Here is a 55,133-nt window from a genome sequence, read left to right as displayed (position 1 = left end):
AGCCTTGCAATGGCGAGCATTGTCCTTGCAGCGAAATTCGATTGGCGGACCTTCGACGGCGCGAGGTTCGGAGCGATCGGGCGGCCCCGCCATCATCGGGGACCGGCGCTGCTCCCCGGGGAGCAGCGATCGGGAAGTTGATGCAGCGCCGCAGGCAGACGGGTCCACGCGGGCGTGGCAGGCGCCGCCGTGTGAGGATGATGCCCATGGACGGATCCGGGCCGCTGGAGTTGAGCACCGCTGCGCTGAAGGCGTTGGCGCATCCGCTGCGGATCGAATTGTGGGAGCTGCTGCGTGAACACGGCCCTGCCACGGCGACGCAGCTTTCGGAGCGGACCGGCCACAACACCGGCGTCATCAGCTACCACTTGCGGCAACTCGCGGGCAGCGGCCTGATCGAGAATGCGGAGGGGCGCAGCCCGGGCCGGGGCAAGGGCCGTGAGCGCTGGTGGCGCACCGTTCCCGGCGGCTTCTCGTTCCGGCCGGACCTGGTCGATGCCGACGCCGAGCCTGCGGCCGCATTGCTGGTGGACGAGATGGCGCGTCGGCGGGCGGAGGAGTTGATCGCGTTCCAGCGGAGGGCGCCGACCTTGCCGGAGGAGTGGATCGACGCGTCGCTGAACTCCTCGTACACGCTCGGCATGACGGCCGAGCGACTCGCCGAGTTCACCGCTGAGGTCCGCGCGGTCATCGAGCGGTACGCGTCCGACGAGGAATCGCCCGGCGCGGCGAGGGTCGCGGTGCAGTTCCACGCCTTTCCGGTCGATGTCGACGACGATCACTCGACACGCGGCACGGCTTGACCGTTGACATGGAGCAGGTCGGCGCGGTCACCGTCCATGATGAACACGCATTGCCCGACCACCGCACCGCTGGAGTCGGTGATGTCGATGCCTCCCCTTGCGGCGGTGAGCGTTCCGCTCGGCGGTGCCATGTCGCAGATGACGTCGAACGCGCCCGGCTCGCTGCGCAGGACGAGGCGCTCATCGACCGTCTCCACGATGAACCTTCCCGCGGAGGACTCGTAGCGGCCCGCCATCCGCGAAGGCTCGAGCGCCTGGGGTGCCGGGAACGGCCCGGAGGTCTGCCGGTGGGCGGCGCCGAGGCGGCTGAGCACCTCTCCCAGGACAGGGCGGAGCAGCCCCTCGCCGGTACCGGCGTTGGCGAGCAGAGCGACGGCGACCCCGCGTTCCGGGATCAGCCGCAGGAAGGCACGCTGCCCGATCGTGCCGCCGTCGGCCGCGACGACTCCGTTGCCCCTGAGCAGGAACCAGCCCAGGCTGGGTGCCGCGAACGCCGTCACCGCCGGCGGCTCTTGGGTCTGCGCGGTCCGCATCTCGGCGCAGGCGTCCGCCGACAGGATCCGGGTGCCGCCCGCGGCCACCCCCTCGTCGAGGTGCATCCTGGCGAAGCGGAGGAGGTCGCCGACCGGCATGGCGAGACAGCCGGCCGGGTCGAAGTTCGCGGGCACCGACCATCTTCGACTCGGCGTGAGGTCAGTGCCGATGTGCCCCACGGCGACCGGCATGGCGATCGCCTCCTCGGCCGAGGCCGCGACGCTGCCGAGCCCGAGCGGTTCGGCCAGGTACTGCTGCACCACTTGGGCGTAGCGCCTCCCCCGCAGCCGTTCCAGGACGCGGCCGAGCACGCTGTATCCGCCGTTGCAGTAGGAGAACATGCGGCCCGGCGCGAACAGTCGCGGCGCTCCCGGCAGCACGTCGCGGAGATAGTGGTCGAGCACGTGGTCGCCCGCGGCCTCGTCGAAGTGGTCGCCGTCGAAACCGGCGGTGTGACTGAGCAGCTGACGCAGCGTTATCGCAGCGCTCGACGCCTCGTCGGCCACCCGGAACTCGGGCAGGTGGCGGCGCACCGGATCGTCCAGTTCGACGAGGCCCTCGTCCACCAGCTGCATCACCAAGGTCGCGGTCCACGCCTTGGTGATCGACCCGACTTGGAAAAGCGCATCGGCGGTCACCGCTTGTCGTGTGCGGCGGTTGAGCACTCCGGCCGTTGCGGTCACCAGGCGTTCGCCCTGGAGCACGCCGACCACGGCGCCCGGAACCCGTTGCGCCGCAACCAGTGACGGCAGGGCCTCGTCCAGCCAGGACGCGATCGCGTCGAGTTCGCCGTTCTGCATGGGCCGCTCCAAGCTTTGTGCATACTTTTCTGTGCACAAAACTCTATCGGTAGCCGCGGATGAGCGCAAGGGCGAGTTCGGCCGATGTCACCGGGTGATCGGTTCGAACTGTGCGGTGAAGTGGCGCAACGCCTTCGGCTCTTGGGTGATCCGATAGCCCGGGAGCAGGTGGGCGCGTTCGACCAGGCGCTCGCAGACCTCGATGACGTAGTCGAAGTGGCTCTGCGTGTAGGTGCGGCGCGGAATCGCCAGTCGGACCAGGTCCATGGCCGCGGGCACCTCTCCCCCGTCGGGCCGGCGCCCGAACATGACCGTCCCGATCTCGCAGCTGCGGACCCCGCCCAGCTCGTACAGGGCCACGGCGAGGGCCTGACCGGGGTAGTGGAGCGGGTCGATGTTCGGCAGCAGCGCGCGGGCGTCGACGTAGACCGCGTGGCCGCCGATCGGGCTGATGACGGGCATCCCGATCTTCTGGAGCGCCTCGCCCAGATAGGCGGTCGAGACGATCCGGTAGCGCAGGTAGTCGTGCTCGACGGCCTCGCTCAGCCCCTGGGCCACCGCTTCGAGGTCGCGGCCCGCCAGGCCCCCGTACGTCGGGAAGCCCTCGGTGAGGACCAGCATGTTCCGGCACTCCTGCGCGAGGTCCGGGTCGTCCAGGGCCAGCCAGCCGCCGATGTTGCCCATCGGGTCCTTCTTGGCGCTCATGGTCATGCCGTCGGCCAGGCCTGCGATGTCGCGCACGATGTCGACCACGTCGCGCTCGCCCTGGCCGCCCTCGCGTTCGCGGATGAACCACGCGTTCTCGGCGAACCGGCACGCGTCCAGGAACAGCAGCTTGCCGTGCCGGTCGCACAGTTCCCGCACGCCGCGCAGGTTCTCCAGCGAGACCGGTTGTCCCCCACCGCTGTTGTTGGTGATGGTGACGAACACGCAGGGCACGTCGGCGCCGCGTTCGGTCAGCAGCGCCTCCAGCGCGGCCAGGTCCATGTTGCCCTTGAACGGGTGCAGCGAGGCCGGGTCCCTGCCCTCGGCGATGACCAGGTCGACGGCTGCCGCGCCGGTGGCTTCCACGTTGGCGCGCGTGGTGTCGAAGTGGGTGTTGTTCGGGACGACCTTCCCCGGGCCGCCGAGGACCGAGAAGAGGATGCGCTCGGCGGCTCGTCCTTGATGGACCGGGATGACGTGCTCGAAGTCGAACAGGTCCCGCACCGCGTCGCGGAAGACGAAGTACGACGGGGACCCGGCGTAGGACTCGTCGCCGCGCTGGATCGCGGCCCACTGGTCGCGGCTCATCGCGCCGGTGCCGGAGTCGGTGAGGAGATCGATGAGCACGTCCTCGGAGCGCAGCTGGAAGAGGTTGTACGAGGCCGTCGCCAAGCGGGCCTTGCGGTCGGCGGGGGTGGTCATCTTGATCGGCTCGACCGAGTGGATGCGGAAGGGTTCGAAGACCGTGCGAAACGCGGGCAATTTCATGATCACACTATTGCGCTCCGACGCGTCGATGAGAAGGGCAGAGACAACTGTTCTCGGACCATTCAGCTTATGATCGAATTCCGATCATCGTCATCTCTTTGCGAATGGAAGATCCGATGGACCGCATGGACTGGCGGCTGCTCCAGGAGCTCCAGAACGACGCCCGGCTCTCGTACAACGAACTGGCCCGGCGCGTGCACCTCTCCGCGCCCACGGTCGCCGAGCGGGTGCGCCGGCTGGAGGCGAGCGGGGTGATCAGCGGTTACCACGCGCACGTCGCGCCCGAACGCGCCGGACATCCGGTCCAGGCGGTGGTCGTCATGGACTGCTACGGACCGCGCTGCCTGCTGCGCGACCCCGACGTGCTGACCTGGCCGCAGATCCGCCAACTGTTCCGCATCACCGGCGACGGCTGCTCGGCCCTGGTGGCGGCGGTGCCGTCGATGGAGGCGTTCGAGTCGTTCATCGACCGGCTCGCCCGATACGGCCGGCCCCGCAGCAGCATGGTGCTGTCGCAGCCGCTGGAGTGGTCCCCGGTCACCGAGGCCGAAGCACCCGACTAGGCGTCCGGGCGTCGTTTCGGGGCGGCGAGTGCCACGATCGCGGCGCCGATCAGGGCTGCGGCCACCGACCCGACGAGGACGCCGATCTTCGCCTCGTCGGTGAGCAGCTCGGTATCGGCGCCGCCGAAGGCGAGTTCGGTGATGAACAGCGCGACGGTGAACCCGATCCCGGCGACGGCGGCGATGCCGATCATCAGCGGCCACGAGGTGCCCGTCGGCATGCGGCCGGCGCCGGTCTTGACGACGAGCCAGGTCGCGGCGGTGATGCCGAGGGTCTTGCCCGCCACCAGACCCAGCACGATGCCGATCGTCACCGTCGAGGCGGCGGCGGCCCCCAGCAGATCCCCGCTGAGAGCGACGCCGGCGTTCGCCAGCGCGAACAGCGGCAGCACCACGAAGGAGGAGAAGGGGTGGTGCCGGTGCTGGAGGCGGTGGGTGGGCGGCTGGGCGTCGCGGGTGAGGCGGACCAGGTGCTCGGTCTCCTCCGGGGTCAGGCCCTCTTTGGCGAGTTCCTGCGCTTTGGCATGGGCCGCAGCGGGGTCCAGGAGCGGTTTGGCGGAGATGATCAGACCCATGGCGACGCCCGCGACGGTGGCGTGGATGCCCGATTCGAGGGTCGCCAGCCACAGCGCGATGCCCACGATCAGGTACACCGGTGCCGACCAGACGTTGAGCAGGCGCAGGACGACCGCCAGGGCGAGGATCGCGCCGGCGGCGCCGAGCCAGGGCATCGAGAGGTCGTCGGTGTAGAAGACGGCGATGACGGCGATCGCGCCGAGGTCGTCGACGATGGCGAGGGTCAGCAGGAACACCTTGGCGGCCGAGGGGATGCGGGAGCCGAAGAGCGCGAGGACCCCGACGGCGAAGGCGATGTCGGTGGCCATGGGGATGCCCCAGCCGGCGGCGCCCGGGCCGCCTGCGTTGAAGGCGGCGTAGACGAGCGCGGGGACGGCCATGCCGCCGAGCGCCCCGGCGAGGGGTGCGACGGCGTTGCGGACGCTGCGCAGTTCGCCGGAGACGATCTCCGACTTGATCTCCATGCCGACCACGAAGAAGAAGATCGCCATCAGGCCGTCGTTGATCCATTCGCGCAGCGTGTGGTGGAGTTCGAAACCGCCGACGCCGATCGTGACGTCCAGGTCCCACACCGCACCGTAGGAGGCGGCCCACGGCGAGTTCGCCCACAGCATCGCCGCGACGGCGCAGACGACGAGGACGACGCCCGCGGCGGGCTCGATCTTCAGGAACTCGGCGGCCGGGCGCCCGACGTAGCGGGCGAGGGGCTTGCGCGAGTAGAGGAACGTGGGCCGGGTCCGCCAGATGGCGGACTTCCAGGGCTCCTTGGAGTCGGTGGGCACGAGGGCGGGCTCCGTTCGGGTCGACGATCACCTTCGCCGACCAGACTTCCCGGCACACCGCGGCCCACCCTACCCGACGTGCACGCCCGTCACCGGCGGCAGTTCGCCCCGTTCGCCGACCGTTCGTCTCCCGCTCCCCGACCGGTCGCATACATATCGACGTCGATCGATTGGCATGAAGGTCGAAGTCCTTGTCTTCCAGCGGGTCGGACCGGATAATCGAGTTCGTTCCTGTTCATCCACGGGACATCGATCCACCGTCATCCCCTCATGACGACTAGGGCCTCACCCCTGGGAGCTCGTCGACGCAGACTGATGCGCCGTACCCCCGGACCGCCGCCGGCACCCTCGGCCCGGCGCCTCCGGTCGACACCCTAAGGAGGCTCGTCATGCGAAGTCGCATGAGGACGCTCATCGCCACCCTGTCCGCCCTCGTCGTCGCCCTCGGCACCGCCGCGGTCGTGCTCGGCGTCGCCGCCGCCCCCGCGCAGGCCCAGACCTGCAACGGCTACGTCGCGCTGACCTACGACGACGGACCCAACCCCGGCACCACCAGCAGCCTGCTCAACGCCTTGACCTCCAACGGGTTGCGGGCCACCATGTTCAACACCGGGCAGCGGGTGGCCGCCAATCCCGCGCTCGCCCGAGCGCAGGTCACCGCGGGCATGTGGGTCGCCAACCACTCCTACACGCACCCGCACATGACGCAGATGAGCTCGTCGCAGATGGCCCAGGAGATCTCCAGCACCCAGCAGGCGATCCAGAGCGCCACCGGCGTCACACCGAACCTCTTCCGGCCCCCGTACGGGGAGACGAACTCGACCCTCAAGTCCGTCGAGGCCCAGTACGGTCTCACCGAGGTCATCTGGAGCGTCGACTCGCAGGACTGGAACGGCGCAAGCACCGCGCAGATCGTCCAGGCCGCGAGCACCCTCCAGAACGGCGGCGTCATCCTCATGCACGACGCCTACCAGAACACCATCAACGCGATCCCGCAGATCAAGGCCAACCTCCAGTCCCGGGGCCTGTGCGCCGGCATGATCTCCCCGAGCACCGGCCGCGCCGTCGCCCCCGACGGCTCCGGCGGTGGCGGCGGAGGCGGTGGCGGCGAGACCGACCTGCTGCGCAGCACCTCGGCCGGCAAGTGCCTCGACGTGCCCGGCGGCAGCACCGCGAGCAACGTGAAGGTCCAGCTGTACACCTGCTACGAGGGCGCGAACCAGCAGTTCACCTACACCTCGGCGCAGGAGCTGCGGGTTCTCGGCAGGTGCCTCGAAGCGCCCTCGGGAAGCAACGGGACGCAGGTGCAGATCAACGCGTGCAACAACGCGAACGGACAGAAGTGGACGTTCGGATCGGACGGCACGATCCGCAGCGTCGGCTATTCGAGCGCGTGCCTGGACGTCTACAACACCGCCAACGGCTCGCCCGTGCAGCTCTACAGCTGCTGGAGCGGCGACAACCAGAAGTGGTCCCGCGTCTGACAGGCGCTGGGCTCCGGCCGGTCCGCCGATGGATCGGCCGGAGTCCCTACCGCGAACCGCGTCGGCGATACGATGCGAGTCGTGACGCGCGACCACTCCGAGGACGTCCCGGGCCTGGACCACCGGCCCTCGGACTCGCCCTACGTGGAGCGGGTCTACCAGGCGTCCGAGGAGGGCTCGTACGGCGCGGCCGCGCCCCGGCGGATGGTGTCCGTCGCCAACTCGAACTGGGAACTCGTCGCGTGGACGTCCGAGGGCGTCACGCACGTGTCGGTGCGCGGCCCCGAGACCCGCCCGACGGTGGTCCCGCTGGGCGGCAAGCCGAGCGGCGCGCTCGGCGTGATCTTCGGGCACGGCGCGTACCTGCGGGGCCTGCCCGTCCCCGACCTCGTGGACACGAGCGTCGCGAGCCCGCGCACGACGGCCCGCACCTTCGTCCTGCAAGGCGACGAATGGGAGATCCCCGGCTTCGAGAACGCCGAGACGTTCGTCGACCGCCTGGTCCGCGCCGGCCTGCTGGTCCGTGACCCGCTGGTGGCCGACGTACTCGCCGGGGACGCGCCGATGCTGGTCACGCCCCGGTCCGTCCAGCGCCGCGTCGCCGCCGCCACCGGACTGACGCAGGGCACGATCCGCCAGATCGAGCGCGCCCGCCAGGCCGCCATGCTGCTGCGGCGGGGCGAGGCCGCGGCCGACGTCGTGCACCTGGTCGGATACCACGACCAGCCGCACCTGGCGCGCTCGCTGGCCCGGTTCGTCGGCAGGCGGGCGACGCAGCTCCAGCGGCCCACGGACGAGGAGATGCTGTCGCTCCTGTACAAGACCGATGCCGAGGTGCGGCCGTAGATTCGAACCGGGCCGGAGGAACCGGCACTCGGATTCAGGAGAGCACCATGGCGTTCACGCAGATCTACGTCAACCTTCCCGTCGGCGACCTTGCGGCCGCCAAAGCGTTCTATCTGGCGCTCGGCGGCACCCTCAACGAGCAGTTCACCGACGAGACCTCCGCGCAGGTGGTCCTCGGCGAGGCGGTGGCCGTGCAGCTCATGACCCGCGAGCAGTTCGCCGGGTTCACGACCAAGGAGATCGCCTCCGGGACGGTCGAGGCGATCAACGCACTGGCCGCCGAGTCGAAGGAGGAGGTCGACCGGCTCGTCGAGGCGGCCGTGGCGGCGGGCGGCGCCGAGCCCCGTCCCGCGCAGGACATGGGCTGGCTGTACAACCGCGCCGTGGACGACCCGGACGGCCACAGCTGGGAGCTGCTGGCCTACGACCCGACGGCGATGCCCGACACGCCGGCATGACGGCCGCGGCGAAGGGGCCGGCGTCGGCGTTCGACCGCTCGCCGCCGGCGCCTTCCCTCTGCGATCGCGAGGACCGGCCGTCCGCGCTCACCGGCGGCGAGGCGCCGCGCCCTTGAGCCGGAGGACCTTCTTCCACCAGGGACGGTTGAGGGACAGGAAGGTCTCGTAGCGAACCCGGTCTTCGGGGCGGGCCGTCTTCTCGTAGATCATGGTGGCCTCTTCGCGGCGCCCCGCATCGGTCTGGGTCATCAGCTCGAAGAGCGTCCAGCCGTGGTGCAGCGCGCCGAGCGCGCGCTCCCTGACCTCCGACTCGGCGTGGAGGCTCAGCCGATAGAGCGGCCTGACCAGGTCCATCGGGTCGTCCAGCAGGTCGTTCCTGGCCGCGAGGAACTTCGCGAGCTCCAGTGTGAAGACGAGTTCCGCGGCCGATGCGCCGGAGGCCTGCTCCTCCAACGCCGCGAGGACGCCCGGGGCGGCCGACTCGCCGTTGTGGTTCTTGACCACCTGCCGGACCCGGTGCCGCAGTTCGTACCCGAATCCTTCGGGCTCGTCCCGCCCGGCCAGCGCGATCGCGGCGCTCACGATCCCCGGCGACGGCGGCGCCTCGTACTCGCGTGCCCAGGGCTCTTGATCCCCGGCGTCGCCGAGGAGTCCGGACTCGCTCAACCGGCGCATCGCGTCCCACCGCCCGGGCGGTGAGTCCATCGCCATGTACACCAGCGGATCCCGGATCTTCGCGACCGCGAGGCGGTCGGCTCCGTCGGTCGCGAGCTCGTTCACCAAGCGCCACAGGCGTACCCGGCCCTCCGGGGTCCGCTCCGCGGCGAAGCGCGTCCTGGCGTGGGAAGCGGTGACGCCGTAGTCGCGAGCGGTCTCGACGAGTTCGCGGAACTGCCTGTCGTCCATTTCGACCTGTGCCGCCGCGTCGAGCAGGTGCCGCTCCGCGCCTTCGACCCGGATCTCGCGCAGCGCCAGGGTCGCCGAATGGATGCCGACGCGGTCGGTCAGCGCCTTGCAGAGGACGGCTCCGGCGCGCGCGTCCCCGATGCCGCGCAGGGCCCCGATCAGTCCGTCCATCAGCAGGCTGTCGTCTGCGGGGCGCGGCGGCCGGTCGGGAAGGGAGGCCGTCGGGATGGAGCGGTACCGCTCGAGGTCGGCGCCGAGGCCGTGCACGGCCGAGAGCCGGTCGCTCTCGTCGTACCACAGCCGCCACACCTTGAGCGCCGCGTCGACTCGCGCGAAGTACTCGGCCCACGCGGTCAGCAGTCCGTCCAGCCGCGAGATCAGCACGGGGACCGCTTCCGGGCCGCGCTTCCGCAGCGCGGCGATCGCCAGCTCCCGCGGGTTCGCATCGCTGTAACCGGACCCCGTGATCCCGAGGTTCCTGATGAGCCTTTCCAAGTCTGCCGCCATCGGACCTCTCTTCTGCCGCTCGGCTTCCCGATCCGACGTGATGCTCACACGGCGACGCCGGGAGGGGTCCCGAACCGACGCGGAGGGGTTCCGGCCAGGGACCGCGGTCCGATGTCGACGGCCGGGGCACGGAACACCGCCGGGGCGGCGGCGGTGTTCCGTGCGGTCGGGCGGTGCGGCTCAGCAGCCCCACTTCTCCTGGGCCTTGATCAGGATCCCCATCGTCTGCGTCGACGTCCCGTCGGTGACGGTGAGGACGGCCGGGTACTCCCCGTAGTCCAGAGGGGGCAGTTGGACGAGGATCCAGATGACCCCGATGTACTGGTCTCCGTTGTCATCGGGCGGGACCGACTGGGTCATGCTGACGACGGTGCCCTCGGGAAGTCCGTGCACCTCGGGCAGGAGAGGCGTGTCCCAGGCTCCGGCGACGAAGCCGACGAAGTAGCTGGTGTAGGGCGAACCGGCGGGGATGCAGAGCCGCTGCACCCCGCCGGACAGATCCCAGGTCGCCGCGGGGGGCGCCGGGTCCTGGTCGGCCGGTGAAGGCGGGGCCGAGGCGGCCGTTGCGCTGAACACCGCGCTCATCATCAGCCCGACCAATACGGCGAGCATCGACTGCACGGGACGCGAGACTGATCTCATCACGAAGATCCTCCGTGTCTCGGCACCGAGCCGGCCTCCCCGTCAGGGCGGGTACCGGTCGCCGACTGAGGCCTCGTGAAAATCACGCTACAAGACCGTCGACGCGGACGCAATTACTTGAAGATTCAAATATTTGGAAAATCACTGCTCCGGCCGGAGCCCCGATCCCGCGACGAGTCCCGAAGCGGCTCTGCCGGTTTACCCGAAGGGTCGGAACTTGAGCCGATCGGCTCATCCGATCGTCCCGAAACCCGCATCGCAGGCGGTTGACCTGGCCCTCGTGCCTCCGCGACGCGAACCGCCCGCGGCCGCGGCCGATCGCGCGTCCCCTGCTGACGGCGGGCTGAAGGTACGGTGAGTGGCGACCCACCGACCATCACAGATCCGGACACGCCGCCATGCTCGACCCCTTCACCGACGCACCCATTCCGCCCCAGGGCGATCGACCCCCCGAGAACGGCATCGGCATCACCGCCTTCGTCCTCGGGCTGATCGCGTTCGCCCTCCTGTGGGTGCCGATGCTCTACCTCTTGACCTGGCCCGTCAGCGTGCTGGCCGTCGTCTTCGGCGCCGTCGGCCTCAACCGGGCCCGCACCGGCATCGCCACCAACCGCAGCACCGCGGCAGGCGGGTTCTTCAGCGGGCTCGGATCGCTGATCGTCATGGTGCTGTCCTTCTTCATCTTCTTCTCGCCCGGCCCGTTCCCGCTCACCTGACGCACGGACCTCAGGCCAGCCGCGGGCCTTCCGCGCCGCTTCCTTCCACGAGGCGCGCCGCCGCAGGTCGGTCCGGGTCGTTCGGAACGGCGAGCACGCCCGATCGCCACAGCGCCGTCGTGGCGACGGCCGCGGGTGCGGCCAGGCCGAACACGGGCGCCAGGCCCGGCACCAGGTAGTAGGCGCCCAGCATGACGCCGACGCCCGCGCCCGCGAGCGCCGCCGTGGCGGGGCGACCCGCCGTCAGGATCAAGGCTCGGCGCAGGAGCGCCCGGGCGCTCTCGTCGAAGTGCGACTGCAGCGGCCAGACCAGGGCGGTGATGACGCCGAGCCAGACGCCGGCGACCGTCAGGCCGCCGGCGAGCAGCGGTCCGAGGCCGCCCAAGTCGAGGTGCTCGACGATCCGGCGGTCCAGGACGAGGAACGCCCAGCAGAGCACCAGCAGCGCGCCGAGCCGATTGGCGGCGGCGAACTCCCGGCGCCACAACGCGCCGAACTCGGCCCGCAGCCCGGCCGGCGCCGGCGCCTCGTCCCGGTTCGCGGCGGCGAGCCGGGCGTCCTTGCGCAGCACGCCGTGCAGGGCGGCCGTCGCCGGGAAGACGCCGAGCACGACCCCGCCGCGCAGGGTCCACGCCAGCCAGAGCAGGTGCAGGCACAGCAGCCGCAGGCCGAGCCCGCCGAGCCGCTGGTACCAGTCCAGGAAGGTGGTCCTCATCCCTTCACCGCCCCGATCATGACGCCCTTCTCGAAGTAGCGCTGGAGGAACGGGTAGAGCACGATCACCGGCAGTGTGGACACGACGATGACGCCGTACTTGATCTGGTCGGCGTACTGCTGGGCGTAGGACCCGGCCCCGGCGCCGCCCGCCCCGCCCGCGCCTCCGGAGAAGGCCTGGTTGGAGATGAGGATGTCGCGCAGCACGATCTGCAGCGGCTGGAGGTCGTAGTCGCGCACGAACACCAAACCGGTGAAGAAGTCGTTCCAGTGCTGCACCAGGTAGTACAGCCCGATCACCGAGAGGATCGGCATGGACAGCGGCAGCGCGATCTTCAGGAAGAACTGGAAGTAGTTCGCGCCGTCGATGGAGGCGGCCTCGTGCAGCTCGTCGGGCAGCGAGTGCTCGAAGAACGACCGGGCGATGATCAGGTTGAAGACGTTGACCGCGGAGGGCAGGACGAACACGAGCCAGTTGTCCAGCAGGTTCAGGTCCCGCAGCAGCAGGTACATCGGGATGAGCCCGCCGCTGAAGAACATGGTGAACGCGAAGAAGAACATGAGCGGCCGACGCGGCCGGAACTCCCTGCGCGAGAGGGCGAACGCGGCGGGCATCGTCACCACGAGGTTCAGCGCGGTCCCGACCAGGGCGTAGACGAGCGTGTTCCGGTAGCCGTTCCAGATGCGCTCGTCGGCGAGGATCTGCTCGTACCCGAACCAGGAGAGGTCGCGCGGCACGAGCCAGACCCGCCCGGTGGCGACCATCGTCGGATCGCTGACGGAGGCGATCACCACGAAGTAGATCGGGTACAGGGCCAAGAGCAGCACCAGGACGCAGCACAGCGCCAGGAGGGCCTTGAACACGAGGTCGCCGGGGGTGTCGCGGCGGAGGGCGGCGAAGGGTCTCTGCATCTGGCTCACCACAGACTCGTGTTGGAGACGCGCTTGGCGATCTGGTTGGCGACCATCAGGAACGCGAAGTTGATGAGGGTGTTGAACAGCCCGATCGCGGTGGCGTAGCTGAACTGGTTGGAGAGGATGCCGATCTTGTAGACGTAGGTCGCTATCACTTCGGAGACCCCGAGGTTGAGGGGGTTCTGCATGAGGAAGATCTTCTCGAAGCCGGTGTTGAGCACGTTCCCCATGTTCAAGATGAGCAGCACGATCATCGTGGGCACCAGCGCCGGAACGTCGATGTGCCGGATGATGCTGAACCGTCCGGCGCCGTCGATCTTCGCCGCCTCGTAGAGCTGCGTGTCCACGCTCGCGAGCGCCGCCAGGTAGATGATGCTGTTCCAGCCGGCGTGCTGCCACACGTCGGAGATCACGTAGACGGGTACGAACGCGCTCGCGCTGCCGAGGAAGTTGGCGCCGTCCACGCCGAACAGGCCCACGAGGCGCGTGATCAGGCCCGAGCTCGGGGAGAGGAACACGTGGAGCATGCCGACGATGACCACGATCGAGATGAAGTGCGGCAGGTAGGTGGCGGTCTGGAGGAACTTCTTGCGGCGCCGGCCGAGCACCTGGTTGACCATGAGCGCCAGCGTGATCGGGGCGATGAAGCCCGCGACGAGCGTGCTCATGCTGATGACCACGGTGTTGCGCAGCAGGGTCCAGAACTGGGGGCTGTCGAAGAACTGCTGGAAGTACTTGAGCCCGACCCAGTCGCCGCCGGTGATGCCGGCGGCGAAGTCGAACTCGCGGAACGCCAGCTGCAGGCCGTACATGGGCACGTAGGCGAACACCGCGACGAACGCGATCGCCGGGGCGAGCATCACCCACAGCTGCCAGTACCTGCGCAGGTGCCGGGCCGGCCGGGACCCGGCCCGCCGGGGAGCGCGCGCGGCGCCTCCCCCGGCGGGCCGGACAGTGGTCGCGGAGGTCATCCCTGGCTCGCCAGGTACTCGTCGTAGTAGCGCTGGTGGATCTCGACGGCCTCGGTCAGCCCGAGCCCTTCGAGTTGCGACACGTAGTCGTCCCATTCGGACTCGACGCCGCCTTCGGTGATCCAGGTGGCCCACCGCTGCATGGCCTGTCCGAGGATGTCGGTGTGGAGCAGGGCGAGACTGCTGGAGTCCTCGGCGCTCATCTTGACGAGTTCCCCGGGCCAGATGTCGGAGGCCGGGTCGATGTTCGCGAGGGCGTCCGTCAGCGGCGCCTCGTCCTCCACCGCCTCCTGGATGTCGGTCGGCAGCGTGACCTCGATGTCGTCGCGGATCCAGCCGGGGCTGTTGTCGGCGAGCGTGGTCGTCCACTTCCAGGAGGACGAGTCGAGGGTCTCGTCGGCCGGGGGCAGCACGGTGTACGCGTTGTTCCCGAGCTCCTCGATGTTCTCCCCGAAGTCGCCCCAGAGCGCCTGGAGGGAGAGGTCCTGGTCGTAGAAGGCGTCGATCACCTTCAGTGCGGCGTCCTTCTTCTCGCTCTGGGCGGACATGGTGATCGTGTTGAGGCCGTAGTTGAGGGAGTAGGAGTCGTACGTCCAGGCGAGGTCGTCGGCGCTCATGGAGGCGTCGGCGGCGAGCGGGGCGATGGGGGCGTACTGGTCCGCGAGCTGGGGGCCGAAGCGGTCCGAGGCGGTCCAGCCCCAGGAGAACCCGACCTTGGCGACGTCGCCGTCGCCGCGGCCCACGGACTGGTAGGCCGAGTAGTCCTGGGTCATCACGTCCTGGCTGACGAGGCCGTCGGCGTAGAGCTCGTGCAGGAACGACACGAGTTCCATGTAGCGGGGGTCGGTGAGGAAGTTGCCGACCTCGCCGTTCTCCACGAAGTAGCCGGAGCCGCCGCCGTTGGTCGTGGGCAGTCCGAGGCTGCCGAGGAACACGGTGGGCTGGAAGTACCCGAAGCCGCCCTCGCCTGCCGGGGACCAGTCGACGGGAATCTCGTCGTCGGGGTCGCCGTTGCCGTTGGCGTCCTCGTTCTTGAAGGCGAGGAGGACTTCGTGCAGTTCGTCCCAGGTGGTCGGCTGCTCGAGGCCGAGGTTGTCGAGCCACTGCTGGTTGACGTACTGGCGGGTGGCGGTCTGGGGCCAGAAGCGGCGGTAGGAGGGGACGGAGAAGACCTCGCCGTCCGGGCGGGTGGCCATGAGCTCGGTCTCGGGCAGCGCGTCGAACATGGCCTGCACGTTGGGGAGCGAGTCCATGTCGTCGCCGAGGTCTTCGAAAAGGCCGGTGAAGGTGACCATGTCGGCGTCGGTGATGGCGTTGGTGCCGATGATGAGGTCGGGGATGTCGCCGGCGGCGAGCATCGTGGACTTCTTCTGGTCCCAGTCGGCCGAGACCTCTTCCCATTCGATCGGGATGCCGGCGGCGTCCTCGAGCTCGTCGACCCAGGCCATGTCGGCCATGGGCCCGGTGAGCGCGTGCTTGACGACGAGGATGTGCAGGGCGTTGTCGTCCTCACCGCCGCCGCCGCAGGCGCTCAGCAGCAGCGCCGCTGAGGCGATTCCGGCGAGGGCGGCGGTCCCTCTGCGTTCGGTCGTGTGGGTCAAGACTCCTCCTTGAGTCGGGGGATCGGGCGGGGATCGGTGTCAGACGGCGGGCAGCCATACGCGCATGGCGTCGCCGCCTCGGTTGCCCCACTGGGCGAACGGGACGGCGGTGACCGTCACCGGGCGGGGGGCGTCCGGGTTCCGCGGGGGCCCGTAGAGGCCGGGCGCGGAGGGCCGGACGGCGGCGGGGAACGTGAGGTGGGGCGACCCGTCGTGTTCGTCGAGCGGCGCGCCGGCGTCGACCAGCACGTCGTCCAGCGCCACGTCGGCGGGCAGGTCGACCTGCTCGACGCAGTAGACGACCGGGCCGCGTTCGATCGCGGCGCTGCCGCGGAGCGCGTCAGCGCGGTGGTGGGCGCGGGTCCAGCGCGGGGCGAGGTCGAAGGACAGGGTGGTCTCGGCGGTGAGGCGCAGGCGCAGGTACCCGTCGTCGTCGGGCGCGGTCGCGGTGCCGTCGAGGAGCGCGGTGGGCGACCAGCTCGGGACGCGGAGGGCGAGGTCGAGCCCTTCGGAACCGGTGAGCCGCAGGCGGACCCGGCCGTCGGCGGGGTAGGCGGTGTCGACGCGGAGGGTGCCGCCGCCGAGGGAGTCGGGCACGTCGATCTCGGCGTCGGCGTACAGGTGCAGGGCGAGTTCGCCGTCCGCGACGGTGGCCACATAGGACCCGAGCTGAGCGGTGAGCCGGGCCAGGTTCGGCGGGCAGCACGCGCAGGAGTACCAGGACTGGCGCTCGCGCGGGGCGTGCCCTTCGGAGAGGCGGTCGGGCCGCAGGTGCAGCGGGCTGGCGTAGAAGAACCTGGTGCCGGTCGCGTCGACCGCCGCGGCGAGGGCGTTGTGCAGTTCGCGTTCGATGGCCTCGGCGTAGCCGGCCGCCGAGCGGTCCCCCGCGAGGAGCATCCGCCAGTTGAAGTGGACGTCGGCGATGGTCGCGCAGGTCTCGGCGTAGGCGCGGTCCGAAGGCAGTTCGTAGTCGTCGCCGAAGGCCTCGCCCTGGTGGCGGGCCCCGAAGGCGCCGGTGAGGTACATCTTGCGCTCGTGCACGCTGTCCCACTGGGCGTGCATCGCCTCCAGCAGCGCCCGTTCGCCGGTCTCGAGGTAGACGTCGGCCGCGCCGGCGTTGAGGTACAGCTGGCGCACCGCGTGCCCGACGGCGCTGCGCGCCTCGCGGACCGGGGCGTGGTCCTGGAAGTACTCGGCGCCGAGGTGGCCGGTCTTGAGCAGTCCGCGGCCGCGCAGGTCGATCATCCGCGCCGCCAGGTCGAGATAGCGCCGCTCGCCGGTGTGCCGGTAGAGCTCCACGAGGGCCGTCTCGATCTCGGGGTGGCCGCAGATGCCGTCCTTGCGTCCGGGGCCGAACTCGCGGTCCACGAGGTCGGCGAAGGCGCGGGCGATCGCGAGCAGGTCGCCCCGGCCGGCGGCGCGGTCGAGGGCGACAGCAGCCTGGATCAGGTGCCCGAGCGCGTACATCTCATGCGCCCCTTCGAGGTCGGCGAACCGCTCCTTGGCGGGGTCGGCCTGGACCCAGGTCACCAGGTAGCCCGAGGGCTCCTGCACGCGTGCGATGAGGCCGATCGTCTCGTCGAGCCAGGCGTCCCACGCGGTCGTGCCGGTGCGGGCGATCTCCCAGGCGGCGGCTTCGATCGTCTTGTACACGTCCGTGTCGGCGACGAAGCCGGGGTTCTCGGCGTCGGACTCGCCGAGCACGCGCCGGAAGTGGTCCAGGGCCGGTCCGAGGTGCTCGATGCAGTGGGCGATGGTGGCGGCGGCGTTGCGCTCCTGCATCGCGCCGAGAGGTCCGGCCGGGTGCAGACGCACCGAGCGGAGGTCCAGCGGCCGGTGCCGGGCCGCGGCCCCGACCGGGGCGGCGGGGGTGCGGATCTGGTCGGTCGCAGTGGCCGCTACCAGGGGATCGGTCACTTCATCTCCTTGAGGGTGTCATGAGGTCCAACCGAATATAGGCACGCACTTCAGCGTTGTCAATAGAAAGACATCTACGGATGTGAACGTGAACCACGGCAGCCCGGAGGGCGCCTTGGCATCGAAGTGCTTGGATTCGGGCGGACCGCCGCCGTCAGCGGGGCACGCCGGAGGACGCCCGCGGGATCAGGTGCGCGCCGGTCTGACGCACCCGGGGCGGCCCCGCCTCGCCGCCGAGGCGGTCGACCATCATCCGCACGGCCGCGTCGACCATGGCCTCGTGCTCTGGGCTCACCGTCGTCAAGGGAGGGACCGTGAACTCGGCCTCGTCCGTGTCGTCGAAGCCGGTCAGCGCGACGTCGTCGGGGACGCGCACACCGCCCACGCGCAGGGCCCGCAGCGCGCCGACCGCCACCGAGTCGTTGATGCACAGCACCGCGTCGAAGCGGGCCCCGGAGGCCAGCAGACCGGTCATCGCCTCGAAGCCCGGGGCGCGCCAGTCCCAGTCCGAGCCGGCGGCCATGAGCGCCGGGTCCGGTTCCAGGCCGTACTCGGCGAGCGCCTCCTCGAAGCCCTCGAAGCGGCGGCCTTCCGGTCGGCCGCTCTGGGTCGCGTTCCACACCAGGGCGAGCCGCCGCCGGCCGGTGTCCAGGAGGTGGCGGGTGACGGCGCTGAAGCCCTCCCGCTCCCCCATGACCACGGTGTCGAGCAGGCCGGTGGGCCGGCTCCCGAACTGCACCACGGGCCGGTCGGGGGCCATGCCGCCCAACACCTCCGTGTTGATGAAGTGCGGGAGGACGATCACCCCGTCCGCGTCGGCCGTCGTCCCGCCGAACACCGCCTCCCGCTCGGACGCCGCGTCCGGGGCGATGCGCAGCGTGCTGGTGAGACCCCGGTCCGCGAGCGCCAGGATCAGCCGCTCGGCGTTCTCGGCGTAGTAGGGCTGGTGGAGGTTCGGCACGACCACCGCGATGCGCCCGGTCCCGCCGCCGGCCAGCGCCCGGCCCGCGCGGTTCACGCGGTAGCCGACGGACGCGACCGCCTGCCACACCCGCTCCTGGGTCGCCTTCGACGCGAGCGGGCGGCCGCGGAGCACGTTGGAGACGGTCTTGGGCGACACCTGCGCCACGGCGGCGACGTCCGCCAAGGTGGGCCGCTTCATCGCGCACCCGCCGCCGAGGTCGACTCCCGCTGGACCAGCGTGACCGGGACGGCCACGGACGAGGGCGCCCGGTCGGTGCCGGCGAGGCGGGCCGCCACGAGGTCGACGGCGTTGCGCGCCAAGGAGACCGTGTCAGGGTCGATGGTGCTCAGCGACGGCGTGCTGAACCGGCCCTCGTCCAGGTCGCCGTAGCCGATGACCGCGACCCGGCTGGGCACCTCGACGCCGGCGGCGTGCAGGCCTGCCAGCGCTCCCAAGGCGATCTCGTCGGTGCCGCAGATGAGCGCGTCGACGCCGGGGTGCTCGACCAGGGCGCGCTGGGCCGCGCGGTAGCCGGCGACGCGGCCGACCTCGCCCCGGCCCGGATCGACGCGGGCGATCCCGTGCTCCTCCTCCCGCTCGGCCAGCGGTCCCGGCCCGATGCGCACGGCGCGGTGGCGTCCCATCACGCGCATGTGGCGCAGCGCGAGCTGCGCGCCCTGGTCGAGGTCCGCGTACACCGTGTCGGTGCCGTCCACAAGGGTGCCGGAGGTCCACCGCGTGACGTTCAGGCGGACCACCGGACCGTCGGCGGCGGCGATCACCTCGGCGGGGAGTTCGTGGGCGTCCACGGCCAGCAGTGCGTCGAAGGTGTGCCCGCGCTGGGCGGCGACCGAGGCGAGGCGCGCGGGGTCGTCGAGCGTGGGTTCCACCGCGGCGTGCAGGCCGTGTCGGTCCAGTTCCATCACCAGCCGCTCGACGACGGCGGCGAGGAGGGGGCGGCGCAGCTCGGCGACGGCGATGCCGATGACGCCGGTGCGCCCGGTGCGCAGGGTCCGGGCCGACGCGTTCGGGGTCCAGCCGAGTTCGGTGATCGCGGCACGCACCTGGGCCCGGGTTTCGGGGCGGATGTGCGGCTCGTCGTTGACCACGCGGGACACCGTCTTCACCGAGACGCCCGCACGCTCGGCGACCTCCCGCATCGTCACTCGCATGCGGATCAGCGTAGCCGGGCCCGCCGCGGGGCTCCTGCCGCTGACGCCGGGAGGCGTACGGCGAGGACGAGATGCGGCGCCTGCGGGCCCGGCCGCGCGGGCCGTCAGAGCCGCGCCCGCGAGCCGACGGATTTGATGCGGTTGAGGTGCCCTTCCAGTGCGAGGGCCGCCGCGCCGAGGATGACCATGTTGCGGCTCTGCTCGTCGAGTTTGATGCGGAGCGCGCCGAGCGCCGATTCGAGCACGTGGTCGGGGAGGCGGCGCCGGAGTTCGGGGAGCAGCGCCTCGCCGAGGGCGTCGGAGACCCAGCCGGTGAAGACCACGAGGTCGGGGTTGACGAGGTTGACGAAGTTCGCGACGCCGAGCGCCAGGTCGCGGGCGACGGCCTCGATGGTGCGCACCGCGGGCTCCTCGCCCGTCTTCCAGTCGGCCGCAAGGGCTTCGATCGCGCTCTCCTGCGTCTCCCATTCGCGGTCGCAGCCCATGGCGGCCCATTGGCGGAGGATGCCGGGGGCGCCGATGCGCGCTTCGATGCATCCGCGGCGGCCGCATCGGCAGACGGGCCCGTTCGGGTCGATGGTGGTGTGGCCCCACTCCCCCGCCGAGTTGGTGGCCCCGCGGTAGAGCTTCCCGTCGAAGGCGAGGCCCACGCCGACGCCGGTGCCCAGGACGACGACCGCGAGGCGCTCGACGCCGAGGCCGTCGCCGAACCACAGTTCGCCGGCCGTCACGGTCTTCAGCGAGTTGTCGAGGTAGATGGGCGCGTCGAGTCCGAGCCGCTCGGCGAGCAGTTCCTTGAAGGCGACGTCGCGCCAGTTCCAGTTCGGGTTGGACACGGAGATGCCCCCGGCGACGTCGACCTGGCCGGGCAGGCTCACGCCGAGTCCGAGGATCTCGCGGTCGGCGAGCACTTCGCGGACGGCCGCCATGCCGGAGGCGATGTGGTCCAGGAGTTTCTCGGGCGTGTCCTCGGCCAGGTCCACCTGCTCCTCGATCCGGAACAGCACCTGCAGGGCAAGGTCGTAGGCCTCGAACTTGACGTAGGTCGTGGCGACGTCGACGCCGATCAGGACCCCGCCGTCGGTGTTGGGGCCCAGGAGCATCCGGGGCCGGCCGCCGCCGGAGTCCTCCAGGCCGGCCTCGACGACCACGCCGAGGTCGATCAGCTCGGTCACGAGGTTGGAGACGGTGGCGACGCTGAGGCCGGTCTTCTTGGCCAGGTCCGGCCGCGAGGAGGGGTGGTCGGCCAGGAGGTGCCTGAGCATCGAGAAACAGTTTCGAAGGCGGATGTCGCGCGAGGGGGACTGCATGCAAGGAAGCCTACGCGGATCCGGACCCTTTGCACATGGGTTGTACGAAGCGTTGCGGGCACGGCCATCGCTGAACGGTTTCGACGCCGCGGGCGGCGCGTTCGGAGGGGTCGGCGACGTGGCGGGCCGCGTCGCCGGAGGCCGGTGAGGCCCGCAATCGCGCGGGCGTCACCGGACTCCGGCGACCTGCGGCCGGTAGGGGTTCCTACACGGTCCACTGCTGGTTGGTGCCGCCGTAGCAGTCGTACTGCTGGAGGCGGGCGCTGTTCGCGGTCGAGGACGAGACGACGTCGAGGCACTTCCCCGAGTGCCGCGCGACGATCTCGACGTAGCCGCCGATCGTGCGCAGCTGCCATTGCTGGTTCGTGCCGCTCCCGCAGGTCCACTGGATGACTCGGGCGTTGTTGGCGGTCGAGGCGCCGTCGACGTCGAGGCACTTGCCGGACGACTGGGAGGCGATCCTGTAGTAGCCGCCTCCCGTGGCGGTCAACTGCCACTGCTGGTTCGTGCCACCGTGGCAGTCGTACTGGATGATCTCCGCTCCGTTCGCCGTGGAGCCGTTCACGACGTCGAGGCACTTGCCGGAGTTGCGGTTGACGACGTCCGCGACCTGGCCGCCGCCACCGCTGCCGGTGACCTGGCCGGTCGCGGTGTCGATGGTGATCTGGGCGTGCCAGTCCAGGGCCAGCGTCGAGTTCGACGGGAAGCGCAGCGGGAGCCACACGTAGCCCGACTCGTTCGGCGTCCCGCCCCAGGCGCCCGCCCACCGGTCGCCCATGTACAGATAGGACGTCGTCTGGGAGCCGGCGATCTCGAGCACGTAGGTCGACTGGGATTCGTAGGTGGTGGCGTTGCCGAGGTTCTGCCAGCCGCTCCACGAACCCGACGCGAAGTTCGCGGTGGTGGCGTACTTCGTCTGGTTCGGGTTCCAGCCGGTGGCCCCGGAGGTGATCAGGAAGTACGTGCCGCCGCGTTTGAAGACCGCGGGGGCCTCGCGGTGGTCGCCGACGAACTGGTGCACGAGCGCCTCGACGCTGAGGTAGTCGTCCGAGAGGCGGTAGATGTGCAGGTCGTAGTTCTCCCGCGCCGCCGAGATGAGGTAGGCGGTGCCGTCGGTGTCGACGAAGACGGTGGAGTCGCGCGACATGTGGCCGAGGGGCCGGAACGAACCCCGGTAGGTGTAGTCGCCGTCGATGGTGTCGGAGACGGCCACGGCCACTTCGGCGTCGCCGTAGTCGGACCCGTTCTCCTTGTGCGCCCACATGACGTAGTGGTCGAACTCGGCGTTGTAGACGACCTTCGGCCGTTCAATGTTGGCCGGGTCGAGCTCGGGGTGGGAGTCGCGGGTGAGGATGTCGTTGGCGTGGGTCCAGTTGACCATGTCGGTCGAGCGGTACATGGAGACCGCCTGGAACAGCGAGCTTCCGCTCCTGCGCTGCTCGCCGACCATGTAGTAGTAGTCGCCCTCCTTGATGACGCCGCCGCCGTGGGCGTGCATCGGGGAGCCGTTCGTCGTCGTGATCGGACCGCCGTTGTCGAAGGTCTGCGGGGCCGCCTGCGCGGGCGCGACGCCCAGCGCGAGCAGCAGTGACGCCGCTGCGCAGACGAATGCGGCCTTCCATGCCGTTCTCATGAGGTCGTTCCTTTCTCGTGGCTCGGTCTCTCAGCGATCAGGGGCACCCGGGGCCGTCGAGCGGTGCTCGGCGCGCGACGGCCCCGGGGTCGCCGTCCGCCGCGTGTCGTCAGCGGACGGCGTGCGTGGCTACAGGCCCCAGCCGTGCCGGAGGCGGTCGGCGCCGGACTGGTTGCGAATGGAGAGGTTCAGGTTGGTGCCGCTGCCGCTCAAGGCGAACATGGAGTACCAGTCGTAGCCGATGTTGCCGGTCTTGCCGCCGAGCGCGGGCCAGTAGGTGCTGCCCATGCCCTGCTCGCGCATCTCGTCGGTGACGGCGCGGATGTGGTTGACGAAGTTGTCGGTGCCGGCGGTGCTGTGGTAGTTCAGCCCGTTGTTCATCGGCGCGCCGAACTCGGTCATGACCGCGCGGGAGGCGCAGTTGCCCAGGCGGGCCTCGAAACCGTTGCGGTGAGCCCAGTAGTCGCGCTCGGCGTAGAAGAAGGCGTAGTCGTGGATCGACAGCATGGTCCCGTTGAAGCGGCTGTCGCCGCAGATCGGGCGCAGGTCCTGGCTGTAGCCGGTGCCGCCGATGAGGGCTCGCGCGTCCGGAGCCGAGTAGTGGTAGTCGAGCCAGTCGGCGGCCACGTCGCGCCACTCGGCGGAGCTGTAGCCGTGCGGCTCGTTCATCGGCTCGAAGTAGACCCGGCTGTTGGAGCCGTACTGGTTCGTCACCTTGGACCACATGGTGTTGAACGCGGCCATGTTGGTGATGCGCCCGCCCGAGGCCGCGCCGTCCTCCCAGTAGGCGAGGATGACCTTGAAGCCGCGGTCGGTCGCGGCGTCGATCGCACCCCGGTAGGCGTTCCACCAGTTCGAGGAGACGGTGTGGGTGTTGATCGGCAGGCGCACGGTGTTGGCGCCGACCGTCGAGGCCATGTCGTCGTAGACCGCGTTGGCCTTGGCGCGCACGGTGTCGTAGCTGTCAGAGCTGCTCAGGCCCTGGACGACGAGCGGGCTCGTGCTGAAGTTGTCCCCCAGCTCCGCCCAGTTGAAGCCCTTGAAGGAGTTGGTGGCCGCGCCGGCGGGCGAGGCGCTCGTCAGAGCGACCATCGGCATCAGCACCAGGGAGGCGATGATCGTGAGCAGCAGGTGGCGAAGCCGCCGGCCCGGTCGAGCGTGCTGTTCGGAACTCATGGTGTCGTCCTGTCTCGTGCGGCAGTGCACGTGCAAGCGTGTGGATCGCGGTGACGGTGATGCGGGACGTCGCGCCACCCCTCCCTTCGTCGGCGGCGACTCATCGAGTTAACGATCACATCGGGGCGCTGCTACGAGTGGCGCGCAACGAGATCGACCGTCGAACGGCGAGCCGCGGATGCCGGGTCCGCGCCTGTCGGGGTCGGCAAGCGGCGAGATGTTTCCATCACGGTAACGACAACCCATAGATAAAGTCAAGACTTTCGATGTCTTGTTCCTCGTTCGGCCTTCATGGCGGGGAATGCCCGCAGCAAGGGCTTCGGCGTTCAGGCGGCGTCGGCGACTATGGCGTCCGCTTGTTCGGCCAGGTCTTCGAGGAAGGCGTCCGCGTCTCCGGTCGACTGGGCCGCGGGGTCGATCCAGCAGAACACCGAGACGGTGAACCTGCCGAGCACGAACATGATCTGGCGCTTCTGCGGCTCGTCCTCGCCGCCCTGCACGTAGTGGAAGCCGGACTCGCCGGCGTCCGGGAAGTCGGTGACGCTGCCCGCGTGCGAGGTCCACCAGGACTTCTCGTCCAGCCAGAACTGGTCGGCGGATTCGGCACTGGCCCAGGCGTCCACGGCGATGCCGGCGCCGTCCGCTCCACTGTGTCTCCAGGTGCAGGTCAAGTTGCCGGTGCCGGTGCCGCTGTAGCCGTCGGCGGCGGTCTCGTCGGGATCGGGGGCGGTGCCGAAGAGGTCCTCGTACGAGGCGAGGTCGAACCGCTCGCAGGTCTCGTCGGCGAGCACGGCGCCGCCCGGGCCGTCGGCGACCTGCCCGAGGACGAGCAGTGTCGCGGCCATGGCGACCGCGAGCGACACGACCACGGTGCCGCCGACCATCCAGAGATTCCGCTGCCGTTGCGGCGGAGGGGGAAGGACACTGTGGTACAAGGACGCTCCTCCGGGTGCTCCCCGTACGCACGCGGGGACGGCACCCATCAGACCGCGGAATCGCCCCGACGGCCAGGGGCGGTTGGAATCCGTTGGAATCTCCGGATGCGCCTCGGGGGGAAGCTCGCCTGTGGACCGAAGCGGCGGACGCGGGCTTCGGCCCGCGTCCGCCTTGGGAGGGTGTCGCTCACGCGGCGTTCAGGGCGTCGAGCACGGCCTGGTACGCCTCCTTCTTCTGGTAGTTCCCGTCGAAGAGCAGCGGGGTCTCCTCGCCTCGCCACGAGTACTTGTCGGTGATGCCCCAGACGGTGATGCCGGTGCACCGGTCGACGTTCATGCACGCTTCGGTGACGGCCCGGTACACGTCGGCCTGGGCCGAGCCCGAGCCGCCGACGTCGAGCTCGGTGATCTCGACGTCCACGCCGAGGTCGGCGAAGCGCTGCAGGTTCTCCTGGTAGGAGCTGAGATCCGCACCGGTGCTCAAGTGCGTCTGGAAGCCGACGCAGTCGATCGGGACGCCGCGGGCCTGGAAGTCGACGACCATGTCGTAGATCGCGGTGCTCTTGGCGTTGATCCCGTCGGTGCTGTAGTCGTTGTAGCAGAGCTTCGCGTCGGGGTCGGCCGCGTCGGCGGCGCGGAACGCGTCCTCGATCCAGCCGTCCCCCAACTGGGTCTGCAGGTTCGACTGGCGACGCGAACCGTCCCCTTCGAAGGCCTCGTTGACCACGTCCCAGGAGCTGATCTGCCCCTGGTAGTGGCCCGCGACGCCGGCGATGTGACCGGTCATGGCGTCGTGCAGGGCCTGGCCGGCGAGGCCCTGGACCCAGCCCGGCTGCTGGGCGTGCCAGACGAGCGTGTGGCCGCGGACCTCCATGCCGTGCTCCTGCGCCAGCGCGACGAGCTGGTCGCCGCCGGAGAAGCTGAACTGGCCCCGGCTGGGTTCGGTGGCGTCCCACTTCATCGCGTTCTCGGCCACGATGCTGTTGAACTCCGAGGTCAGCGTGTTGGAGTAGCCCTCCTCGCCGAGGAAGTTCGGCGCGATGGCGGCGCCGAAGTACCGGCCGCTCTCGGCCGCCGAGGCGCCGAGGGTGTCCGCCGCGGAGGCGCTGCCGGCGAACGTCAGCGCCCCGACCGCGGCGAGTCCCGCTGCGGCCGTGACGGCCGCGGCCGCGGTGATCCTGCGGCGCAGGCGCCGTACTGGGTTGTCTGTCATGGCTCTTCCTTCTCCGTAGGTCATCCGCTGATGGCGAGTTCGGCGTCCCAGACGAGGCCCGGGGCGGCGGCGTCCTGTGCGAGGCGGTCGCGGGCGGCGGTGTCGCCGTAAAGGCTCCATCGCATCCAGTCCACATAGGTGGCGACGGTCGCGTCGTGGTTGGCGTCACCCCAGATGTACTCGTCGTGGCCGATGCCCTGATGGGTCAGGAACGCCTTCGGCGCCGGCAGCTCGCCGTACGCCTGGCGCGCCAGACCGTACTGGCAGATCGGGTCCTGGTCGCCGTGGACGAACATGACGTTGGCCGACACGGAGCCGGCGGGGTTCCCCATGTCCACGCAGGCGAACGGGACCGCGGCGGCGATCCGGTCGTCGGGCCACGCGGTCAGCAGCCCGTGGGTCGTCATGCCGCCCAGGGAGTGTCCGGCCACGCCGACGCCCGCGTCGACGTCGATGCGCCCGGCGAACGGGTCGCCCGAGGCGTCGTTCAGCGCGAGCGTCCGCGTGATGACCTCGGAGACGTCCATCGACTGGTTGCCGTTGTAGACGTCGCCGATGTTGCCCTCGGTGCCGCTCGAGGTGGTGGGGAAGACCGGTGCGGGGACGATGAAGCCGGCCGCGGCGAGCGGGCGCACCAGCGGCGCGTAGCTCTCGGGATTGCCGCCGAGGCCGTGGCTGAACTCGCAGACCGGGAAAGCGCCGTCGGCGATCGGGGCGTCCCGCACCGGCTCGCCGCCGGGGCTGCCCGTGGCGGGGTAGAAGATGCGGGTGGTGAGGCGGCGGTCGCCGCGGCTCCAGCCGAACTCGCGCACGCCGATCGCGAACGGCTCGGTCGGCGCGTCCTGGAAGGGCGCGGGGCGGGGTCCGCTCAGCGGATCGCTGAGGGCGTGCCGGGCGCCGAGCAGGGACGCGCTCGCGGTGGCGGCTCCGGCGAGACCGAGGCCGAGGACGGTTCGTCGTCGCAGTGTCATGACACGGCTCCTCGGCGGCCCTGGGTCGCGGGGCCGGGCGAGACGTGCGGAGCAGCGGCGTACCGGGAGCCGATGTTCGGGCCTGCGTCCACGAGGGACCGTGGCGCGGTGGAATCCGGTTTGCGGAGCATCGTTCGACTCTCTCCTTCGTTCGAAACTTTCGGAGAATATTCCGAAACTTACGGTTCCAAACTATAGATATCAGTCGATATAGTGTCAAGATGTTCGGGGTGAAAACCGCAAACCAGATCAAATCGAACGGAGCGTAGTCGAGCGCGAACGTGCCTGCGAGCCAACGGCCTCGACGGGCCCGTTCTAGCGTTCGGAGCGCGGGGTCGCGACGAGGTCCGCGGCGGCGGTGTTCGCCCGTTCGACGGCGCGGGCGAACGGCTCGCCCGCGGCGAGGGACGCCATCAGCGTGCCGGCGAACTCGTCTCCGGCGCCGGTCGTGTCGACGGCCCGGACCGTCCTGGCCGGAACGTGCCCGTGCTCCTCGGCGGTCGCGAACGCCACGCCGCGCGGTCCGGCGGTGACCACCACCGACCCGGCGAGCTTGCCCAGCAGCAGGGCGGCCGCCTCCGGGTCGCCCGGTTCGAAGCGATCGGCGGGCCGCAACTGCGCGATCAGGCTCTCGGCCTCCCGCTCGTTCACGATGAGCGGATCGGCCAGGCGGACGATCCCCGTCACCAGCGGGGCAACGGGACTCGGGTTGAGCATGAACCTGGAGCCGTGCGCCTCGCACCAGCGCGCCGCGGTCGAGACGGCGTCGAACGGTATCTCCAGTTGCGCGAGGACGGCCGCAGGGCGCACGCGCCCGAGCGCGGCACTGACGTGCGCGGCGGTCAGCGCGTGGTTGGCGAGCGGGGCGACGACGATGCTGTTCTCCCCGTTGCGGTCCACTTCGATGAACGCTCGGCCGGTCGGCACGTCGGCGCGCGCCGCTTCGTCCACGTCGACGCCGCGGCGGTGCGCGCCGTCCACGGCCAGTTCGCCGTACGCGTCGGCGCCGACGCAGCCGATCAGGTGGGTGTGCAGGTGCTTGGCGGCGGCCACGGCCTGGTTGTAGCCCTTGCCGCCCACGGACTCGGCGTAGCCGGAGGCGAGGACCGTCTCACCGGGCGCGGCTCGCCGGTCGACGGTGACGACCAGGTCGATGTTGACCGAGCCGACGACCGCGACCCGCGGTGGTTTCGGGGTGGTGGCGAACATGTGGTGCCTCCTCTTCGTCCGCGCTGCGGTGCGATGCGGTCGACGCGGGACGGACGCGGACGTCGCGCCCGTCCCGCGCGCCTCCTCTCAATCGCCGGCGACCCAGGTCGACAGCGCGCGCCACAAGGGCGCGTAACCCGTCCACTCCATAAACGGCGGAGGAGCCCAGTGGGGCGACATGTCCGAGGTGAACACCCCGGTCCGGCCTCGGCCGGCCTCGGCGACCGCCACCAGGGGGTGGCCGTTGACCTCGGCGAGCACGTCGGCGCCGCCCTTCGGTTTGGTGCGGTTGAACCCGAGCAGCGCGGGCCAGACCTCGCCGACCGAACCGAGGGCCGGATGGTCGGGCCGCAGGACCCTGACCCTCGCACCCTCGGGGTGCTCGGCGCGGTCGTCGACCTCGAGGACCTCCACGGGCAGCAGGTCGCCGATCGGGCTGTTGGCGTACCCGGCCTTGGCGTCGACGCCCGAGAACGAGAGGTAGCCGCCGACCATGAGCAGGCCGCCGCCGCCGAGCACGTACTCGCGGAGCAGGCCGAGCCGGTTCGGTTCGCTGGCGCTGGCGTTGAAGACCGCGCGGGTCAGCAGGAACGTGTTCGCGCCGACGTCGCTGATGACCACGAGGTCGTAGGACCGCAGCGCGTCGAGGTCGGCGGGGAACGCCGTCTCGATGGTGTGCGCGGGAAGGTGGTCGACGGTCCATCCGCCTTCGCGCAGGGCCGCGGCGAACTCGCGTCCGCCTTCGACGTACTCGGTGGTCGTGAAGCTGTCGAAGCCCTTCTGGTGGATCATGTGGGTGGTCCAGGACTCACCGAGGAGCAGTGCCTTCTTCATGTTCGGGCGCCTTTCATCCGATGGTTCCGGTGGGGAACAGTTCGCGGAACTTCCAGTCGTGCTCGGGGACGATGAGGTCGGCCTCCCGGTGCAGGCGCTCGTAGCCGGCCATGAGGTCGGGCAGGTCCCAGAACGACCCCATGGGCCAGTTCAGCTCGAGATTCTTGTAGTTGTACATGACGTCGCTGGTGAGGCAGACCGTTCCGAGTTCGGTCTCGACCATGACGACCATGCATCCGGGCGTGTGGCCGCCGATCTTCACCAGGCGCACGGCGGGGTCGATCCGCTCGTCGCCGTCGATGACCCGCAGGCGGTCGCGCACGGCCTCGACCTTGTAGGCGTACTCCGGGTAATAGAACATGCAGAAGCTCGGCGGCTCGGTGGCCTGCGGCAGCTCGTCGCGCTGCACGATGAACTCGGCGTTGGGGAAGAGCTCGTTGTTGCCCACGTGGTCGAAGTGCAGGTGCGTCAGCACGACCACGTCGACGTCGCCGGGCTCGACGCCGTGGGCGGCGAGGCCCGCCACGAGGTCCTGGTCGGCCGAGCGGGAGGCGACGAAGTCGACGCCGTAGCGGCTCTGCATCCGCGACACCTCGTCGATGTCGCCCAGGCCGGTGTCGATCAGGATCGTGCGGTCGGTGCCTTCGAGGAGCCAGACGGGCACGGGGACCATCACTCCCTCGTGGACCGACCCGTCGCGCCGGACGATGTCGTGCCGGTACCCGAAGGGCCGCCGGTCCTCCTCCGGCAGGTCCGGGTGCGCGCCGGAGTTCAGGAGCGACACCGCCAGTGAGCTCTCCAGCTCCCCGGTCACGATGTGGTGGATCTTGACGCTCATGGTCGTCCCTTCTAATAGCCGGTCTCGTCGGCGCCGTACTCGGCGACGTAGGCGTCCCAGACGTCGTTCATGAGGAAGTGGTCGGCGGCGTCCACGGGCGCCGGGATCGCCCCGGTGTCGACGAGGTAGGAGTTGTCGCTGTCCCAGGTGTCCTGCCAGTAGGCGACGCCCTCCTCGTCGAGGATCATCGACTCGGCGTCCGCGGCGTTGCCCGCGTACAGCTCGATGTTCTGCCAGTACTCCTTGAACCCGTCGAGCGTCAGTCCGGCGGCCGTCTCCTCGTTCAATCGGTCGGTGACGGTGGTGCCGCACGCGTCGGTCTCGGCGTCGCAGTAGCGGACGATGCGGTGCATGACGTTGACGAAGGCGAGCAGCGCCTCCTCGTTGTTCTCGACGTAGGCGCGCTTGGTGATGACGCCGTTGATGGGCGGCGGCGCGAGGTCGGGGCCGGCCAGGGCGACGACCATGCCCTCCTCGAGGGCCTTGGCGCGCTGCGGGACGCCGCCGAGGTAGGCGTCGCCGGTGCCGCTGAGGAACGCGGCGAGGCCCGCGTCCGGGTCCATGTCGACGAACTGCACGTCGGTCTCGTCCATGCCGACCGACGCGAGCGCGTCGTTGATCTGCTTGCCCATGTCGGTCGAGAGGGTCGTGACGATCTCCTTGCCCGCGAGGCTCTCGATCATCGCCGTCCGGGCCGCTTCGCGGTCGCCGAGCTCGGCCTCGAGGTCGTCGATCGTGGTGAGCGAGCCGCCGTCGCGGACCATCAGGGCCGAGCCTTCGGTGAACGGGTTCCACCCGTAGGCGTAGACGATGTCCGGGTCCGAGTTCGCGATGGACACGACGCCGGTGGTGTTGTTGACGGCCATGTCGACGTCGCCGGAGATGAGGGCCGGCGTGATGGCGTTCCAGGCCAGGGACTTGAGCTCGACGTCCAGCCCGGCCTCCTCGAACCAGCCCTGCTCCTGGCCGATGATCGGCAGGTAGGTGTCCTGGAAGGGCGAGATGCCGATGGTGATCTTGGTGAGGCCGTCGGCCCCCTCCTCCAACGTGTCGCCGCCGCCGCTGCAGCCGGCGAGGGCCAGGGCGGCGACCACTGGAATGGCCGCGTATCGCTTCACGGTCTTCATCGTGTGTTCCTTTCTTCGGGTGCCGTCTCCTGGGTGAGGCTTTCGGTGTGCGGAGTCGCTGGAGTGCGTCGGTGTCAGGTCAGCGCTGTGCCGCCCAACGGGTCACGTGGGCGCTGATGCGGGAGATGAGCTGGTCGAGGACGACGGCCATGAGCGCGATGCAGATCGTGCCGAGCAGCACGACGGCCGTGTTCAGCGTCCGGCTGGCCTGCATGATGAGGCGGCCGATGCCCGCGTCGGCCCCGAGGAACTCGGCGGCGACGACGACCGCGAAGGCCAGCGCGCTGCCGATCCTGAAGCCCGACAGGATCTCCGGGACGATCGCCGGCAGGACGACGGTGCGGTAGACCTTGCCGTTGTCGGCGCCGAGCGAGCGCGCCGCCTGGAGGTAGACGGGCGGGACGTTGCCCACCGCGACCGCGGTGTTGACGACCATGACCATGAAGCAGGCGAGCGCGCCGAGGAAGAGCTTGCTGCTGTCGCCGATCCCGAACCACAGGATGACGAACGGGATGAGCGCGACCGGCGGGACGGGCCGCACCGCCTCGATGATCGGGTTGAGGGCGTACATGAGCCACCGGGTGCGGGCCATCGCCAGGCCGACCGCGACGCCGAGCGCCGAGCCGCCGATCCAGGAGGCGAGGACGCGGCCGAGTGTGGCGCCGGCGTCGGCGAGCAGCTGCGTGTTGAGGGCGGTGACCGCCGTCCACAGTGCCTCGGGCGAGGGCAGGTAGAGCGGTTTGACGGCCCCGGTCCCGGTGGTCGCGACCCACCAGAGGACGAGCAGTGCCGCGACGACGCCGACGCTGATCAGCGGCCCGTATTCGCGCCGGGCGCGGGGTGCGGTCTCCTCAGCTCGCGTCATCGTGGACCTCCCTGAGCGAGTGGGCGATGGTCATTCGCAGTGCCTGGAATCCGGGGTCGGCGCGCAGGTCGAGATCGCGGTCGGGTCCGAAGGGGACGTCGACGATGCCGTGGACCCTGGCGGGCCGGGGCGTCATCACGATGACCCGGTCGCCGAGGAAGAGCGCCTCTTCGATGTCGTGGGTGACGAACACGATCGTCTTCGGTTCGGCGTCGGCGACCCGTTTGAGCGCCGTCCACATCGACTCCTTCGTGAACAGGTCGAGCGCGCCGAACGGCTCGTCGAGCAGCAGCACGTCCGGTCCGCTGGCGTAGGCGCGGGCCAGGTCGACCCGCTTGCGCATGCCGCCGGAGAGTTCCTTCGGATAGGCCTTCGCGAAGTCCGACAGGCCGACCAGGTCGAGGAACCGGGCGATCCGCTCGGCACGGACGGCGCGCGCCATCCCCTGCATGCGGGGGCCGAAGCCGACGTTGTCGGCGACGGTGAGCCACGGGAACACGGCGTCGGACTGGAAGACCACGGCCCGGTCGGCGGCAGGGCCGCCGACGGTCCTGCCGTCGAGGGTGATGGTGCCGGCGGTCGGCCGGAGGAACCCGGCGATGAGGTTGAGCATGGTCGTCTTGCCGCAGCCGCTGGGTCCGACGACACAGACGGTCTCGTGGTGGTCGATGGTCAGCGAGGTCTGGTCGAGTGCGACGGTGCGCTTGCGCGCCGTCTCGAACACCTTCGCGACCGAGTCGATGGTTATCTGCGCCATCAGCGGGCCTCCCGTCGGGCGGATTCGGGTCTGGGGGCGGACGTGGAGTCGCGGACGACGAGCTCGACGGGGTAGACGTGGCGCTCCCCGTCGAGCCCGTCCCCCTGGTCCAGGGCGGCGACCAGGGCGGCGACCGCCGACCTGCCGAGTTCGGCCACGTTCTGGCGGACGGTCGTCAGGCGCGGGCGGACGTAGCGGGTCGAGGCGATGTCGTCGAATCCGACGACGGAGACGTCGCGGGGGGTCTCGACGCCGATGGCGTTGAGGTGGTCGATCGCGCCGAGGGCCATCAGGTCGTTGGCCGCGAAGAGGGCGGTGATCTCTCCGGCGGCGAACGCGCGGCCGTGCGGTTCGGCGGCGATCCGGCCGCCTTCGTGGGTGAAGCCGCCGCTGACGATGCGCGGCTCGGGGACTCCGGCGGCGGCCCAGACCTCGGAGAACCCGCTGACGCGCTCGCGGCTGCTGACGAGCTTCTCGTTCGCCTCCATGACGAGCACGCTGCGATGTCCGAGGTCGAGGAGGTGCTGGGCCGCGAGCCTGCCGCCTTCGCGGTTGTCCGACACGAACGCGGTCGCCCCGGTTCCGGGCACCTCCTCGTCGACCAGGACCAGCGGGAGGTCGCCGAGCAGGCGGGCCAGTTCGGAATTGCTCGGCGGGGCGCCGGCGGCGTACACGACGCCGTCGACGGCTCGGGAGCGGATCATCGCCAACGCATGCTTCTCGCGTTCGTAGTCGAAGCCCGTGGTGCAGAGCAGCACGTTGTAGCCTCCGAGCGTGGCCGACTGCTCCACGCCTTGGGCGAGTTCGGCGAAATAGCCGTTGCCGATGTCGGGGACGATCAGTCCGAGGATGAGCGTCCGGCCGCTGGCGAGGCTCTGCGCGGAGCGGCCCGGGGTGTAGCCCAGTTCGTTGACGGCGGCGAGGACGCGGGCTTGGACGTCGGCGCTGACCTTCCGCTTTCCGCTCAGCGCGTGCGAGACCGTGGTGGGACTCACTCCGGCGCGTGCGGCGACGTCTGCGATCGAGACCATGAAATCAGGGCCCTCTCATCTCCAAAGCGCTTTGGCAAAGCGCTTTGGCCACCGTAACCCCCTCTCGGGTCTGACGCAAGTCACATTCGTATATCCCTGATGAATCGATCGGTCACCGTGTGCCGATCGTGCGGATACCCGCGGAAACCGGGCGGGGCTGCCGCCGGTTCTCAGACTTCTTTCCTGCGCAGCACCGCCGCGCCGACGGCCGCCCCGAGAGCCGCGTAGCCCAAGAGCACGACCGTGCCCACCCAGGGATCCGGAAGCAGCGGCATCTGCCTGTCGACGGAGGTCATGAGCTGGGTCGCGGTACCGGGAGCGAGGACCTGCAACTGGTAGAGCCAGTCGGCGTGGTAGACGAACTGGTCGAAGAACTGGGCGAACACCTGAATGCCGGTCGAACTCGCCACGTAGCCGACCGCGATGACCACCGCGGCCACCGTGTGGTTCTGGAAGAAGGTCGCGATCGACAGTCCGAGCACCGACCACACCACGAACGCGCCGAGGTTGACGGCGACGGCGCCCAGCGGCAGCCGGAAGTCGGCGCCCGTGGTCATCGCGAAACCGGCGGCCACGGCGAGGTCCACGAGCGTCGCGACGGCCCAGAGGAACACGCCCGAGACCGCGGCGACGATGAACTTGGCGGCGATGACCTTCTCGCGCACCGGCACCGCGATGAAGCTCGCGCTGAGGGTCCGGTGGCGGACCTCCGCGGAGAAGACCGTGGCCGCCAGCAGGGCGGCGAAGATCAGGCCCGTGTACTGCCCTCCGGTGAGGATGAGGGTGAACATCGTGTCCACGTCGGAGAAGGAGTCGTAGTTCTGCCGCAGCTCCGCCACGGTCCGCTCCGAGAGCTCCTCGCGGGGGCGCAGGACCGATGCCGCCACGTAGTCGTCGAACGGCTGGAGGAACGCCGCCATCTGCACCGCGGACCACGCGGCCGACACCAGCGCGCAGACCGCCGTCGCCAGCGTGAACCAGCGCCAGGTGCGCAGCGACCGGATCTTCAGGAACTCGCTCGCGATGACCGCCTTCATGGCCGTGTCTCCCCAGATCCGGTCAAGGCCAGCAATGTCCGCTCCAAGGTGCTGCTCTCCTCTACGACGTCCGACAGTGCGCCCGCCGCGATCTTGCGCCCGCGGTCGACGATCAGGACCTCGTCCGCGAACTGCTCCACTTCAGAGAGCACGTGGCTGGAGACCAGCACCGCGCCGCCTCCCGAGGCGAAGTCGCGCAGGTACCCGCGCAACCAGTGCATGCCTTCGGGATCGAGGCCGTTCATGGGCTCGTCCAGGATCAGCATCCGGGGCTCGCCCAGCATGGCCGCCGCGAGGCCGAGGCGCTGGCGCATGCCCAGGGAGTAGGTGCGGACCCGGTCGCGGGCGCGCTCGGCGAGCGCGACCGATTCGAGGACGGCGTCGCACCGGCTCCGTTCGATCCGGTTGGCGGCGGCCATGATCCGCAGGTGGTCGTAGGCGCTCCGATCGGGATGGAACCCGTGGTCGTCGAGCAGGGCGCCCACCACGGAGGACGGGTTCGGCAGCTCTCGGTACGGCGAGCCTTCCAGCAGTACGTCCCCCGAGGTCGGCCGCGACAGCCCGAGGACCATGCGCAGCAGCGTGGTCTTGCCCGCGCCGTTCGGCCCCAGCAGGGCGGTGACCGCACCGGCGGCGACCTCGAACGAGAGGTCGTCGACCACGGCCCGGGCCCCGTAGCGCTTCGTCAGGCCCCTCGCGACGAGGATCGGATCGCTCATGAGACACGCCCTTTGACCGTCAGCGCCCGGTGGAGGGATGTGCGCGCGAGCCGGAACCCTCCCGAGTCGGCCGAAGCGACCCGGCGGTGGAAGTACCCGAAGTAGGTCAGTACGGCCGTGACGAGGATGACGGCGGTCGTCACCCGCGAGGTCGGGTCGATGCCGCCCCACTGCCAGAGGAGATCGGCCGTTGCCGCGACCAGCATTGCGACGCAGGCGATCTGACCGAACCTGAGTATCGGCCTGGCTCCCGTGCGGCGCCGGTCCCCCCTGGCGAGGCGCCGGGATTCGGCGCCGTAGAACAGCGCGGCGATCACCATGGGCGCCGCCAGCGCCGCGATCGCGGGCTCGTTCACGATCCGGTTCCCGCTCACCGCCGGCATCAGCAGGAGCAGCCAGATCACGACCGCAGAGCCCATGATCATGCCGCCCTCGCGCCGGAGTCTGACGATCACGCGATGTCTCATGTTGTCCCCTAAGCGTTCTGGAGCTGGCGGTCGATCAGGTCCGCGTAGACGCCGCCGCGTGCCACCAGCTCCTCGTGCGTGCCCGACTCGACGATGCGGCCCTGGTCGAGAACGAGGATCCTGTCGGCGTCGCGCACGGTGGAGAGCCTGTGGGCGATGACGACCTTGGTGCACTGCAGCAGTTGGAGATTGCGGTGGACGCGCTCCTCGGTGGCCGCGTCGAGGTGCGAGGTCGCCTCGTCGAGCAGCAGGAGCTGCGGGCGCCGCACCAGCGCGCGGGCCAGTGCGAGGCGCTGGCGCTGGCCGCCCGACATGCCGCTGCCCCCCTCGCCCAGGATCGTGTCGTAGGCCATGGGCGCGGCGATGATGTCCTCGTGGATGCAGGCGAGTCCGGCGGCCTCGACGACCGCTTCGAGGTCGATGTCGTCGCTGCCGATGGTGAGGTTGGACAGCACCGTTCCGCCGAACAGGTCGGTGTCCTGCGTGACGATGCCGGCTCGGCGGCGCAGCGCGTTGATGTCGACGTCGCCGACGGAGACGTCGCCGAACCGGATCGTTCCGGCGGTCGGCCGGTAGAGCCCGAGGAGGAGCCTGGCGAGCGTGGACTTCCCTGCGCCGCTGCCGCCGACGATCGCGGTGGTGGTGCCCGGCCGGAGGGTCAGGTCGATGTCCTCGAGGACGTGTGCGCCGGTGCCGGAGTAGCGGAAGGCCACGCCTTCGACGCTGATCGGCGCGTCGAGGTCCGGTGCGGGCCGATCCCCCGGCTCCTGCTCGGCGTTCTCATCGAGCACGTCCCTGAGCCGGTCGAGGTGCACGCGCACGATCTGGAAGTTCTTGATGTTGCGTCCCAGCTGCGCCACCGGGGAGAGTGCGGCGCCCGACAGCGCGATGAGCGTCATGAGCATGCCGAGCGACAGCTGGTTCTGGAGGACCATGGCGGCGCCCGCGGCGAGCAGCAGCATGGGGGCCAGGACGCCGACGAGGGTCATCGCGGCGTTGATCGCGTTGTCCAGTCGCTGGCGTCGGAGCGAGGCCTGGAGCTGGGACGCGAAGCGGTGCGACCAGCGGCGGACCATGACGTCCTCGGCCCCGGTGGCCTTCACGGTCTCGGCGCCGTTGACGGCTTCGATCATCGTCGACTGGGCCTCGCCGAGGAGGTGCAGTTCCCGTTCGGTGAGTTGCTGGGCGCGGTCGGCGGTGGCGGCCATGAGCACGAGCTGCGCGAGGGCGACGAGCATGATGATGCCGACGAAGAGCAGGGAGTGGAAGCCGATGACGGCGAGGTAGACGACCAGGAGGACCAGGTCGAGCGCGATCGCCAGGAGCTGGCTGCTGATGAGGTCGCGCACATAGGAGGTCGAGGAGACCCGGACGACGATGTCGCCGCTGCTGCGGATCTGGAAGAAGCGGTACGGGAGCGACATGAGGTGCCGCAGGAATCCGGTCATCATGGACCAGTCCATGCGCGTCTGCATCCACAGCAGGAGCTCGGACCGGGCCAGGGTGACCAGGCCGTTCGTCACGGCGAAGGCGGCGGCGCCGCCGGCGAGGATCCACAGGAGGTCCGCGCTGCGGGTCGGCAAGACGCTGTCGATGACGTACCCGGTCAAGAACGCCGGAAGCAGGCCGAGGGCGGTGAGCAGTGCCGAGGCGAGCAGGACCGTGCCGAGGATGCGCGGGTCGCGCGGGAAGTGCGGCGCCATGAAGGACGCCAGTCCGAAGCCCTGCTTGCGGCGCGGCTCGAAGTCCTCGCCGGGGACGAGTTCGAGGACGATGCCGGTGAACTGGTCGCTGAACTCCTTGTCGGTCAGGCGAAGGCGGCCCAGCGCCGGGTCGACGACGACGACCCCGTCCGCGGTGAACCGCTCCACGACCACGAAATGGCTCATGTTCCAGTGCACGATGAGCGGGAGCGCGAGTTCCCTGAGTGCGCGCGGCTCGGCGCGGTAGGAGCGCGTCTCCATGCCGTGGGCGCGGGCCTGCTGCAGGATCTCGGCGGCCGTGGCGCCGTCGCGGGCCAGGCCCATCGATTCGCGCAGCTCCGAGACGAGGGTGTGGCGGCCGTAGTAGCCGAGCACCATCGCGAGCGCGGCGGCGCCGCACTCCACTTGGGAGGCCTGTAGTTGCAAGGGCACTTTCGGTCGGCTCATGATCCGTCTCCTCCGCGATCGCCGAAGACGGCGATCAGGAGACCGGTCCGTCCCGTGTTGACCGTGACCGATTCGCCGTCGTATCCGGTCGCGGCGCCGGGTGACGCGAGTTCGACCAGCAGCATGGTCCCGGTGGCGCCGTTGCCGGTGACCTGCTGGCTGTCCGTGGCGGTCCCCTCGATCTCGGCGCCGTCGGGCAGGGTCAGGACGATGGATTCACCGACCAGGTCGGGGGGCGTGTCGGAGAGCCCGACGACGACGTTGTCGTCCTCGATGCCGACCAGTACCCCCTTGGGGCCCTGCTCGACCTGGTACAGCAGTCCTGCCAAGGCGAGCACGGCGAGGCAGGCCGCTCCGGCCAGGAACGACCACCAGCGCGGCCGCAGCCTGGCGACGTCGAAGGGCGGCGCGGAGTCCTCGCGGTCGAGGCGGGCGTAATTGTCAAGGGCCTCTTGGCGGAAGACGACCCCCGGCCGGTCAGTTGCCGCCATGGCGCACGCCTCCCCGGGGTGCGTCGAGCTGGAGCAGGTCCCCTACCGTGGTCGGGCTCGCCTTGCGCGCCAGTCCCCATGCGATGCCGGCCAGCCCCGTCATGAGTCCGGGGGTCTCGACCCCGTGCGGGACGCCGCACAGCCAGCCGTTCTCGGCGCCGTCCGTGAGGACCGCCTTCCACAGGTAGGGCAGCTGCTCCCGGACGTCGGGGTTGGTGGCGATCGTGTCGAGCATGAGCAGGTTCCCGACGTCGCCGTGGCAGATCGAGTGGTTGCCCGTACCCGTGATCGGGTCCGAGTCCCAGCCGGCCCGGTAGAGGATGCGGGACGCCCGCTCCCGGTCGGACCGCAGGACCGCCCGGTCGACGCCGTGTCCTTCGGTGCCGAGGATCATGTGGCGGGCCAGGCCGATCCCGGGTGCGCCGTGGCACCAGGCGTTCATGACCGTTCGGCCGCCGGGGTTGGCCGGTCGCAGGTCGGTCCAGAGTTCGCTTTCCGCGTCGATCGTGGAGTTCTCGAATGCCAGCGCGCGCGCGATCGCCTCGCGGTACCGCTCGTTCGGGCTCAGGGCGTTGAGCCGCGCGAACGCCGCCGCGACGCCCGCCGCGCCGTGGGAGTAGCCGTTGAGCGCGGCGCCGTCGTTCATGGGGCTGACCCAGCCCCAGCCCTCGGCGAACTCCTTGCGGGTCGCCAGGAGGCGCCGCGCCGCCCGGTGGGCGAGGTCGAGCGCGCCCTGTCCGGGGGCGACGGCCTCCAAGGACTCCATGACCAGCATGAGGCCGGCGCAGCCCGAGATGATGTCGAGGTTCGTGTCCTGGTCGACCAACCGGTCCAGGAGCGGCATGAGCCTGAGCGCCGGCTCCAGCCAGTCCTGGCGGCCGTGCCGGTGGGCCGCGTGCGAGAGCACGTAGATCGAGCCCGCGACCTCGTTGAACCCTCCGACGGGGATGAGGTCGATGGACGGCGGCGGCGCGCCCGGGTCCTCGTTCGTGTCGAGGAGGATCTGCATGCGCCGCACCACGTAGTCGTAGAGGCGCTCGACGTCCTCGGCGAGGGTCAGGTCCCCGGTGACGCTCGCGACGGCGTCCAGGGCGTGGGTGATGCCGCCGATGCCGTTGTAGAAGCCGATCGGCGCGGGGGTCAGGATCCAGTGCGTCTCGTCGACCAGGTCCAGCCCGAGCCAGCCCATCGTGTCCTCGCCGCGGATGAGGAGCGACTGGATGCGCTTGGCGATCGCGAGGGACTGCTCTTCGAGGTCGCCGCTGCCGACCGGGTCGGACGGCACGGGTTGCGACCAGTTGGGCCACCGGGCCTCCTTCCCGATCATCGTCGTGGCGGCGAGTGCGGCGTCGACGATCCACTGCTGCCGGAGTCGGTCGTCGTCCCCCATGTCCCTGATCCGGTTCGTGACGTCGGTGATCGGCCGCTCGCGCTGCCCGAGCGGGCGCGGCGGGGTGCTGCCGTACAGGACTCCGGTGGAGGTGTCGATGGTGAAGACCGGCACGTCGCCGACGGTGAGCTCGGCGATCTCGGATTCGATCATGACCACGCGTTCGGTGCGGGACTCGTGGCCGAGGTGCAGCCGCGACAGCGACCGGTCGCGGTCCAGGCCGTCGCGCAGGAAGTCCGGGTGCGTGCTCTCCAGGAGGACGGTGCCGTAGATGTGGGTGGCGCGCGCGATGTGGCGGGTGTGCAGCCGCTCGAACGCCGCCATCGGCCCGCCGGGGGCCACCAGCGCTTCGGCGTGGTCTTGGAACAGGGAGTAGATCTCGGCGAAGCCCGCGACGACGCTGGCCCGGTGGTGGGCGATGTCGACGTGGTTCCCGTCCTCGTCGACCGCCTGGTTGTGCTCGGCGTCGTCCATCGCCGCGTGCTGCTTCACCAGCCGCATGGAGTCGGTGTCGCCGTTCTCCCAGATGGGGACGGCCATGGGGGTCTGCTGGCCGCCCTTGCCGACCGCGCCGGACATGTCGAGGGCGTGGACGCCGTCGTCGTCGCGCATGATGATCGGGTTCGGGAGGATGCCGGTGGAGTGGACCGAGTCGGCGAGCGCGATGGCCGAGATGTCGGTCGTCCCTTCGACCTTCGCCACGGCGTCGGTCTTGTCGGAGTGCAGGAGGGTCTCCAGGTCGACCAGGACCGGGTACTCGCCGCTGGCCATGACGTTCTCGAAGTGGAAGTCCGTGGCGTGCAGGGCGTACAGCACGGCCGCGAGCGCCCCGGTGCGCCAGGCGAACCGCTCGGCGCCGGCCGCGCCGACCGCCTGGTCGGATTCGAGGAACTGGGCCCAGCCGTGCTCGCCGCGGTGCAGCGTGGCGACGCTGCGCAGGTCGTGGCTCGGGTCCTGGGCGTTGATCCAGTCGATCAGCCCGTTGTAGGCGACGTCCATCCCCAGGTTCCGGGGCTTGTAGACGACGGTGCCCTGGTCGAATCGGAGGATGCCGACGGACCGGCCGTTGCGGTGCCGGTCTCCTTCACCGATCGAGATGGACTCCAGCCGCCCCGCGTCCGCCATCCCCGGGATCTCGGACCGGATCAGTTCGATGTCGTCGGCGAGCGCGGTGAACAGTTCGAGCTGGGTGTCGATCCAGAACCGCAGTTGCGTCACCACCAGTCGGGCGAGCACGCAGTACTCGCGCCACAGCGGCAGTGCGACCTCGTCGGTCGACAGTTGCCGGCAGAAGTCCTGGAACCGCTGGCCGGGGTCCTCGCCGGTCAGGCGGCCTTCGACCCGGAACACGTTCAGCTCGAGGACCAGGGCCCGCTGCATGAGGGTGAGCAGGTGCTGCATCGGCACCGTGTCGAGCATGCGCTCGAGGATCTGCGGGTCCTTGAGGACCGGGTCGGTCTGGCCCTCCGAGCGGGCGTTGAGTTCCACCGCCAGCTCTTCGAGCGCTCCTTCGAGAAGGGGGCGCGCCCATTCGAGCAGTTGCAGGTCCCCGCGGAACCGGTGCAGGTGCTCCCGTCGGGTCGCCTCCCACCACTGGACGAAGGTCCGGTGCCACTCCGGCTCCTCACCGCGGCGCTCGCGCAGGGACGGCTCGGTCTCACCGAGGAGGGCGGTGAAGCCCTCGGCGGTCAGGTCTCGCACCGCGAGCCAGTCGGACAGGTCGCGGTCCGTTTCGTTGAAGCATTTGAGTTCGCTCCACATCTCCAGGCGGCGCGCCCCCCGCTCGAGATCGGTGGTGCCCGGCTCCGAGTTCCAGGACAGGCGTTCGGACAGCGTCGAAGACAGGTGCCAGGGAAGCTCGGGGGCCGAGGAGGCCCCAGCGGGCGTTGCGTTGTTCACGGTGGGTCCGATTCCGGTCGAAGGGATTGGCGGTTGGCCGGTGCCCGGCGGGGCTGCGGTGTCGCCACCGCGGCCCCGCCGGGGTTCGCCGTGTCTAGTCGCAGACGTACTTGGGGCTGCAGAGCGAGCCGCAGACCGTCCACCCGGAGTACCAGGGCAGGCACCAGCAGCAGCCGAAGGTGCCCATGTGCTGGGTTCCGGCGGCGCCGCCGACCGAGGTCAGGGAGAGCTCGCTGACTTCGGTGAGTTCGGTGCCGGCGGGGTGCTCCGGAGCGTCGTCCCCGAGGGAGCGACGGTATTCCGGTTCTTTCCAGGAGCGAACGATGTCCATACAGGTGTTCCTTTCGGGGTCAGCAGCAGCCGCGGGTGCCCATTTGGCAGCTGCCGCACAGGGTCCCGGTCGGCGAGCAGACGGTGACGGTGAGGGCGATGGTGGCGGTGACGCAACCCCAGGTGGAGCCGCCGGCGATCGAGCCGACGGCGTCGTCGTTGAGGTCCACCAGGCCCGCGGGGTTGTTCTGGGCGTCTTCGCCCAGCTCACGGCGGTATTCGGGGTCTTTCCAGGCACGTGTGGTCTTCAAGGCTGAAGACCTCCTTCTGAGGTAAGGTGGTTCGGTCACGATTCCGGTCAAGGATTCGTGGGAGGGGATGGACTTCCGGTCAAGGAAATTGGGTCCATCCCCATCTGTGTCCGTTCGGGCCGGTCACTGCGCATCGCGGATCGGGGCCCGAGCCGACGAGATACATCGTCTGGTGTGACAGCACTAAAAACGCAACAGTCTCGCATCAAGGGCCCGTTCGCCGGGGCTGCCGGGTTCGGCCTGCACAGCGGGCCCGCCGCCGTCGGCGCGGTCGGTATTCCGGCAATCGACCGCCTATTCAACGCGCTGAAGCAATAGTCCGATGTGAGCGGTTTCCGATCAATGAGCGCGATCGTCCCCTCGCCGGCGGCACCGGCGAGTCCCGCGGCGAGCCGATCGGCTCATCTTGAGACAGAAGTGGTGTACTCGGGTGCAGCGTGAGCAATGATCCAGAGGTGGACATGCGCCAGGCCTCACCGCCGCTGTACGGAGCAAGGTGGAAGAGTTCGGATCTCACCTCGACGAACCGGGTGACGATCGTTCTCGCGGGCTCGGTGAAGCTGGTCGGACGACGGGCGATCGCCCCCTCTCCGATGCGCTGCCGGGCCATGCTCGCCGCGCTCGCGCTGCAGCCGAATCGGATGGTCTCCTACGATCGCCTCGCGGAGATGCTGTGGGACGAGCCGATCGAGTCGGCCCGGTCGAACCTGCGAACGCTGGCCACCGGCATTCGCTCGGCGATAGTGGAGGCCAAGATCTCGTCGTCGGTCGCGTTGACGACGCACCGGGCGTCCCACGGAGGGATCGGCGGCTACTCGCTCGCGGTGCGGGAAGAGCAGGTCGACCTGCTCCTCGCCATCGTCCTCAAGCAGCGGGCGAAGGAGCTCATCGGCACTGATCCGCTGCGGGCGAAGCAATTGTGCGAGGACGCGATCGCACTGGGGACCGGCACGTTCGGGCCGGACCTTCCCGCGACGCTCTGGTTCCAGCGGCAGCAGGAGCGCTTCGCGAGGCTCCACGATTCGCTGAATCTCCTGCACCGGTGCCTGTCGATGATGGTCGGCGAATACGGCGACGAGTCGGCCAACTGCGATCTCTTCCGGGAGTCGGAGCCGAGCAGCGTCGCCACCGAGTTGAGCGCCATCCAGCTGTACTGCCAGGGATTCGTCGCGGAGGCGCTGGAGCAGATCAGCCAGGCGTCCAAGCGGTACCGGGAGATCGGCCTCGACCTCCCCGACTCCTCGCGCCGGGTCCAGATGGAGATCCTCAACGACGACAAGGGCGCGATCATCGAGGCGATCCGCAGCCGCGCCTCGAGCATCTAGGGCGAGGTCGCCGCTGACGCGGGCGGCCGCATCAGCGTCGGCGCGGACCCTCCACGCGCTTCATCGCGCCGTTCCACGCCCCGTGGCCGACTGGTACCACGGTCCCATCGCGGCGCGAAGGATTCCCCTGCGGTCCCAGTGAATCGGGCGCGCCCGCTCGTAGGTTCGGTCGCGGATGCCGCGGAAGGCGGGCGGCATCGGATCGTCCCTTCCGATTGGAGCACCCGCACATGGCCACCTTCCTCTACCGGCTCGGCAGGGGGTCCCTGCGTCTGCGATGGCTCGTCCTCGCCGTATGGGTTCTCATCGCCGCGGGCGCGGGCGCCGCCGCCGTCGCCCTGCAACAGGAGACCAATCCCGAGTTCGTCCTCCCGGGCACCGAGTCCCAGGAGGCCTTCGACCTGCTCGAGGAGCGCTTCCCCGAGATGAGCGCCGACGGGGCCTCCGCCAAGATCGTCTTCGCCTCCGAGGACGGCGAGGCCCTGACGGCCGGGACCCATGCCGCGGTCGTCGAGGGGCTGACCGCGGTCATGGAGGACTCGCCGCAGGTCGTGTCGGTGAACAGCCCCTTCGCGACCGGCCCGGACGGCGAGCCGATCGGCCTGCTGTCGGCCGAGGACCAGACCATCGGCGTCCTCCAGGTGTCCTATACCGTCCCGTCGAAGGAGCTCGACGAGTCCGCTGTCGACTACCTCGAGGGCGCGGTCGCCGACGCCGGGGGCCAGGGGGTCCGGATCGAGGTCGGCGGCGACGTCCTCGAGGAGTCCGGCGGGCCGCCCGCGACCGAGGTCATCGGCGTCGGCGTCGCGCTGATCGTCCTGGTGCTCACGTTCGGCGCCTTCCTGAGCGCCGGGCTGCCGATCCTGACGGCGCTCCTGGGCATCGGCATCACCTCGTTCGGCATCTCGGCCGCGACCTCCTTCCTGGACGTCAACGACTCCACCGGCATCCTCGCGATCATGATCGGCCTCGCCGTCGGCATCGACTACGCGCTGTTCATCCTCTCGCGCTACCGCTCAGAACTGGCCGAGGACGGCCGCGTCGGGGACCGGCAGGCGCAGGCCGAGGCGATGGGCCGCGCCGTCGGCACCGCGGGCTCGGCCGTGGTCTTCGCGGGGCTGACGGTCGTCATCGCCCTGCTCGGCCTGGCGGTGGTGAACATCCCGTTCCTGACCCAGATGGCCACCGCCGCGGCCATCAGCGTGGCGCTCGCTGTGGTCATCGCCGTGACGCTCCTGCCGGCCTTCGGAGGCGTCCTCGGCGGAAAGGTCTTCTCGAGGCGCCAGCGGCGCCGCATCGCCGAGGGCGTCCACGAGGCCAGGCCCAACGGCGGCAGGAGGTGGGCCGGGTTCGTCACCCGCCATCCGATCCTGGTCGGCCTGGTGGGGATCGTCGGCCTGGGCGTCATCGCCGTCCCCGCAACCGATCTCGAACTGAGCATGTCGGCCGATGCCGCCTCGGACACCACCGCGGGCCGCGCCGCCGACCTCATCGACGAGGGCTTCGGCGACGGCTACAACGGGCAGCTCCTGATCGTCGGCGACCTCGCAGGCGGCGTCGACCCGATGGCCGCGGCCCGGAGCGTCACCGACGAACTGGGCGCGGTCGACGGGATCGCGACGGTCGGCCAGGCCGTCCCGAACCAGGCCGGCGACACCGTTCTCGTCGCCGTCATCCCCGAGACCGGGCCCGCCGACGCCGCCACCACCGAACTCGTCCACGCCATCCGCGACGCCCTCGCCGGCGACGCGGACGCGGCCTGGTCGGTCACCGGCTCGACCGCGATGAGCATCGACATCTCCGACGGCCTCAGCGACGCGCTCATCCCCTACCTGGCCCTCGTGGTCGCGCTCGCGGCGCTCATCCTGATGCTGGTGTTCCGCTCGATCCTGGTGCCGCTCATGGCGACCCTCGGATTCGTGCTCAGCGTCTGCGCGGCGCTGGGCGCTCTGGTGGCGGTCTTCCAGTGGGGCTGGGGCGCCGAGTTGATCGGCGTCGAAGACCCCGGCCCGATCATGTCGATGATGCCGATCCTCATGATCGGCCTCGTGTTCGGCCTGGCCATGGACTACCAGATCTTCCTGGTGACGCGGGTGCGCGAAGCGTACGTCCACGGCGCGAGCCCGAAGCAGGCCATCGTGGACGGCTACGGCCACTCCTCGCGGGTCGTGGTCGCCGCCGCGCTCATCATGATCAGCGTGTTCGGCGCGTTCATCCTCAGCGGCGAGTCGTTCATCGCCTCGATGGGCTTCGGCCTGACCATGGCCGTCCTCTTCGACGCGGTCGTCGTCCGCATGGCGATCATCCCGGCGGTCATGGCGCTCATCGGCCGGAACTCGTGGCGTATGCCGAAGTGGCTGAACCGGATCCTCCCGAACGTCGACGTCGAGGGCGAGCAGCTCCAGCGGCACCTCGCCGAGGACGGCGAGGGAAAGCTCGTCTCCGCGGAGAACTAGCAGGACGGGGGGCCGGGCGTACACAATGACGACCATGAGCCATGAAACCGCGGTCGAGGCTCCGCGGGCCGCGCCCCTGGAGCCCGGCTCGCCGGCCCCGCAGGCGCCGCTGGACCGCATCGCGCGGGTCCAGCGGCGCCTGCGCGACTTCGACCGGCGGCGGCCGTGGGCGCTCGATCTGCTCGTGATGGCCCTCGTCGCCGCGATCACCCTCCCCGACCTGCTGCTCGACGGCGACAGCGTGGGCCCTTTCAAACCCGGCGCCAACGCGTACGCCCGCGAGTCCCTGCCCGTTCTCGTGCCGTACGCGGTCACCGCGGTGCTGGTGGCGGCCCTGTGGTGGCGCCGTCGCCATCCGGGCGTCGTCGCCCTGGTCGTCTCCACCGTCGTCTTCACGCAGTGGTGGATCGGCCTGTGGCAGCCCTCGGCCGTCAGCGTCCTCATCGCCCTGTACACCTTGGCCTCGCTGGGCCGGTTGAAGGTCCTCGCCTGGATGACCGCGATCGTCGCCGCGCACACGGTCGTCGTGATCACGGTCGTGCAGGAGGTCGACCAGCCGCTGCTGGGGCTGTTCTTCATGTTCGGCGCCGTGACCGCCGCGGTCGCCCTGGGATTGACCGTCCGCATCCGAAGGCTCTACACGGCCGCCCTCGAAGAGCGCGCACGGCGGCTCGAAGTCGAACGCGACCAGCGCGAGCGCCTCATCGCCGCGGCCGAGCGCTCGCGCATCGCCCGGGAGATGCACGACATCCTCGGCCACAACCTCTCGGTCATGGTGACCCTCGCAGACGGGGCCGCCACCCTCGCCGAGAATCGGAACGAGCCGTCGGCCGAGACGCTGCGCCTCCTCGGCGAGACCGGCCGCGAGGCCATGGACGAGCTCCGGCGCGTCCTCGGCGTCCTGCGCGCCGAAGGGCGCGACCCCCGCTCGCTCGGCCCGCAGCCGGGCGTCGGGGACCTCGAAACGCTGCTCGAGCGCGTCCGCGCGGCCGGCCTGATCGTCACCTGCCGCACCTCGGGGCACCTCGACCAGCTCGGTTCCGGGGTGCAGCTGACGGTCTTCCGGATCGTCCAGGAAGCCCTGACGAATACGCTCAAGCACGCCGGCGCCCCGGCGGTCGCCGCGGTGACGCTGTCCGCCGACGCGGGCCAGGTCCACATCAGGGTCGTGGACTCCGGCGGCGGCGCGCGCGGCCGCGAGCGACGCGAACCCGGTCACGGCCTCATCGGCATCCGCCAGAGGGCCGCCCTGTACGGCGGGACGGTCACCATCGGCCCCCGCGAGAGCGGCAGCGGCTGGGTCGTCGACGTGGTGCTCGAGCGGTCGGCGGCCGGCGCCCCGCATGGAACAGGAGCGTTCTCGTCATGATCACCGTGCTCGTCGCCGACGACCAGCCGATGCAGCGCCTCGGCCTGCGCATGTTGTTGCAGGGCACCGACGGTCTCGAACCGATCGGCGAGGCCACCGGCGGGGCCGAGGCCGTGCGGATGGCCGCGCACCTGCGGCCGGACGTGGTGCTCATGGACGTCCGGATGCCCGGTATGGACGGTCTGGAGGCGACCCGCCGGATCGTCGCCTCGGGCGGTCGCACCCGGGTGCTCATCGTCACGACCTTCGACCTCGACGAGTACGCCCACGACGGACTGCGGGCCGGCGCGAGCGGGTTCCTGCTCAAGGACGCCCGCGTCGAGGAGCTCGTGGCGGGCATCCGCGCGGTGGCCGCCGGCGATGCGGTGGTCGCCCCCAGTCTGACCCGGCGCCTGCTCGACGCCTATGCGCACCAGGTGCTCGCCTCGACCGCCGAGGCCCCCGGCGAGGCCGATCCGCGGCTGCGGGACTTGAGCGAGCGCGAACTCGAGGTGCTGGTGCTGATCGGCCAGGGCCTGTCGAACGCCGAGATCACCGAGCGGCTCGTGCTGACCGAGTCGACCGTGAAGAAGCACGTCGGCAAGGTGCTCGCGAAGATCGGGGCCCGCGACCGCGTGCAGGCGGTCATCGCCGCCTACGACGCGGGTCTGGTCAAACCCAAGCTCTGACGAGTGTTCCGGCCGGTCGAGATCCGGCGCCGGTGTTCGGCGGCCTGCGCCTCGCGCTCCATCGGGCCGCGCTGCTGGAGCCGGGCGGCGCACTTCGGCGGGCCCCGAGCCGATCTGAGCCGGCCCCGGGGCCTCTCGCCACGCACGGCGGTGACCGGGAACGTCACGACGCCCCGGTGCCGCCGTTCAGGAATCGCCGAGTGCGGCGACCCGCCTGCGGAGGTCGTCGAAGTGCTCGTGCATGCGCCGGGAGGCGAGTTCCTCGTCCTGTGCCATCAGCGCTTCGATGATCCGCGCGTGCACCACCCCGCGGTGCGGAGCGGGCGCCGCCAAGCGGTCGCCGGCCTCCCGGCAGAGTTCGCCGAAGAGGCGCCAGAACAGGTCGATGAGGTTGTCGACGAGCGGATTCCGCAGACCCGAGTAGAGCGTGCGGTGGAACTCCTCGTCCAGCTCCTGGTAGTCCTCGCCGCGCTCGTCGCACTCGATCATCTCCCGCGCGAGCGCCGCGCAGCGCCGCAGCTCCTCGTCGAGACCCGCCCTCGCCACGGCGGGCATCAGCCCGGCCTCCATCGCCTCGCGGGCGGTGAGCACCTCGGCCACGGCCGTGCCGGGCCCGGCCAGTCCGTACGGCAGCTGCTCGATGATCGGCTTGAACGAGAACTCCGACACGAAGAGCCCGTTGCCGTGCTGGGCCTCGATCACGCCGAGCGTCTGGAGGCTGCGCGTCGCCTCACGCAGCGAGATGCGGCTGACGCCGAGCTCGGCCGCGAGGTTGGCTTCGCTGGGGAGTCGCGCGCCGGCGGCCAGACCGTGCTCGCGAATGTAGTCGCGCAGTTTGCGCTGGGCGACAAGGTAGATCATCCCGCCCGGTCTCATGCTCGGGCCGCCTCGTCCACATCGGCGAGCGCGGTGCGCAGCTCGGGGACGAGACGGTCGATGACCGCGCGATCGGCGTCGCCCGCCGGCCCCCACACGCCGCGCGCCGGGCCGATGTCGGGCCCGAGCCGGTTCATGAGCTCCTTCACGAAGCCGGGCCCCGTCGCGACTCGGGCGATGTCGCGGAACGGCTTGTGCAGTGCGTAGGCGCGGGCGGTCTCACCGCGGTCGAAGGCGCCCACCACGGCGTGCGCGATGGGCGCCAGCGCGTTGTACAGGCTGCCGATCGCCGCTCCCGTGCCGAGCGCGAGCGCCGCCGGGAGCAGCTCGTCCCGTCCGAAGTAGACCCGCACGTCCGGGCGAGCCTCGAAGACGGCGTCGAGCTCCATGAGGTCCTCGTCGGTGAACTTCACGGCGTCGAGCGTCGGGATCTCCGGTGCCGCGGCCGCCAGAATGTCGCTCGGCCGCTGCGTCGAGCCGGTCATCGACGGGATCTGGTAGTAGCAGAACGGCACGTCGCCCGCCGCGTCGGCGACCTCGGCGAGCCACCGAACCGTGTGCGCGAGCGTCGACGCCTGGCCGTAGAAGGGGGCGACGCTCGAGACGAGGTCGACGCCGAGCCCCGCCGCGTGAGCGGCCAGCTCGCGGGTGGGTTCCAGGGGGAGCCCGCCCACCTGGACGCCGATCCCGAAACCCTCCGGGCGCGCCCGCACCCAGGCTTCGAGGATCGCCACGCGCTCATCGACCGTCAGGAACGGGAACTCGCCGCTCGTGCCGTTGACGAAAGCGCCCCGCACGCCGATCGAACGCAGATGCTCGACCTGCTCGGGGATGCGCGAGACCTCCACGCGACCGTTCCCGTCGTAGGGAGCCAACGACGCCGCCCAGAACTCGAACCGGCTCATGAACCATCCTTTCGTGCGTGAATCACGCTTTCGTCGCGCCGTCAGTGAGCCCGGCGACGATGTACCGCTGCAAGAAGATGAACGCCGCGATCACCGGAAGGGCGACGACCGCGGAGACCGCCATCAGGTCGTTCCACCGCACCCCGAACTCGTTCGTGATCTCGGCGAGGACGATGGTGATCGGCTGGATGCCCTCGCTGGTGGCGAGCGACAGCCCGAAGACGAACTCGCCCCAGGCGCCCAGGAAGCTGACCACCGCGACGGTGACGACGCCCGGAACGGAGATCGGCAGGGTGATGCGCAGGAACGAGGTCAGCTCGTTGCACCCGTCGATCTTCGCCGCCTCGACCACTTCCGCCGGGACGCCGAGGAAGTACGGGCGCAGGATCGTGACCGCCAGCGGCACGGCCAGCGCGCAGTTCGCGATGATCAGCCCCAGGTAGGAGTTGACCAGGCCCGCGCTGCTGAACAGCACGAACATCGGCAGGGCCAGGTTGACCGACGGCACCATCTGCACGATGAGCATCAGCATCATCACGACGCCGACGCCGCGCACCCGGAACTTCGCCAGGCCGTACGCCGCGGGCAGGGCGAGGACCAGGGTGACCACGGTCGTGCCGACCGCGATGATCGCGCTGTTGGCCAGCCCCCGGGCGATGTCCGGGTCGCTGAAGACCGCACGCGAGTAGGACTCGACGGTCGGCGGGAGCGGGATCAGATCCGGCGGCACGCGGAAGATCGCGTCGCTCGTCTTCAGCGAGGTGACGACCATCCAGTAGACGGGGATGAGGTAGACGAACGTGGCGACGACGCCTGCCGTCGCGAGCCGTCTGCGGGTCACCTGGTCCCGCCGCGAGCCGGTCGGCCGCTGCGGGGCCGCCGTCCGCGTCGCTGTGGCGCTCATGCGGCGGTCTCCTTTCGCAGGGTCCGGAAGTAGGCGACGGACAGGGCGATCGGCACGATCATCAGGACCGTCGTCGCGACCGAGGCGGTGTCGAAGCGGGAGAACTCGAAGGCCTCGTTGTACGCGTAGACCGGCAGCGTCGCGGTGGCGCCCCCGGGCCCGCCCGCGGTCATGAGGAAGATCGTGTCGAAGGTCTTGAACGTGTAGATGAAGATCAGCAGCAGCGCGGCGAGCGACACCGGCCGCAGCTGCGGCAGCGTGACGAACCGGAACTGCTGCCACGGCGAGGCGCCGTCGATGCGGGCGGCCTCGTACAGCCCCTTCGGGATCCCCTGGAGTCCCGCCGACAGCAGGATCATCGCGAACGGCGCGAAGCTCCAGGCGGTGGCGAAGACGACCGCCGCGATCGCGGTGACCTGCTGGCCGAGCCAGAAGAGGTCGCCTTCGAGGAACTCGAGCGCGCGCAGCAGCGCGTTGAGCAGGCCGTAGCTGCCGTCCAGCAGCCACCGCCACACGTTCGCGCTCACCACCGTGGGCAGCACCCACGCGACGAGGATGAGCGCCCGCATCACGTTGCGCCCGCGGAAGTCGCGGCGCAGCAGCAGCGCGAGGCCGAGCCCGATCGCGAAGGTGAGCGCCACACTGCTCGCGGCGTAGACGATCGAGATGAAGCCCGAGTACCAGAAGCGCGAGCGGGAGAACTGGTCGATGTAGTTGTCGAGGCCGACCCATTGGGCGCCGCCCTGGATGACCTCGCGCAGGCCGACGTCGTAGAAGCTCTGCAGGACGCTGTACAGGAGCGGGTAGACGACGGTCGCCCCGACGAAGACCACGGCGGGCAGCATGAAGAGCGCGGGGGCCAGCAGGCGTCGCGCCCGCCCCCTCCCGCGGCCGGGTCGGGCCGGCCGCGGAGGGGCGTCGATGCGGGGAGCAGCGGCGACGGACACGGATCAGTTCCCCAATGCCTCGTCGATCGCCGCCTGCGCTTCCGCGGCGGCGTCGGCGGGCGCCGCCGAACCGCTGATCACGGCCTGGAGCGCCTGCTGGACGATGGTGAGCGCCTCATTGGACTTCTCGGCCAGGTCCCCGGTCGGCGCCCAGGAGTTCACGAGCTGGTCGGCGAAGACGGCCCGGACCGGGTCGGTCACCGCCCCGGGCACGTCGTCGCGGGCGGGGAGCTTGTTGCGCTCCGGAAGGTATTCCTCCAGCACGCTCGGCTGCTGCATCCACTCGATGAGGTCCCATGCGGCGTCCGCGTCGCCGCTGCCGGCGCCGATCGTGAGGTTCTCCGCGGACAGGTAGGTCGCCTCCGTGGCGTCGGCGGGCAGCGGCGCCACGTTCCAGGTCATGTCCGGGGCGTTCTCGCGGACGACGTTGACGGCGCTGGCGGAGTTGATCGCCATGCCGGCCTCCCCGTTGGTGAACGACGCCATCGCGTCGTCCTCGTTCCAGGTGAGGAACCCTTCGGACATGCCGCCCGAGGCGGTCATGCGCTGGAGGGACTCGAGGGCGGCGACGCCCGGGTCGCCGCCGAAGTCGGCGAGGTCGCCGCCGGCGGCCAGGGTGCGCAGCAGGACGCCCGTCGCCCCTTCGGCGCCTTCGATGCCGGACATGGCCAGCCCGTACGACGCGGCCCCGCTCTCGGCGATCGCCGCCGCGGCGGCTTCCATCTCGTCCCACGTCGTCGGCACTTCGACGCCGGCCTCGGCGAGGATCTCCTCGTTGTAGTAGAGCGCGTAGTCGTCGGCGAGGTGGGGAATGCCGTAGGTCGCGCCGTCGACTTGGCCGGTCTCCCAACCGGTCTCGTAGTAGGCGTCCTGTTCGCCCCACTCGTCGGCGTAGGCGCTGAGGTCCTCGATGACGCCGGCCTGGGCCATCTGCGACGTGTCGAAGGCGTTGATGAGGGCGACGTCGGGCAGGTCGCCGGCCGCCGCCTGCTGCTGGAGGGTGCGGTTGAAGTCGTCGTAGGGGATGAAGCGCGGCTCGACTTCGACGCCCGTCTCCTCGGTGTACCGGGCGAGCATCGCCTCGAGGGGAACGCCGTGGGGATCGCCGTAGTAGTGCCAGAACGTGACGACGCCGTCCCCGTCGTCGCCGCCGCCGTCGGTCCCGGAGCCGAGGCCGCCGCAGGCGGCGAGCGAGACGGTCGCGGACACCGCCGTCAGCGCCACGGCCGTTCGGCGGAAGGTTCGCTTCCTCGTCATTGCATTCCTCCAAGAGTTGCTTCGTCGAAACCCGAGATCGAGCTAGTAGATCAGATATCTAACATCTCGTCAATCCTTGAAGCCCCTCGAATGCCGAAACCAGGGGATGTCCAGGTCAGAGGCGAGCGCGGGCTCGGTCTCTTCATTGCTCCCTGCGCGGACGGGAGGGGACGCGAACCCAGCCCGAACAGTGGAACTGCGAGACTGTCTCGGTGTTGAGGCGAGGAGACAACAAATGTTCGACGTCGAGCGCTGGCGCCTTCTGAGAGACGACGAGGCCAGGGACGCGGAGTCGTGGGCCCGAATCTGCGACGAGTACGGGCGCCTGGGCAGGCGCCCGTACGCCGAACGGAAGATCCGCTATCAGGTTGCGAGCGAATGGATGCGCCGTGAAGGCCTGGCCGACCACCACACGGTGGTCGACGTCGGGGCCGGCTGGACCGAGCTCGACTTCTGCCTGCGCACCGAACACGAGTGGAGGGGCAGGTACGTCCCCGTCGACGGCTGGCTGGACGGAACCGGCCTGGACAGCTGGTCCCCCGCCCGGTCGTTCGAATGGTTCGTCGCCCTTGAGATCCTCGAACACCTGCACGACCCGTTCAGGCTGCTCCGGGAGCTGATGAAGAGCGCCACGGCGGGGGTCGTGGTCACGACGCCCAACCCCTTCGTCCACGACCTGTCCCTCGATCCCACCCACATCACCCCGATCACTCAGGAGATGCTGGAGGACTTCGGCTTGACGACCTCGCTCCACAACCTCTACGGAGATCCGGACGACGGCATCGCGGGAGTGTGGCGCAGCGACCACCATGAGGGTCCGATCGGATGCTGAGCCGGTGCGAACACGTACGGATTCGGTCGGGGCGGCATCGACCACCGCGATCGGTTGAGCGGTCGACGGGCGGGTATTCCCTCGGTTCCTAGCAGAGGGGGAATGATGCCTGACCGGCATGCGACCGACCACGACGGCAGTGAGCAGCAGCGCGATTCTCGGGAGGGCGAGCACTTCGGGTTGACTCCCGAGGAGGAGCGCCGGGGCACGCCGCTCCAGCAGGAGGCCGCCGGCGACGTTCCGCGGGTCGAGGGCGACCAGGACGAACCCGTCCCGGACGGACCGGCCCCCGGCGAATCGTGATCACCGCTGACTGGTTCCTGCTAGGTGCGCCGTGGGACTGCTCGGGGTCCGGCCGTGGCGAGCAGGCGGCTCCGGCGGCGCTGCGCGCGGCGGGCCTGGCCGCCCTGGTGCACCGCGACCTGGGCGATGCCGCCTGCACGATCGACGGCCTCGAACGAGACGCGCACACCGGGGTGCTCGCGCTCCCGCATGCGCTGCGCGCAGCGCATGCGCTCGCCGAAGCCCTGGAACACGCCCTGCGGGACCAGACGGGACTGCGGCCCTTGGTGGTCGGCGGCGACTGCTCCATACTGCTGGGGATCATCCCGGCCCTGCGCCGGTCGGTGGGCCCGGTGGGGCTGTGGTTCCTGGACGGGCACCCGGACTACTCGGACGGCCCGGGCTCGGAGACCGGGGAGACCGCGGACATGGAGCTCGCGGTGCTGACCGACGACGGAGCGGATCCGCTCGTCGAACTGGCCGGGTCGGTGCCGATGGTTCCGGCGAGCGCGGTGGTCATGCTCGGCCACCGCTCGAGCGGTCTGGACGCGGCCTCGGTCCGCGAGCTCGCCCGGGTTCCCTCAGCGCTGCAACGCATCGACGCCGAGACCATCGCGACCGATCCGGCGGCCGCAGGGCGTGCCGCCTCCCTGCTGCCGGAGCCCGACCGGCGGATGTGGCTGCATCTGGACGTCGACGTGCTGGACGGCGAAGCGCTGCCCGCGGTGAGCTATCCGCAGCCGGGCGGCCTCGACTGGGCGCAGCTCGCGGCGGTGATGGAACCTCTCGCACGGTCCCGGCGGCTTCTCGGCGTCAGCGTCGCGGACTTCCGACCCGACCTGGACCCGACCGGCGAACACGCGGCGCAGATCCGGGACCTCCTGGAGCACGTCCTGCCGTAGACGAGACGGACGGCGGAGGTGACGGCGGATGCCGCCCGGGAAACGACCATGTCTCCCGGGCGGCATCCGTGTGTGTTTCCTGATCTACAGGTTCCAGCGTTGGTTGGTGCCGCCGTGGCAGGCCCAGAGCTGGACCAGAGCGCCGTTAGCCGCCGAAGCACCCGCGACGTCCAGGCACAACCCCGACTGCGCGTTCGTGATCGAACCGTTCGCATTCACGTTCCACCGCTGATTCGCACCACCGTGACACGACCAGATGATCGCCGCCGTCCCGTTCGCACTACTCCCGCCCGAAGCGTCCAGACACTTCCGAGACCCACCCGAATAGACCGACAACTCACCGGCCGCCGTATGCGTCCACTGCTGATTCGCCCCCGTCCAACAGTCATAGATCTGCACCTGCGTACCGTTCACCGTCGACTGATTCGGCACA

The 55,133-nt window shown here is 70.2% G+C and carries 53 protein-coding genes (1 of these 53 running past the window's edge); 14 read left to right on the top strand and 39 right to left on the bottom strand.

The window, feature by feature from the left end:
- Positions 1 to 141: the 3' portion of a hypothetical protein gene (locus BLQ63_RS26240; RefSeq protein ID WP_091040498.1), read on the top strand. The gene continues 549 nt to the left of window position 1, outside the view; only the last 141 of its 690 coding nucleotides appear in the window; its start codon lies beyond the left edge, outside the window; it ends in the stop codon at positions 139 to 141.
- 65 nt (positions 142 to 206) lie between these two features.
- The gene (locus BLQ63_RS26235) at positions 207 to 803 is read left to right on the top strand and encodes an ArsR/SmtB family transcription factor (RefSeq protein ID WP_218125519.1); all 597 of its coding nucleotides are present in this window, start codon (positions 207 to 209) and stop codon (positions 801 to 803) included.
- On the opposite strand, the gene BLQ63_RS26230 is transcribed toward BLQ63_RS26235, so the two are convergent.
- Together BLQ63_RS26230 and BLQ63_RS26225 are read right to left on the bottom strand one after the other, a co-directional pair.
- Entirely contained in the window at positions 779 to 2,137 is a 1,359-nt protein-coding gene (locus BLQ63_RS26230; protein ID WP_091040496.1) for a serine hydrolase domain-containing protein, read from the bottom strand. The two genes, BLQ63_RS26235 and BLQ63_RS26230, sit on opposite strands and share 25 nt — an antisense overlap.
- A gap of 87 nt (positions 2,138 to 2,224) precedes the next feature.
- Complete coding sequence (locus tag BLQ63_RS26225; RefSeq protein WP_091040509.1) at positions 2,225 to 3,610, bottom strand: tryptophanase; 1,386 nt, start codon at positions 3,608 to 3,610, stop codon at positions 2,225 to 2,227.
- 116 nt (positions 3,611 to 3,726) lie between these two features.
- On the opposite strand from BLQ63_RS26225, the gene BLQ63_RS26220 reads away from it, so the two are divergent.
- Positions 3,727 to 4,173 (top strand): Lrp/AsnC family transcriptional regulator, encoded by a 447-nt coding sequence (locus tag BLQ63_RS26220; RefSeq protein ID WP_091040495.1) that lies wholly within the window; start codon positions 3,727 to 3,729, stop codon positions 4,171 to 4,173.
- On the opposite strand, the gene nhaA is transcribed toward BLQ63_RS26220, so the two are convergent.
- The gene (nhaA, locus tag BLQ63_RS26215; RefSeq protein WP_218125518.1) at positions 4,170 to 5,531 is read right to left on the bottom strand and encodes a Na+/H+ antiporter NhaA; all 1,362 of its coding nucleotides are present in this window, start codon (positions 5,529 to 5,531) and stop codon (positions 4,170 to 4,172) included. The genes BLQ63_RS26220 and nhaA overlap by 4 nt on opposite strands.
- Positions 5,532 to 5,920: 389 nt before the next feature.
- Between nhaA and BLQ63_RS26210 the strand changes: the two genes are divergently transcribed.
- The 3 genes from BLQ63_RS26210 to BLQ63_RS26200 all read left to right on the top strand — a co-directional run bounded on the left by BLQ63_RS26210 (position 5,921) and on the right by BLQ63_RS26200 (position 8,319).
- Positions 5,921 to 7,015, top strand: coding sequence for a polysaccharide deacetylase family protein (locus BLQ63_RS26210; protein ID WP_091040494.1), 1,095 nt, complete (start codon positions 5,921 to 5,923; stop codon positions 7,013 to 7,015).
- An 81-nt stretch (positions 7,016 to 7,096) separates the two neighbouring features.
- Positions 7,097 to 7,861: a helix-turn-helix domain-containing protein gene (locus tag BLQ63_RS26205; RefSeq protein WP_218125517.1), complete on the top strand. Its 765-nt coding sequence runs from the start codon at positions 7,097 to 7,099 to the stop codon at positions 7,859 to 7,861.
- 47 nt (positions 7,862 to 7,908) lie between these two features.
- Entirely contained in the window at positions 7,909 to 8,319 is a 411-nt protein-coding gene (locus tag BLQ63_RS26200) for a VOC family protein (protein WP_091040493.1), read from the top strand.
- A gap of 87 nt (positions 8,320 to 8,406) precedes the next feature.
- Here the strand turns inward: BLQ63_RS26200 and BLQ63_RS26195 are convergent, their stop codons facing one another.
- Both BLQ63_RS26195 and BLQ63_RS26190 read right to left on the bottom strand, forming a co-directional pair.
- The gene (locus BLQ63_RS26195) at positions 8,407 to 9,732 is read right to left on the bottom strand and encodes a hypothetical protein (protein ID WP_143015106.1); all 1,326 of its coding nucleotides are present in this window, start codon (positions 9,730 to 9,732) and stop codon (positions 8,407 to 8,409) included.
- 180 nt (positions 9,733 to 9,912) lie between these two features.
- Positions 9,913 to 10,374 carry a DUF5980 family protein gene (locus BLQ63_RS26190; protein WP_143015105.1) on the bottom strand — a complete coding sequence of 154 codons (462 nt, stop codon included), beginning with the start codon at positions 10,372 to 10,374 and terminating at the stop codon, positions 9,913 to 9,915.
- 398 nt (positions 10,375 to 10,772) lie between these two features.
- Here BLQ63_RS26190 and BLQ63_RS26185 point away from each other — a divergent pair, with 398 nt between their 5' ends.
- Complete coding sequence (locus BLQ63_RS26185; RefSeq protein WP_091040490.1) at positions 10,773 to 11,090, top strand: hypothetical protein; 318 nt, start codon at positions 10,773 to 10,775, stop codon at positions 11,088 to 11,090.
- Positions 11,091 to 11,100: 10 nt separating this feature from the next.
- Here the strand turns inward: BLQ63_RS26185 and BLQ63_RS26180 are convergent, their stop codons facing one another.
- The 28 genes from BLQ63_RS26180 to BLQ63_RS26045 all read right to left on the bottom strand — a co-directional run bounded on the left by BLQ63_RS26180 (position 11,101) and on the right by BLQ63_RS26045 (position 41,977).
- Entirely contained in the window at positions 11,101 to 11,805 is a 705-nt protein-coding gene (locus BLQ63_RS26180) for a YesL family protein (RefSeq protein ID WP_091040489.1), read from the bottom strand.
- Positions 11,802 to 12,716, bottom strand: coding sequence for a carbohydrate ABC transporter permease (locus BLQ63_RS26175; protein ID WP_091040506.1), 915 nt, complete (start codon positions 12,714 to 12,716; stop codon positions 11,802 to 11,804). The genes BLQ63_RS26180 and BLQ63_RS26175 overlap by 4 nt, the downstream gene beginning before the upstream one ends.
- 5 nt (positions 12,717 to 12,721) lie before the next feature.
- Positions 12,722 to 13,690 (bottom strand): ABC transporter permease, encoded by a 969-nt coding sequence (locus BLQ63_RS26170; protein WP_091040488.1) that lies wholly within the window; start codon positions 13,688 to 13,690, stop codon positions 12,722 to 12,724.
- Positions 13,687 to 15,291 carry a type 2 periplasmic-binding domain-containing protein gene (locus tag BLQ63_RS26165; protein ID WP_091040487.1) on the bottom strand — a complete coding sequence of 535 codons (1,605 nt, stop codon included), beginning with the start codon at positions 15,289 to 15,291 and terminating at the stop codon, positions 13,687 to 13,689. The genes BLQ63_RS26170 and BLQ63_RS26165 overlap by 4 nt, the downstream gene beginning before the upstream one ends.
- Positions 15,292 to 15,330: 39 nt before the next feature.
- Positions 15,331 to 17,208: a glycoside hydrolase family 127 protein gene (locus BLQ63_RS26160; RefSeq protein WP_218125516.1), complete on the bottom strand. Its 1,878-nt coding sequence runs from the start codon at positions 17,206 to 17,208 to the stop codon at positions 15,331 to 15,333.
- A gap of 154 nt (positions 17,209 to 17,362) precedes the next feature.
- Positions 17,363 to 18,370, bottom strand: a complete 1,008-nt coding sequence (locus BLQ63_RS26155; RefSeq protein WP_091040486.1) for a LacI family DNA-binding transcriptional regulator — start codon at positions 18,368 to 18,370, stop codon at positions 17,363 to 17,365.
- Positions 18,367 to 19,344, bottom strand: a complete 978-nt coding sequence (locus tag BLQ63_RS26150) for a LacI family DNA-binding transcriptional regulator (RefSeq protein WP_218125515.1) — start codon at positions 19,342 to 19,344, stop codon at positions 18,367 to 18,369. The genes BLQ63_RS26155 and BLQ63_RS26150 overlap by 4 nt, the downstream gene beginning before the upstream one ends.
- 104 nt (positions 19,345 to 19,448) lie before the next feature.
- Entirely contained in the window at positions 19,449 to 20,609 is a 1,161-nt protein-coding gene (locus BLQ63_RS26145; RefSeq protein ID WP_177155118.1) for an ROK family transcriptional regulator, read from the bottom strand.
- 250 nt (positions 20,610 to 20,859) lie between these two features.
- Positions 20,860 to 22,287: an RICIN domain-containing protein gene (locus tag BLQ63_RS26140; protein ID WP_091040484.1), complete on the bottom strand. Its 1,428-nt coding sequence runs from the start codon at positions 22,285 to 22,287 to the stop codon at positions 20,860 to 20,862.
- A gap of 129 nt (positions 22,288 to 22,416) precedes the next feature.
- The gene (locus BLQ63_RS26135) at positions 22,417 to 23,463 is read right to left on the bottom strand and encodes a glycoside hydrolase family 5 protein (RefSeq protein WP_091040483.1); all 1,047 of its coding nucleotides are present in this window, start codon (positions 23,461 to 23,463) and stop codon (positions 22,417 to 22,419) included.
- 326 nt (positions 23,464 to 23,789) lie between these two features.
- The gene (locus BLQ63_RS26130) at positions 23,790 to 24,347 is read right to left on the bottom strand and encodes a hypothetical protein (protein ID WP_091040482.1); all 558 of its coding nucleotides are present in this window, start codon (positions 24,345 to 24,347) and stop codon (positions 23,790 to 23,792) included.
- A gap of 238 nt (positions 24,348 to 24,585) precedes the next feature.
- Complete coding sequence (locus BLQ63_RS26125) at positions 24,586 to 25,611, bottom strand: glycoside hydrolase family 10 protein (protein WP_091040481.1); 1,026 nt, start codon at positions 25,609 to 25,611, stop codon at positions 24,586 to 24,588.
- A gap of 20 nt (positions 25,612 to 25,631) precedes the next feature.
- Complete coding sequence (locus BLQ63_RS26120) at positions 25,632 to 26,582, bottom strand: alpha/beta hydrolase family protein (protein WP_091040480.1); 951 nt, start codon at positions 26,580 to 26,582, stop codon at positions 25,632 to 25,634.
- Between the two features lie 315 nt (positions 26,583 to 26,897).
- Entirely contained in the window at positions 26,898 to 27,791 is an 894-nt protein-coding gene (locus BLQ63_RS26115; protein ID WP_091040479.1) for a ribokinase, read from the bottom strand.
- A gap of 87 nt (positions 27,792 to 27,878) precedes the next feature.
- Positions 27,879 to 28,625: a glutamine amidotransferase gene (locus tag BLQ63_RS26110; RefSeq protein WP_091040478.1), complete on the bottom strand. Its 747-nt coding sequence runs from the start codon at positions 28,623 to 28,625 to the stop codon at positions 27,879 to 27,881.
- A 13-nt stretch (positions 28,626 to 28,638) separates the two neighbouring features.
- On the bottom strand, positions 28,639 to 29,463 hold the full coding sequence (locus tag BLQ63_RS26105) for an N-acyl homoserine lactonase family protein (RefSeq protein ID WP_091040477.1): 825 nt from the start codon (positions 29,461 to 29,463) through the stop codon (positions 28,639 to 28,641).
- Between the two features lie 11 nt (positions 29,464 to 29,474).
- A complete protein-coding gene (locus BLQ63_RS26100) occupies positions 29,475 to 30,590 on the bottom strand; it encodes an ABC transporter substrate-binding protein (RefSeq protein ID WP_091040476.1) in 1,116 nt (371 codons plus the stop codon).
- 79 nt (positions 30,591 to 30,669) lie between these two features.
- Complete coding sequence (locus BLQ63_RS26095) at positions 30,670 to 31,455, bottom strand: ABC transporter permease (RefSeq protein ID WP_091040475.1); 786 nt, start codon at positions 31,453 to 31,455, stop codon at positions 30,670 to 30,672.
- Positions 31,442 to 32,212: an ABC transporter ATP-binding protein gene (locus BLQ63_RS26090; protein ID WP_091040474.1), complete on the bottom strand. Its 771-nt coding sequence runs from the start codon at positions 32,210 to 32,212 to the stop codon at positions 31,442 to 31,444. Before BLQ63_RS26090 ends, BLQ63_RS26095 begins: the two co-directional genes overlap by 14 nt.
- A complete protein-coding gene (locus BLQ63_RS26085) occupies positions 32,212 to 33,243 on the bottom strand; it encodes a LacI family DNA-binding transcriptional regulator (RefSeq protein ID WP_091040473.1) in 1,032 nt (343 codons plus the stop codon). Before BLQ63_RS26085 ends, BLQ63_RS26090 begins: the two co-directional genes overlap by 1 nt.
- A 170-nt stretch (positions 33,244 to 33,413) precedes the next feature.
- The gene (locus tag BLQ63_RS26080) at positions 33,414 to 34,280 is read right to left on the bottom strand and encodes an ABC transporter permease subunit (RefSeq protein ID WP_091040472.1); all 867 of its coding nucleotides are present in this window, start codon (positions 34,278 to 34,280) and stop codon (positions 33,414 to 33,416) included.
- Entirely contained in the window at positions 34,277 to 34,999 is a 723-nt protein-coding gene (locus tag BLQ63_RS26075) for an ABC transporter ATP-binding protein (RefSeq protein ID WP_091040471.1), read from the bottom strand. Before BLQ63_RS26075 ends, BLQ63_RS26080 begins: the two co-directional genes overlap by 4 nt.
- Positions 34,996 to 35,454 carry a hypothetical protein gene (locus tag BLQ63_RS26070; protein ID WP_091040470.1) on the bottom strand — a complete coding sequence of 153 codons (459 nt, stop codon included), beginning with the start codon at positions 35,452 to 35,454 and terminating at the stop codon, positions 34,996 to 34,998. Before BLQ63_RS26070 ends, BLQ63_RS26075 begins: the two co-directional genes overlap by 4 nt.
- 20 nt (positions 35,455 to 35,474) lie before the next feature.
- Complete coding sequence (locus BLQ63_RS26065) at positions 35,475 to 37,616, bottom strand: peptidase domain-containing ABC transporter (protein WP_091040469.1); 2,142 nt, start codon at positions 37,614 to 37,616, stop codon at positions 35,475 to 35,477.
- The gene (locus BLQ63_RS26060) at positions 37,613 to 38,107 is read right to left on the bottom strand and encodes a hypothetical protein (protein WP_091040468.1); all 495 of its coding nucleotides are present in this window, start codon (positions 38,105 to 38,107) and stop codon (positions 37,613 to 37,615) included. Before BLQ63_RS26060 ends, BLQ63_RS26065 begins: the two co-directional genes overlap by 4 nt.
- Entirely contained in the window at positions 38,094 to 41,396 is a 3,303-nt protein-coding gene (locus BLQ63_RS26055) for a type 2 lanthipeptide synthetase LanM family protein (RefSeq protein WP_218125514.1), read from the bottom strand. Before BLQ63_RS26055 ends, BLQ63_RS26060 begins: the two co-directional genes overlap by 14 nt.
- Positions 41,397 to 41,490: 94 nt before the next feature.
- The gene (locus tag BLQ63_RS26050; protein WP_091040467.1) at positions 41,491 to 41,727 is read right to left on the bottom strand and encodes a mersacidin/lichenicidin family type 2 lantibiotic; all 237 of its coding nucleotides are present in this window, start codon (positions 41,725 to 41,727) and stop codon (positions 41,491 to 41,493) included.
- 19 nt (positions 41,728 to 41,746) lie between these two features.
- The gene (locus BLQ63_RS26045; protein WP_091040466.1) at positions 41,747 to 41,977 is read right to left on the bottom strand and encodes a mersacidin/lichenicidin family type 2 lantibiotic; all 231 of its coding nucleotides are present in this window, start codon (positions 41,975 to 41,977) and stop codon (positions 41,747 to 41,749) included.
- Positions 41,978 to 42,507: 530 nt separating this feature from the next.
- Between BLQ63_RS26045 and BLQ63_RS26040 the strand changes: the two genes are divergently transcribed.
- From BLQ63_RS26040 to BLQ63_RS26025, 4 genes are all read left to right on the top strand, one after another.
- Positions 42,508 to 43,302, top strand: a complete 795-nt coding sequence (locus BLQ63_RS26040) for an AfsR/SARP family transcriptional regulator (RefSeq protein ID WP_177155116.1) — start codon at positions 42,508 to 42,510, stop codon at positions 43,300 to 43,302.
- A gap of 230 nt (positions 43,303 to 43,532) precedes the next feature.
- The gene (locus tag BLQ63_RS26035; RefSeq protein WP_091040464.1) at positions 43,533 to 45,758 is read left to right on the top strand and encodes an MMPL family transporter; all 2,226 of its coding nucleotides are present in this window, start codon (positions 43,533 to 43,535) and stop codon (positions 45,756 to 45,758) included.
- Positions 45,759 to 45,792: 34 nt separating this feature from the next.
- Positions 45,793 to 47,127, top strand: a complete 1,335-nt coding sequence (locus BLQ63_RS26030; protein ID WP_218125513.1) for a sensor histidine kinase — start codon at positions 45,793 to 45,795, stop codon at positions 47,125 to 47,127.
- On the top strand, positions 47,124 to 47,795 hold the full coding sequence (locus tag BLQ63_RS26025; protein ID WP_091040462.1) for a response regulator: 672 nt from the start codon (positions 47,124 to 47,126) through the stop codon (positions 47,793 to 47,795). The genes BLQ63_RS26030 and BLQ63_RS26025 overlap by 4 nt, the downstream gene beginning before the upstream one ends.
- 186 nt (positions 47,796 to 47,981) lie before the next feature.
- Here the strand turns inward: BLQ63_RS26025 and BLQ63_RS26020 are convergent, their stop codons facing one another.
- The 5 genes from BLQ63_RS26020 to BLQ63_RS26000 are packed head-to-tail and all read right to left on the bottom strand — an operon-like array spanning position 47,982 to position 52,684.
- On the bottom strand, positions 47,982 to 48,656 hold the full coding sequence (locus tag BLQ63_RS26020; protein ID WP_177155115.1) for a FadR/GntR family transcriptional regulator: 675 nt from the start codon (positions 48,654 to 48,656) through the stop codon (positions 47,982 to 47,984).
- Between the two features lie 11 nt (positions 48,657 to 48,667).
- Positions 48,668 to 49,576, bottom strand: a complete 909-nt coding sequence (locus BLQ63_RS26015) for a dihydrodipicolinate synthase family protein (protein WP_091040460.1) — start codon at positions 49,574 to 49,576, stop codon at positions 48,668 to 48,670.
- A gap of 22 nt (positions 49,577 to 49,598) precedes the next feature.
- Entirely contained in the window at positions 49,599 to 50,480 is an 882-nt protein-coding gene (locus BLQ63_RS26010; protein WP_091040459.1) for a carbohydrate ABC transporter permease, read from the bottom strand.
- Entirely contained in the window at positions 50,477 to 51,427 is a 951-nt protein-coding gene (locus tag BLQ63_RS26005) for a carbohydrate ABC transporter permease (RefSeq protein WP_143015103.1), read from the bottom strand. Before BLQ63_RS26005 ends, BLQ63_RS26010 begins: the two co-directional genes overlap by 4 nt.
- A gap of 3 nt (positions 51,428 to 51,430) precedes the next feature.
- Entirely contained in the window at positions 51,431 to 52,684 is a 1,254-nt protein-coding gene (locus BLQ63_RS26000; protein ID WP_091040457.1) for an ABC transporter substrate-binding protein, read from the bottom strand.
- A gap of 235 nt (positions 52,685 to 52,919) precedes the next feature.
- Between BLQ63_RS26000 and BLQ63_RS25995 the strand changes: the two genes are divergently transcribed.
- The 3 genes from BLQ63_RS25995 (at position 52,920) to BLQ63_RS25985 (ending at position 54,700) form a co-directional block, all read left to right on the top strand.
- Positions 52,920 to 53,516, top strand: coding sequence for a class I SAM-dependent methyltransferase (locus BLQ63_RS25995; protein ID WP_091040456.1), 597 nt, complete (start codon positions 52,920 to 52,922; stop codon positions 53,514 to 53,516).
- 105 nt (positions 53,517 to 53,621) lie between these two features.
- Positions 53,622 to 53,819 (top strand): hypothetical protein, encoded by a 198-nt coding sequence (locus tag BLQ63_RS25990; RefSeq protein ID WP_143015102.1) that lies wholly within the window; start codon positions 53,622 to 53,624, stop codon positions 53,817 to 53,819.
- On the top strand, positions 53,816 to 54,700 hold the full coding sequence (locus BLQ63_RS25985) for an arginase family protein (RefSeq protein WP_091040454.1): 885 nt from the start codon (positions 53,816 to 53,818) through the stop codon (positions 54,698 to 54,700). Before BLQ63_RS25990 ends, BLQ63_RS25985 begins: the two co-directional genes overlap by 4 nt.
- 84 nt (positions 54,701 to 54,784) lie before the next feature.
- Here the strand turns inward: BLQ63_RS25985 and BLQ63_RS25980 are convergent.
- The coding region (locus tag BLQ63_RS25980) for an RICIN domain-containing protein (RefSeq protein ID WP_143015101.1) at positions 54,785 to 55,133 on the bottom strand (349 nt) is incomplete at its 5' end.

The sequence above is a fragment of the Glycomyces harbinensis genome (assembly GCF_900101745.1).
GTDB classification, from domain to species: domain Bacteria; phylum Actinomycetota; class Actinomycetes; order Mycobacteriales; family Micromonosporaceae; genus Glycomyces; species Glycomyces harbinensis.
Note: the sequence above shows the minus strand (reverse complement) of the source record. Positions and strands in the feature narration are given on the sequence as shown.

What these genes read in the sequence shown, in the direction of transcription:
- BLQ63_RS26235 (WP_218125519.1), top strand. Translation starts at nt 207, where the DNA reads ATGGACGGATCCGGGCCGCTGGAGTTGAGCACCGCTGCGCTGAAGGCG.
- BLQ63_RS26230 (WP_091040496.1), bottom strand. Translation starts at nt 2,137, where the DNA reads ATGCAGAACGGCGAACTCGACGCGATCGCGTCCTGGCTGGACGAGGCC.
- BLQ63_RS26225 (WP_091040509.1), bottom strand. Translation starts at nt 3,610, where the DNA reads ATGAAATTGCCCGCGTTTCGCACGGTCTTCGAACCCTTCCGCATCCAC.
- BLQ63_RS26220 (WP_091040495.1), top strand. Translation starts at nt 3,727, where the DNA reads ATGGACCGCATGGACTGGCGGCTGCTCCAGGAGCTCCAGAACGACGCC.
- BLQ63_RS26210 (WP_091040494.1), top strand. Translation starts at nt 5,921, where the DNA reads ATGCGAAGTCGCATGAGGACGCTCATCGCCACCCTGTCCGCCCTCGTC.
- BLQ63_RS26200 (WP_091040493.1), top strand. Translation starts at nt 7,909, where the DNA reads ATGGCGTTCACGCAGATCTACGTCAACCTTCCCGTCGGCGACCTTGCG.
- BLQ63_RS26195 (WP_143015106.1), bottom strand. Translation starts at nt 9,732, where the DNA reads ATGGCGGCAGACTTGGAAAGGCTCATCAGGAACCTCGGGATCACGGGG.
- BLQ63_RS26190 (WP_143015105.1), bottom strand. Translation starts at nt 10,374, where the DNA reads ATGAGATCAGTCTCGCGTCCCGTGCAGTCGATGCTCGCCGTATTGGTC.
- BLQ63_RS26185 (WP_091040490.1), top strand. Translation starts at nt 10,773, where the DNA reads ATGCTCGACCCCTTCACCGACGCACCCATTCCGCCCCAGGGCGATCGA.
- BLQ63_RS26180 (WP_091040489.1), bottom strand. Translation starts at nt 11,805, where the DNA reads ATGAGGACCACCTTCCTGGACTGGTACCAGCGGCTCGGCGGGCTCGGC.
- BLQ63_RS26175 (WP_091040506.1), bottom strand. Translation starts at nt 12,716, where the DNA reads ATGCAGAGACCCTTCGCCGCCCTCCGCCGCGACACCCCCGGCGACCTC.
- BLQ63_RS26170 (WP_091040488.1), bottom strand. Translation starts at nt 13,690, where the DNA reads ATGACCTCCGCGACCACTGTCCGGCCCGCCGGGGGAGGCGCCGCGCGC.
- BLQ63_RS26155 (WP_091040486.1), bottom strand. Translation starts at nt 18,370, where the DNA reads ATGAAGCGGCCCACCTTGGCGGACGTCGCCGCCGTGGCGCAGGTGTCG.
- BLQ63_RS26150 (WP_218125515.1), bottom strand. Translation starts at nt 19,344, where the DNA reads ATGCGAGTGACGATGCGGGAGGTCGCCGAGCGTGCGGGCGTCTCGGTG.
- BLQ63_RS26145 (WP_177155118.1), bottom strand. Translation starts at nt 20,609, where the DNA reads ATGCTCAGGCACCTCCTGGCCGACCACCCCTCCTCGCGGCCGGACCTG.
- BLQ63_RS26140 (WP_091040484.1), bottom strand. Translation starts at nt 22,287, where the DNA reads ATGAGAACGGCATGGAAGGCCGCATTCGTCTGCGCAGCGGCGTCACTG.
- BLQ63_RS26135 (WP_091040483.1), bottom strand. Translation starts at nt 23,463, where the DNA reads ATGAGTTCCGAACAGCACGCTCGACCGGGCCGGCGGCTTCGCCACCTG.
- BLQ63_RS26130 (WP_091040482.1), bottom strand. Translation starts at nt 24,347, where the DNA reads ATGGTCGGCGGCACCGTGGTCGTGTCGCTCGCGGTCGCCATGGCCGCG.
- BLQ63_RS26125 (WP_091040481.1), bottom strand. Translation starts at nt 25,611, where the DNA reads ATGACAGACAACCCAGTACGGCGCCTGCGCCGCAGGATCACCGCGGCC.
- BLQ63_RS26120 (WP_091040480.1), bottom strand. Translation starts at nt 26,582, where the DNA reads ATGACACTGCGACGACGAACCGTCCTCGGCCTCGGTCTCGCCGGAGCC.
- BLQ63_RS26115 (WP_091040479.1), bottom strand. Translation starts at nt 27,791, where the DNA reads ATGTTCGCCACCACCCCGAAACCACCGCGGGTCGCGGTCGTCGGCTCG.
- BLQ63_RS26110 (WP_091040478.1), bottom strand. Translation starts at nt 28,625, where the DNA reads ATGAAGAAGGCACTGCTCCTCGGTGAGTCCTGGACCACCCACATGATC.
- BLQ63_RS26105 (WP_091040477.1), bottom strand. Translation starts at nt 29,463, where the DNA reads ATGAGCGTCAAGATCCACCACATCGTGACCGGGGAGCTGGAGAGCTCA.
- BLQ63_RS26100 (WP_091040476.1), bottom strand. Translation starts at nt 30,590, where the DNA reads ATGAAGACCGTGAAGCGATACGCGGCCATTCCAGTGGTCGCCGCCCTG.
- BLQ63_RS26095 (WP_091040475.1), bottom strand. Translation starts at nt 31,455, where the DNA reads ATGACGCGAGCTGAGGAGACCGCACCCCGCGCCCGGCGCGAATACGGG.
- BLQ63_RS26090 (WP_091040474.1), bottom strand. Translation starts at nt 32,212, where the DNA reads ATGGCGCAGATAACCATCGACTCGGTCGCGAAGGTGTTCGAGACGGCG.
- BLQ63_RS26085 (WP_091040473.1), bottom strand. Translation starts at nt 33,243, where the DNA reads ATGGTCTCGATCGCAGACGTCGCCGCACGCGCCGGAGTGAGTCCCACC.
- BLQ63_RS26080 (WP_091040472.1), bottom strand. Translation starts at nt 34,280, where the DNA reads ATGAAGGCGGTCATCGCGAGCGAGTTCCTGAAGATCCGGTCGCTGCGC.
- BLQ63_RS26075 (WP_091040471.1), bottom strand. Translation starts at nt 34,999, where the DNA reads ATGAGCGATCCGATCCTCGTCGCGAGGGGCCTGACGAAGCGCTACGGG.
- BLQ63_RS26065 (WP_091040469.1), bottom strand. Translation starts at nt 37,616, where the DNA reads ATGAGCCGACCGAAAGTGCCCTTGCAACTACAGGCCTCCCAAGTGGAG.
- BLQ63_RS26060 (WP_091040468.1), bottom strand. Translation starts at nt 38,107, where the DNA reads ATGGCGGCAACTGACCGGCCGGGGGTCGTCTTCCGCCAAGAGGCCCTT.
- BLQ63_RS26050 (WP_091040467.1), bottom strand. Translation starts at nt 41,727, where the DNA reads ATGGACATCGTTCGCTCCTGGAAAGAACCGGAATACCGTCGCTCCCTC.
- BLQ63_RS26035 (WP_091040464.1), top strand. Translation starts at nt 43,533, where the DNA reads ATGGCCACCTTCCTCTACCGGCTCGGCAGGGGGTCCCTGCGTCTGCGA.
- BLQ63_RS26030 (WP_218125513.1), top strand. Translation starts at nt 45,793, where the DNA reads ATGAGCCATGAAACCGCGGTCGAGGCTCCGCGGGCCGCGCCCCTGGAG.
- BLQ63_RS26025 (WP_091040462.1), top strand. Translation starts at nt 47,124, where the DNA reads ATGATCACCGTGCTCGTCGCCGACGACCAGCCGATGCAGCGCCTCGGC.
- BLQ63_RS26020 (WP_177155115.1), bottom strand. Translation starts at nt 48,656, where the DNA reads ATGATCTACCTTGTCGCCCAGCGCAAACTGCGCGACTACATTCGCGAG.
- BLQ63_RS26015 (WP_091040460.1), bottom strand. Translation starts at nt 49,576, where the DNA reads ATGAGCCGGTTCGAGTTCTGGGCGGCGTCGTTGGCTCCCTACGACGGG.
- BLQ63_RS26010 (WP_091040459.1), bottom strand. Translation starts at nt 50,480, where the DNA reads ATGAGCGCCACAGCGACGCGGACGGCGGCCCCGCAGCGGCCGACCGGC.
- BLQ63_RS26000 (WP_091040457.1), bottom strand. Translation starts at nt 52,684, where the DNA reads ATGACGAGGAAGCGAACCTTCCGCCGAACGGCCGTGGCGCTGACGGCG.
- BLQ63_RS25995 (WP_091040456.1), top strand. Translation starts at nt 52,920, where the DNA reads ATGTTCGACGTCGAGCGCTGGCGCCTTCTGAGAGACGACGAGGCCAGG.
- BLQ63_RS25990 (WP_143015102.1), top strand. Translation starts at nt 53,622, where the DNA reads ATGCCTGACCGGCATGCGACCGACCACGACGGCAGTGAGCAGCAGCGC.